Origin of the sequence: Aeromicrobium sp. Root472D3 (assembly GCF_001426485.1) — a bacterium.
Lineage (GTDB): Bacteria > Actinomycetota > Actinomycetes > Propionibacteriales > Nocardioidaceae > Aeromicrobium.
Genome location: NZ_LMET01000001.1, coordinates 857,204 through 912,789 on the forward strand (window position 1 = coordinate 857,204; position 55,586 = coordinate 912,789).

At 69.9% G+C, this 55,586-nt stretch carries 56 protein-coding genes (2 of these 56 running past the window's edge); 33 read left to right on the forward strand and 23 right to left on the reverse strand.

Annotated features, from left to right (window positions below; genetic code table 11):
* The 4 genes in view from ASD10_RS04245 to ASD10_RS04260 are tightly spaced (each overlapping or abutting the next) and all read left to right on the forward strand, a layout consistent with a single transcriptional unit that may run on beyond the window.
* Positions 1–1,090, forward strand: partial view of a class I adenylate-forming enzyme family protein gene (locus ASD10_RS04245; protein WP_056609872.1) — the 3' portion only. 641 nt of this gene lie to the left of the window's left edge; the window shows 1,090 of its 1,731 coding nt (coding positions 642–1,731); its start codon lies off the left edge, out of view; the stop codon is at positions 1,088–1,090.
* A complete protein-coding gene (locus tag ASD10_RS04250) occupies positions 1,087–1,482 on the forward strand; it encodes a nuclear transport factor 2 family protein (protein WP_056605119.1) in 396 nt (131 codons plus the stop codon). Before ASD10_RS04245 ends, ASD10_RS04250 begins: the two co-directional genes overlap by 4 nt.
* Positions 1,482–3,011 carry a class I adenylate-forming enzyme family protein gene (locus tag ASD10_RS04255; RefSeq protein ID WP_056605122.1) on the forward strand — a complete coding sequence of 510 codons (1,530 nt, stop codon included), beginning with the start codon at positions 1,482–1,484 and terminating at the stop codon, positions 3,009–3,011. Before ASD10_RS04250 ends, ASD10_RS04255 begins: the two co-directional genes overlap by 1 nt.
* Positions 3,004–3,939: a nitronate monooxygenase family protein gene (locus ASD10_RS04260; RefSeq protein ID WP_056605124.1), complete on the forward strand. Its 936-nt coding sequence runs from the start codon at positions 3,004–3,006 to the stop codon at positions 3,937–3,939. Before ASD10_RS04255 ends, ASD10_RS04260 begins: the two co-directional genes overlap by 8 nt.
* Here the strand turns inward: ASD10_RS04260 and ASD10_RS04265 are convergent.
* Entirely contained in the window at positions 3,932–5,464 is a 1,533-nt protein-coding gene (locus ASD10_RS04265; RefSeq protein WP_056605127.1) for an AMP-binding protein, read from the reverse strand. The two genes, ASD10_RS04260 and ASD10_RS04265, sit on opposite strands and share 8 nt — an antisense overlap.
* 58 nt (positions 5,465–5,522) lie before the next feature.
* On the opposite strand from ASD10_RS04265, the gene ASD10_RS04270 reads away from it, so the two are divergent.
* Complete coding sequence (locus ASD10_RS04270; protein ID WP_056605130.1) at positions 5,523–5,897, forward strand: SRPBCC family protein; 375 nt, start codon at positions 5,523–5,525, stop codon at positions 5,895–5,897.
* 10 nt (positions 5,898–5,907) lie between these two features.
* Positions 5,908–6,204 (forward strand): putative quinol monooxygenase, encoded by a 297-nt coding sequence (locus tag ASD10_RS04275; RefSeq protein ID WP_056609875.1) that lies wholly within the window; start codon positions 5,908–5,910, stop codon positions 6,202–6,204.
* Positions 6,205–6,208: 4 nt separating this feature from the next.
* On the opposite strand, the gene ASD10_RS04280 is transcribed toward ASD10_RS04275, so the two are convergent.
* On the reverse strand, positions 6,209–6,685 hold the full coding sequence (locus tag ASD10_RS04280; protein ID WP_056605132.1) for a PGPGW domain-containing protein: 477 nt from the start codon (positions 6,683–6,685) through the stop codon (positions 6,209–6,211).
* A gap of 66 nt (positions 6,686–6,751) precedes the next feature.
* Between ASD10_RS04280 and ASD10_RS04285 the strand changes: the two genes are divergently transcribed.
* A complete protein-coding gene (locus tag ASD10_RS04285) occupies positions 6,752–7,153 on the forward strand; it encodes a hypothetical protein (RefSeq protein ID WP_056605135.1) in 402 nt (133 codons plus the stop codon).
* Here ASD10_RS04285 and ASD10_RS04290 read toward each other — a convergent pair.
* Together ASD10_RS04290 and ASD10_RS04295 are read right to left on the reverse strand one after the other, a co-directional pair.
* Positions 7,140–7,853 carry a lipoate--protein ligase family protein gene (locus ASD10_RS04290; RefSeq protein WP_056605138.1) on the reverse strand — a complete coding sequence of 238 codons (714 nt, stop codon included), beginning with the start codon at positions 7,851–7,853 and terminating at the stop codon, positions 7,140–7,142. The genes ASD10_RS04285 and ASD10_RS04290 overlap by 14 nt on opposite strands.
* A 62-nt stretch (positions 7,854–7,915) precedes the next feature.
* A complete protein-coding gene (locus ASD10_RS04295) occupies positions 7,916–8,407 on the reverse strand; it encodes a MarR family winged helix-turn-helix transcriptional regulator (protein WP_157432452.1) in 492 nt (163 codons plus the stop codon).
* A 97-nt stretch (positions 8,408–8,504) separates the two neighbouring features.
* Between ASD10_RS04295 and ASD10_RS04300 the strand changes: the two genes are divergently transcribed.
* Positions 8,505–9,992, forward strand: a complete 1,488-nt coding sequence (locus tag ASD10_RS04300; protein WP_082556251.1) for an MFS transporter — start codon at positions 8,505–8,507, stop codon at positions 9,990–9,992.
* A gap of 21 nt (positions 9,993–10,013) precedes the next feature.
* On the opposite strand, the gene ASD10_RS04305 is transcribed toward ASD10_RS04300, so the two are convergent.
* Positions 10,014–11,048, reverse strand: coding sequence for a zinc-binding dehydrogenase (locus tag ASD10_RS04305; protein WP_056609877.1), 1,035 nt, complete (start codon positions 11,046–11,048; stop codon positions 10,014–10,016).
* 11 nt (positions 11,049–11,059) lie between these two features.
* Positions 11,060–12,577 (reverse strand): NAD(P)/FAD-dependent oxidoreductase, encoded by a 1,518-nt coding sequence (locus ASD10_RS04310; protein WP_056605140.1) that lies wholly within the window; start codon positions 12,575–12,577, stop codon positions 11,060–11,062.
* 69 nt (positions 12,578–12,646) lie between these two features.
* Between ASD10_RS04310 and ASD10_RS04315 the strand changes: the two genes are divergently transcribed.
* Complete coding sequence (locus ASD10_RS04315) at positions 12,647–13,651, forward strand: AraC family transcriptional regulator (protein WP_056605143.1); 1,005 nt, start codon at positions 12,647–12,649, stop codon at positions 13,649–13,651.
* 119 nt (positions 13,652–13,770) lie between these two features.
* Positions 13,771–14,817: an NAD(P)-dependent alcohol dehydrogenase gene (locus ASD10_RS04320; RefSeq protein WP_056605146.1), complete on the forward strand. Its 1,047-nt coding sequence runs from the start codon at positions 13,771–13,773 to the stop codon at positions 14,815–14,817.
* Positions 14,818–14,824: 7 nt separating this feature from the next.
* On the opposite strand, the gene ASD10_RS04325 is transcribed toward ASD10_RS04320, so the two are convergent.
* Positions 14,825–15,373 (reverse strand): GNAT family N-acetyltransferase, encoded by a 549-nt coding sequence (locus ASD10_RS04325; RefSeq protein ID WP_056605149.1) that lies wholly within the window; start codon positions 15,371–15,373, stop codon positions 14,825–14,827.
* Positions 15,374–15,400: 27 nt separating this feature from the next.
* Here ASD10_RS04325 and ASD10_RS04330 point away from each other — a divergent pair, with 27 nt between their 5' ends.
* On the forward strand, positions 15,401–16,438 hold the full coding sequence (locus ASD10_RS04330) for an aldose epimerase family protein (protein ID WP_056605152.1): 1,038 nt from the start codon (positions 15,401–15,403) through the stop codon (positions 16,436–16,438).
* On the opposite strand, the gene aztD is transcribed toward ASD10_RS04330, so the two are convergent.
* The 4 genes from aztD to aztB are packed head-to-tail and all read right to left on the reverse strand — an operon-like array spanning position 16,435 to position 20,556.
* Positions 16,435–17,574: a zinc metallochaperone AztD gene (gene aztD, locus ASD10_RS04335; RefSeq protein ID WP_056605156.1), complete on the reverse strand. Its 1,140-nt coding sequence runs from the start codon at positions 17,572–17,574 to the stop codon at positions 16,435–16,437. The genes ASD10_RS04330 and aztD overlap by 4 nt on opposite strands.
* 35 nt (positions 17,575–17,609) lie before the next feature.
* A complete protein-coding gene (gene aztC / locus ASD10_RS04340) occupies positions 17,610–18,512 on the reverse strand; it encodes a zinc ABC transporter substrate-binding protein AztC (protein ID WP_056605159.1) in 903 nt (300 codons plus the stop codon).
* Positions 18,509–19,729, reverse strand: a complete 1,221-nt coding sequence (locus ASD10_RS04345; RefSeq protein WP_056605163.1) for a hypothetical protein — start codon at positions 19,727–19,729, stop codon at positions 18,509–18,511. Before ASD10_RS04345 ends, aztC begins: the two co-directional genes overlap by 4 nt.
* Positions 19,726–20,556, reverse strand: coding sequence for a zinc ABC transporter permease AztB (gene aztB / locus ASD10_RS04350; RefSeq protein ID WP_056605166.1), 831 nt, complete (start codon positions 20,554–20,556; stop codon positions 19,726–19,728). Before aztB ends, ASD10_RS04345 begins: the two co-directional genes overlap by 4 nt.
* Before the next feature lie 56 nt (positions 20,557–20,612).
* On the opposite strand from aztB, the gene aztA reads away from it, so the two are divergent.
* Positions 20,613–21,233, forward strand: coding sequence for a zinc ABC transporter ATP-binding protein AztA (gene aztA, locus ASD10_RS04355; RefSeq protein WP_082556252.1), 621 nt, complete (start codon positions 20,613–20,615; stop codon positions 21,231–21,233).
* Here aztA and ASD10_RS04360 read toward each other — a convergent pair.
* Genes ASD10_RS04360 through ASD10_RS04370 form a run of 3 tightly spaced genes read right to left on the reverse strand, consistent with a single transcriptional unit; the run spans position 21,202 to position 23,855 of the window.
* Positions 21,202–21,837 carry a hypothetical protein gene (locus ASD10_RS04360; protein WP_056605171.1) on the reverse strand — a complete coding sequence of 212 codons (636 nt, stop codon included), beginning with the start codon at positions 21,835–21,837 and terminating at the stop codon, positions 21,202–21,204. The two genes, aztA and ASD10_RS04360, sit on opposite strands and share 32 nt — an antisense overlap.
* Before the next feature lie 33 nt (positions 21,838–21,870).
* A complete protein-coding gene (locus ASD10_RS04365; RefSeq protein WP_056605175.1) occupies positions 21,871–22,788 on the reverse strand; it encodes an NAD(P)-dependent oxidoreductase in 918 nt (305 codons plus the stop codon).
* Positions 22,789–22,844: 56 nt separating this feature from the next.
* Positions 22,845–23,855 (reverse strand): LacI family DNA-binding transcriptional regulator, encoded by a 1,011-nt coding sequence (locus ASD10_RS04370; RefSeq protein ID WP_056605178.1) that lies wholly within the window; start codon positions 23,853–23,855, stop codon positions 22,845–22,847.
* A gap of 109 nt (positions 23,856–23,964) precedes the next feature.
* Here ASD10_RS04370 and ASD10_RS04375 point away from each other — a divergent pair, with 109 nt between their 5' ends.
* From ASD10_RS04375 to ASD10_RS04410, 8 genes are all read left to right on the forward strand, one after another.
* Positions 23,965–25,476 carry a sugar ABC transporter ATP-binding protein gene (locus tag ASD10_RS04375; protein WP_056605181.1) on the forward strand — a complete coding sequence of 504 codons (1,512 nt, stop codon included), beginning with the start codon at positions 23,965–23,967 and terminating at the stop codon, positions 25,474–25,476.
* Positions 25,473–26,507: an ABC transporter permease gene (locus ASD10_RS04380; RefSeq protein ID WP_056605184.1), complete on the forward strand. Its 1,035-nt coding sequence runs from the start codon at positions 25,473–25,475 to the stop codon at positions 26,505–26,507. Before ASD10_RS04375 ends, ASD10_RS04380 begins: the two co-directional genes overlap by 4 nt.
* Entirely contained in the window at positions 26,504–27,601 is a 1,098-nt protein-coding gene (locus tag ASD10_RS04385) for an ABC transporter permease (RefSeq protein WP_056605187.1), read from the forward strand. Before ASD10_RS04380 ends, ASD10_RS04385 begins: the two co-directional genes overlap by 4 nt.
* The gene (gene rhaS / locus ASD10_RS04390) at positions 27,598–28,632 is read left to right on the forward strand and encodes a rhamnose ABC transporter substrate-binding protein (protein ID WP_056605190.1); all 1,035 of its coding nucleotides are present in this window, start codon (positions 27,598–27,600) and stop codon (positions 28,630–28,632) included. Before ASD10_RS04385 ends, rhaS begins: the two co-directional genes overlap by 4 nt.
* A gap of 98 nt (positions 28,633–28,730) precedes the next feature.
* Positions 28,731–29,075: an L-rhamnose mutarotase gene (locus ASD10_RS04395; protein WP_056605193.1), complete on the forward strand. Its 345-nt coding sequence runs from the start codon at positions 28,731–28,733 to the stop codon at positions 29,073–29,075.
* A gap of 86 nt (positions 29,076–29,161) precedes the next feature.
* Positions 29,162–30,325, forward strand: a complete 1,164-nt coding sequence (rhaI, locus tag ASD10_RS04400; RefSeq protein ID WP_056605196.1) for an L-rhamnose isomerase — start codon at positions 29,162–29,164, stop codon at positions 30,323–30,325.
* A gap of 25 nt (positions 30,326–30,350) precedes the next feature.
* Positions 30,351–32,387: a bifunctional rhamnulose-1-phosphate aldolase/short-chain dehydrogenase gene (locus ASD10_RS04405; RefSeq protein ID WP_056605201.1), complete on the forward strand. Its 2,037-nt coding sequence runs from the start codon at positions 30,351–30,353 to the stop codon at positions 32,385–32,387.
* 5 nt (positions 32,388–32,392) lie between these two features.
* Positions 32,393–33,805: a rhamnulokinase family protein gene (locus ASD10_RS04410; RefSeq protein WP_056605206.1), complete on the forward strand. Its 1,413-nt coding sequence runs from the start codon at positions 32,393–32,395 to the stop codon at positions 33,803–33,805.
* A 111-nt stretch (positions 33,806–33,916) separates the two neighbouring features.
* Here ASD10_RS04410 and ASD10_RS04415 read toward each other — a convergent pair whose 3' ends face one another.
* The 3 genes from ASD10_RS04415 to ASD10_RS19485 are packed head-to-tail and all read right to left on the reverse strand — an operon-like array spanning position 33,917 to position 36,019.
* Positions 33,917–35,161, reverse strand: a complete 1,245-nt coding sequence (locus ASD10_RS04415; protein WP_056605211.1) for an alpha-hydroxy acid oxidase — start codon at positions 35,159–35,161, stop codon at positions 33,917–33,919.
* Positions 35,161–35,835 carry a GntR family transcriptional regulator gene (locus tag ASD10_RS04420; RefSeq protein ID WP_056605214.1) on the reverse strand — a complete coding sequence of 225 codons (675 nt, stop codon included), beginning with the start codon at positions 35,833–35,835 and terminating at the stop codon, positions 35,161–35,163. The genes ASD10_RS04415 and ASD10_RS04420 overlap by 1 nt, the downstream gene beginning before the upstream one ends.
* A gap of 58 nt (positions 35,836–35,893) precedes the next feature.
* Entirely contained in the window at positions 35,894–36,019 is a 126-nt protein-coding gene (locus ASD10_RS19485; RefSeq protein WP_255355101.1) for a hypothetical protein, read from the reverse strand.
* A gap of 225 nt (positions 36,020–36,244) precedes the next feature.
* On the opposite strand from ASD10_RS19485, the gene ASD10_RS04425 reads away from it, so the two are divergent.
* A complete protein-coding gene (locus tag ASD10_RS04425; RefSeq protein ID WP_056605220.1) occupies positions 36,245–37,075 on the forward strand; it encodes a hypothetical protein in 831 nt (276 codons plus the stop codon).
* Between the two features lie 122 nt (positions 37,076–37,197).
* Positions 37,198–37,512, forward strand: a complete 315-nt coding sequence (locus ASD10_RS04430) for a hypothetical protein (protein ID WP_056605223.1) — start codon at positions 37,198–37,200, stop codon at positions 37,510–37,512.
* On the opposite strand, the gene ASD10_RS04435 is transcribed toward ASD10_RS04430, so the two are convergent.
* The 3 genes from ASD10_RS04435 to ASD10_RS04455 form a co-directional block, all read right to left on the reverse strand.
* Entirely contained in the window at positions 37,492–37,944 is a 453-nt protein-coding gene (locus tag ASD10_RS04435; RefSeq protein ID WP_056605226.1) for a hypothetical protein, read from the reverse strand. The genes ASD10_RS04430 and ASD10_RS04435 overlap by 21 nt on opposite strands.
* A 3,695-nt stretch (positions 37,945–41,639) precedes the next feature.
* Complete coding sequence (locus tag ASD10_RS04450; protein WP_056605236.1) at positions 41,640–42,860, reverse strand: site-specific integrase; 1,221 nt, start codon at positions 42,858–42,860, stop codon at positions 41,640–41,642.
* Complete coding sequence (locus tag ASD10_RS04455) at positions 42,850–43,155, reverse strand: AlpA family transcriptional regulator (RefSeq protein WP_056605239.1); 306 nt, start codon at positions 43,153–43,155, stop codon at positions 42,850–42,852. Before ASD10_RS04455 ends, ASD10_RS04450 begins: the two co-directional genes overlap by 11 nt.
* A gap of 217 nt (positions 43,156–43,372) precedes the next feature.
* Here ASD10_RS04455 and ASD10_RS04460 point away from each other — a divergent pair, with 217 nt between their 5' ends.
* Both ASD10_RS04460 and ASD10_RS04465 read left to right on the forward strand, forming a co-directional pair.
* Positions 43,373–43,795 (forward strand): hypothetical protein, encoded by a 423-nt coding sequence (locus ASD10_RS04460; RefSeq protein ID WP_056605242.1) that lies wholly within the window; start codon positions 43,373–43,375, stop codon positions 43,793–43,795.
* Positions 43,796–44,025: 230 nt separating this feature from the next.
* Positions 44,026–44,781 (forward strand): hypothetical protein, encoded by a 756-nt coding sequence (locus ASD10_RS04465; protein ID WP_056605245.1) that lies wholly within the window; start codon positions 44,026–44,028, stop codon positions 44,779–44,781.
* Between the two features lie 62 nt (positions 44,782–44,843).
* Here the strand turns inward: ASD10_RS04465 and ASD10_RS18665 are convergent, their stop codons facing one another.
* Positions 44,844–45,038, reverse strand: a complete 195-nt coding sequence (locus tag ASD10_RS18665; RefSeq protein ID WP_157432454.1) for a hypothetical protein — start codon at positions 45,036–45,038, stop codon at positions 44,844–44,846.
* A 768-nt stretch (positions 45,039–45,806) separates the two neighbouring features.
* On the reverse strand, positions 45,807–46,589 hold the full coding sequence (locus ASD10_RS04470; RefSeq protein ID WP_056605248.1) for an SDR family NAD(P)-dependent oxidoreductase: 783 nt from the start codon (positions 46,587–46,589) through the stop codon (positions 45,807–45,809).
* Positions 46,590–46,648: 59 nt separating this feature from the next.
* Between ASD10_RS04470 and ASD10_RS04475 the strand changes: the two genes are divergently transcribed.
* From ASD10_RS04475 to ASD10_RS04510, 7 genes are all read left to right on the forward strand, one after another.
* On the forward strand, positions 46,649–47,533 hold the full coding sequence (locus ASD10_RS04475) for a helix-turn-helix transcriptional regulator (RefSeq protein ID WP_235501750.1): 885 nt from the start codon (positions 46,649–46,651) through the stop codon (positions 47,531–47,533).
* Between the two features lie 1,470 nt (positions 47,534–49,003).
* Positions 49,004–49,306 (forward strand): helix-turn-helix domain-containing protein, encoded by a 303-nt coding sequence (locus ASD10_RS04480; RefSeq protein WP_056605251.1) that lies wholly within the window; start codon positions 49,004–49,006, stop codon positions 49,304–49,306.
* A gap of 593 nt (positions 49,307–49,899) precedes the next feature.
* Positions 49,900–51,108, forward strand: a complete 1,209-nt coding sequence (locus ASD10_RS04490; protein ID WP_157432456.1) for a helix-turn-helix domain-containing protein — start codon at positions 49,900–49,902, stop codon at positions 51,106–51,108.
* Between the two features lie 55 nt (positions 51,109–51,163).
* A complete protein-coding gene (locus ASD10_RS04495) occupies positions 51,164–51,484 on the forward strand; it encodes a hypothetical protein (protein WP_056605260.1) in 321 nt (106 codons plus the stop codon).
* A gap of 71 nt (positions 51,485–51,555) precedes the next feature.
* Positions 51,556–51,927, forward strand: coding sequence for a hypothetical protein (locus ASD10_RS04500; RefSeq protein ID WP_056605262.1), 372 nt, complete (start codon positions 51,556–51,558; stop codon positions 51,925–51,927).
* 125 nt (positions 51,928–52,052) lie between these two features.
* Entirely contained in the window at positions 52,053–52,373 is a 321-nt protein-coding gene (locus ASD10_RS04505) for a transcriptional regulator (RefSeq protein WP_056605265.1), read from the forward strand.
* A gap of 340 nt (positions 52,374–52,713) precedes the next feature.
* Complete coding sequence (locus ASD10_RS04510) at positions 52,714–52,968, forward strand: hypothetical protein (protein ID WP_056605268.1); 255 nt, start codon at positions 52,714–52,716, stop codon at positions 52,966–52,968.
* Positions 52,969–53,012: 44 nt separating this feature from the next.
* On the opposite strand, the gene ASD10_RS04515 is transcribed toward ASD10_RS04510, so the two are convergent.
* A complete protein-coding gene (locus tag ASD10_RS04515) occupies positions 53,013–53,690 on the reverse strand; it encodes a GntR family transcriptional regulator (RefSeq protein ID WP_056605271.1) in 678 nt (225 codons plus the stop codon).
* Positions 53,691–53,752: 62 nt separating this feature from the next.
* On the opposite strand from ASD10_RS04515, the gene ASD10_RS04520 reads away from it, so the two are divergent.
* Together ASD10_RS04520 and ASD10_RS04525 are read left to right on the forward strand one after the other, a co-directional pair.
* The gene (locus tag ASD10_RS04520; protein WP_056605273.1) at positions 53,753–54,994 is read left to right on the forward strand and encodes an aspartate aminotransferase family protein; all 1,242 of its coding nucleotides are present in this window, start codon (positions 53,753–53,755) and stop codon (positions 54,992–54,994) included.
* Between the two features lie 30 nt (positions 54,995–55,024).
* Positions 55,025–55,586, forward strand: the 5' portion of a protein-coding gene (locus ASD10_RS04525) for a haloacid dehalogenase type II (RefSeq protein ID WP_200938122.1). It continues 164 nt past the right edge of the window; 562 of the gene's 726 nt are visible here — the first part of the coding sequence; it begins with the start codon at positions 55,025–55,027; its stop codon lies off the right edge, out of view.

A 55,586-nucleotide genomic window follows, 5' to 3' on the forward strand; every position in this document is an offset into this window, starting at 1 on the left:
GACGTCGGGCACCGAGAGCGAGCCCAAGGGCGTGCCGCGCTGCCACTACGACTGGCTCGCGATCAGCTGGGCGACGGTCGACGCACCGTCGGTCGTCCCCGAGGACGTGCTGCTCAACCCGTTCCCGATGGTCAACATGGCCGGCATCAACGGCATGTTCCTGCCGTGGCTGCGCGTCGGCTGCGTGCTGGTGCAGCACCACCCCTTCGACCTGCCGACGTTCCTCGGGCAGATCGCGACCGAGCGCGTCACCTACACCGTCGCGCCGCCCGCGCTGCTGTGGATGCTGCTGCACGACGACGAGCTGCTGGCCTCGGTCGACCTCAGCAGCCTGACCCGCATCGGCTCGGGCTCGGTGCCGCTGCAGCCCGTCATGGTGCGGGGCTGGCAGGAGCGGTTCGGCATCGGCGTCATCAACTTCTTCGGCTCCAACGAGGGCATCGGCCTGCTGTCGAGCCCCGACGACTTCCCCGACCCGGACGACCGCGCGCAGTACTTCCCGCGGTACGGCGCCGAGGGCATCACGTGGTCGTCTCGCGTCGCCGAGTGGGTCGGCGTCAAGCTCGTCGACGTCACGACGGGCGCCGAGATCACCGAGCCCGGCGTCAGCGGCGAGCTGCGCATCAGCGGGCCGACGGTGTTCGCGGGCTACCTCAACGGCGACCGGCGTCCGACCCCGTTCGACGACGAGGGCTACCTCAGGACCGGCGACCTGTTCGAGATCGCGGGCGACCGCGGCCAGTTCCTGCACTACCTCGACCGGGCCAAGGACCTCGTGATCCGCGGCGGCATGAACATCGCCCCCGCCGAGCTCGAGGGGCTCATCGCCGACCACCCGGACGTCGTCGACGTCGCCGTGATCGGCGACCCGGACGAGCTGCTGGGCGAGCGCGTCGCGGCCGTCGTGACGCTCACGCCGGGCGCCGAGCTGACGCTCGACGAGCTCGTGACGTTCCTCAAGGGCAAGCGCATCGCCTCGTACAAGCTGCCCGAGCGGCTCGACGTGCGCGGCGAGCTGCCCCGCAACCCCGTCGGCAAGATCCTCAAGCGCGAGCTGCGCGCCACCTCGACCCAAGGAGTCACCGCATGACCGACGACGAGAAGCTGGCCCTCGCCCGCGAGATGTTCGCCGCCTGGGACGAGCTCGACTGGGACCGGGTCGTCGACCTGTTCGCCGACGACGGCGTGCTGCACAGCGTCATGCAGGAGCCCGTCGTCGGACGCGACGCGATCGCCGGACGCATGGCGATCCTCGGCAGCAAGTGCGAGCGGCTGACCCTGCACGTCACGGCCCTCGGCGTCATCGACGGACGCGTGTTCGTCGAGCGCGTCGACGACTTCGACTTCGACGGCCACCACGGCGAGGTGCCGGTCGTCGGCGTCCTGCGCATGGCGGACGGCCGCGTGACCGAGTGGCTGGAGTACTACGACCGTCCCACCCTGCTCGCCGGGATGGGCATCTCCGACGACTTCGGCCACTGATGGGGGCGGGCACGTGGGCGTCCGACGTCGTCGCGGCGATGACGCGGGCGGGGGACGCCACGGCGTTCCGTGGTCACGGGGTCGTCCGCTCGCACCGCGAGTCGCGTGACCGGGCCGTTCGGCTCGCCCACTCGCTGCGCGAGCGCGGAGTCGGGCCCGGCGACCGGGTCGCGCTCGTGGTCGAGGACCGCGCCGACTCGGTCGAGGCCTACCTCGCGGTGGGCCTGACCGGCGCGACGGCCGTGCAGGTCAACGACCGGCTGCAGACGTCCGAGATCGCCGAGATCCTCGACCTCAGCGCGCCGCGGCTCGTGATCCACACCGCGGGGCACGGCGAGCGGCTCGCCGACCTGCTGGCCGGTGCCGGCGTGGGCGTGGTCGGCATCGGGTGGGACGGGTACGAGGACGTCGTCACGTCCGGCTCGACGGTCGACCCGGACGTGCAGGTCGGGCCCGACGCGGCCGGCATCGTCGGCTTCACGAGCGGCACGACCGGCCTGCCCAAGGGGGTCGTGCACACGCACCGCAACCTCGAGCGGATCGTGCGGCACATGCCCGCGCACGACGGGCTGCGGTGGGGGAGCCGGTGTGCGTTCACCGGCACGCTCGCGTTCGCGGCCGGCATCTGGGGCGTCGTGCTGCCACACCTCTACGTCGGCGGCGAGCTGTCGTGGATGGCCGGCGTCGCGCCCGACGAGTGGGTCGACCGCATGGTCTCCGAGCGCACCAGCTTCACGTACGCGCCGACACCGCTCATGACGGCGTTCGCCGCCTCGGTGCGGGCGCGCCCCGAGGTGCTCGACCACCTCGACGGCGTGCTGCACTCCGGCTCGTCCGCGCCGCGCGAGGCGGTCGCCGACCTCGTCGACGCGATCGGCCACCGCTACGTCGAGACGTACGGCATGACCGAGACCGGCGCGCCCGTCACGGCGACCGTCCCCGACGACTGGCGGCCCGGCTCGACGGCGACCGACGCGTTCAGCTCGGCCGGGCGGGCGACCGCGATCTCGTCGATCGCGATCCTCGGGCCGGACGGGTCCGAGCTGCCCACCGGCGAGGTCGGCGAGATCGTCGTCGAGAGCGAGACGCTGTTCGCGGGGTACCTCGACGCGCCCGGGCTGACGGCCGAGGCGATGCCCGACGGACGGCTGCGCACCGGCGACCTCGGATCGGTCGACCCGGGCGGTCACCTCTACGTCCGGGGCCGGGCCAAGGACATGATCGTGACGGGCGGGATGAACGTGTACCCGGCCGAGGTCGAGCGGGTGCTCGCGCTGGCCGACGGGGTCGGCGAGGTCGCGGTGTTCGGCGTCGCCGACGCGCGCTGGGGCGAGACCGTCACCGCCGTGGTCGTCGCGCGCCCGGGCCGGTCGGTCGACGTCGACGCCGTCACGGCGTTCGCCCGCGAGCGGCTCGCGGGCTACAAGAAGCCCACGTCGATCCACGTCGTCGACGAGCTGCCGCGCAACGCGAGCCTCAAGGTCAAGAAGGACGTCCTGCGACACCGGTTCGAGCACGTCGATGGCTGACGTGCTCCCGCCGCCGCTCGCCGGGCTGCGGCTGCCCGTCGTGGCGGCGCCGATGTTCCTCGTGTCGGGGCCCGACCTCGTGATCGCGGCGTCGACGGCCGGCATCGTCGGCTCGTTCCCCGCGCCCAACTGCCGCACGCTCGACGAGCTCGACACGTGGATGGGCACGATCGTCGACGGCGTCGGCGGCGCCCCGTGGGCCGTCAACCTCGTGACGCACCGCACCAACGAGCGTCTCGCCGACGACCTGCGGCTCGTCGCCGAGCACCGCCCGCCCGTCGTCATCACCGCGCTCGGCTCGCCCCGGCCCGTCATGGACGTCGTGCACGGCTACGGCGGGCTCGTCATCGCCGACGTGATCGACCTGGCGCTGGCGCGCAAGGCGATCGCGGCCGGCGTCGACGGGCTCGCGTGCGTGTCGGCGGGCGCCGGCGGGCACACGGGGCACCTGTCGCCGTTCGCGTTCGTGTCGGCGGTGCGCGAGGAGTTCGACGGCATCGTGACGATCGGCGGCGGCATCACCGACGGCTTCGGCGTCGCGGGCGCGATCGCCGCCGGAGCCGACCTCGTCTCCATGGGCACCCGGTTCCTCGCGACGTCCGAGAGCATGGCGCAGGCCGAGTACAAGCAGATGGTCGTCGACCACGCCTCGGGCGACCTGGTCGTCAGCGCGGGCATCACGGGCACGCCGGCGTCGTGGCTGCGCCCGAGCCTCGTCGCGAACGGGCTCGACCCGGACGCGCTGGTGCACGAGGGCGGGCGCACGTACAACTCGTCCGACGCCCCGCAGAAGAGGTGGAAGGACCTGTGGGCCGCTGGCCAGGGCCTGCAGACCATCCACGAGGTGCAGCCCGTCGCCGACGTCGTCGCCGAGCTGGAGGAGGACATGAGGCGGGCCGCGGCCCGCCTCACCCCCTGGGTCAGTTGACCTGGCGGTCGTGGCCCTTCCAGAACTCCTCGCGGAGCTTGAACTTCTGCAGCTTGCCGGTCGCGGTGCGGGCGAGCTCGTCGCGGAAGTCGATGCGCTTGGGGCACTTGTAGCCCGCCAGGTGCTCGCGGCAGTGGGCGATCAGGCCCGCCTGGTCGACGGCGTCCTCGTCGGGGTCGAGCACGACGAGCGCCGTGATGAGCTCGCCCCACTTCTCGTCGGGGATGCCGATGACCGCGACCTCCTTGACCGACGGGTGCGACATGAGGGCGTCCTCGACCTCGATCGACGAGACGTTCTCGCCGCCCGTGATGATGACGTCCTTCTTGCGGTCGGCGATCGTGACGTAGCCGTCCTCGATCGTGCCGCCGTCGCCGGTGTGGAACCAGTTGCCGGCCTGCGCGTCGGCCGTCGCCTCGGGGTTCTCCCAGTACGACGCGAGGTTGTGGTTCGACTGGGCCAGCACCTCGCCGGAGTCGTCGATGCGCATGCGCACGCCGACGGCCGGGGCGCCCGCGCGTCCGAGGTTGACGGCCTGCTGGTGCGGGTCGAGGTCGTCCCACTCGGCGCGCATGCGGCTCATGGTCAGCAGCGGCGACGTCTCGGTGAGGCCGTAGATCTGGATGAACTCCCAGCCGAGCTCGTCGCGCACCCGCTCGATGGTGCGGGTCGGCGGCGGGGCACCGGCCACGATGATGCGGACGCGGTCGCGTCCGGGGATCTCGCCCTCCCACGTCTTCGCGGCGTCGAGCGCCGACGCGACGACGGCCGGCGCGGCGCACATGTACGTCACGCCGTGGCGCTCGATGCGGCGCAGGATCTCGGTGCCGTCGATCTGCCGGATCACGACGTGCGTCGCGCCCATGCCGGTGGCCGTGAACGGGTGGCCCCAGCCGTTGGCGTGGAACATCGGCAGCGTGTGCAGGTAGACGTCGCGGTCGGACACCGACGCCTGCCACCCGAACACCGTCGCGTTGAGCCACAGGTTGCGGTGCGTCAGCTGCACGCCCTTGGGCCGGGCGGTCGTGCCGGACGTGTAGTTGATCGTGGCGGTCGCGTTCTCGTCGCCGTCCCACGGCTGCGGCTCGGCGGACGAGGCCCAGATCTGGTCGTCGTCCTCGCCCAGGACGAAGGCGCGGACGCCGTCGATCTCGTCGACGAGGTGGCGCAGGTCGGGGTCGACCAGCATGACCTCGGATCCGGAGTGCTCAATGATGTAGCGGATCTCGGCGACCGCGAGCCGGAAGTTGACCGGCACCAGCACGCGTCCCCAGCCCGAGACGCCGTAGAACGACGTCAGCAGCCGGGCCGAGTTGTGCGACACGATCGCGACGCGTCCACCGACCGGCACGCCCATCGCGTCGAGCGTCGCGGCCTGCGAGCGGGCGCGGCGGCCGAGCTCGGCGTACGTGATCTCGCCCCACGAGTCGGCGGGCTGGTCGGGCTCGTCGATCACGGCGACGCGGTCGGGGTAGACCGTGGTCGCGCGATCGAGGAAGTCCATGACGGTCAGCGGGTAGTGCACGGTGGCCTCCTGTGGCGTGGGTCACCCCATTGTGCCCACGTCGCCTAGGCTCGGTCGCATGGGTCCGTCGGTGTCACGTGAGATCGCCAGTCCGCCCGAGGTGGCGTGGCGTCTGCTGACGCACGTCGACGACTGGCCGCGGTGGGGGCCGACGGTCGCCGGTGGCACGGTGCCCGGTGGCGTCATCGGCCCCGGCGCCACGGGCACCGTCCGCACCGCCGTGGGGGTCAGCCTGCCGTTCACGATCACCGAGTTCGAGGACGGACGCTCGTGGGCGTGGTCGGTCGCCGGCGTCCCCGCGACGAAGCACCGCGTCACGCCGACGGACGGCGGGTGCGTCGTGTCGTTCGAGGTGCCGTGGTGGGCGCCGGGATACCTCGTGGTGTGCGCGCTGGCGCTGGTGCGGATCGAGCGGCTGGCCGCTGCGTCGTAGGGTGGGCCGCATGGCCATCATCGCGACGCTCGACCTCCGCTTCGACCCCACCCAGCTGGACGAGGCACGGACGGTGATCAACCGCGTGCTCACCGAGACGCGTGCCTTCGACGGCAACCTCGGCGTCGACGTCCTGGTGGACGCCAACGACCCCGCGCACTGGATCGCGTACGAGACGTGGGAGTCGCCCGAGGCCGACGCCGCCTACCGCGAGTTCCGTGCCGGACCGGGTGCCGTCACCGACATGCCGCCGCTGCTGGCCGCCGCCCCGGTGCTGACGTGGTTCGAGGTCGACGACTCGCTCTGAGCCGTCAGTCGTCCTCGGGGGTCGAGACCCGCACGGCCTCGCCCTCCGGGTCCTCGACGCCGCGGAACCGCTTGAAGCTGTAGACGATCGTCGCGAGGGCCAGCAGGCATGACGCGATCAGGGTGCCGCCGGTGCCCCACCCGCCGACGAGCCACCACTTGTCGGCCACGGGCCACCAGCCGGGTGCGTCGGGCCGGATGCCCCAGAAGACGCCGATCGCGGCGAGCGCGAGCGCACCGGCGACGCTGCCGAGGATGCGCGGCCACGTCTGGACGCTCTGGGCGGCCGACTTGAGCGCCATGACCTCGATGGGCCGCACGCGTCGCTCGGCCCACTCGTACTGCTGCGACAGGATCGCGAGACCGGCGAAGACGCCCAGCAGGCCGGGGCCGGGCAGGATCAGGGCGGCGATGCCGGCGACCAGCAGGAGCCAGCCGAGGGCCTCGAAGGCGATGCGGCGTGCCGTGCTCTGCGTCGTCATGCGAAGACGCTACAGGGCAGCGCGAGCCTGCGCCGAGCGGAATGCGGGGCGTGATGGGATGGCCCCATGCGATTCGCGGCGGTGGCACTCCTGCTCGTCCTGGGGGCGTGCAGCGGCGGATCGTCGGAGCCTGCCGGCCAGGCGACCACACCTGCGCCGGCCGCGGGCGCGCCGACCAATCCGCCGCCGACCGGCACCCCCGTGCCGGAGGCGCTGTCGGACTTCCGCTGCGAGGCCGACGGCACCGGCACCTACACCGCGACGGGCGCGCTGGCCAACGACACCAAGGCGCCCGTGACGTTCCAGGTGACGGTCAACGTCGGCCTGCCGGCGGCGACGCCGCAGTCCGCCGTGACGAAGCAGGTGCCGAAGGTCAAGGCGGGCGGGTCGACGACGTTCGAGATCGTCAAGATCCCCGTCGCCGCCGAGGGCGGCACGTGCCACGTGCAGGTCGTCACGACGAAGTAGCCGCGGCCCGAGCCCAGGCGTCGACGTCGAACGGGACGTCCGTGGGCGGGGCCTCGGCCGCCTCGGCTGCCAGCCCTGCCACCCACGGGTCGAGTGGCTCGTCGGTCGTGCCCAGGCGCTGCCGGTAGTCGTCCGCGAGGGCGGCGGCGACCTGTGCGGGGGTCAGGTCGGACCGCACGTCCCTCAGTCCGCCGATCGTCGACTCCTGCAGGTCGTAGCCCAGGGCCTCCGAGACCGCGACGATCACGTCGTGCACCCGGTCGGACGTCGCGACCTGCACGACGGTGCTGAACAGCGAGCCGGTCGGCGTGATGCGCTGGGCCGAGCCGACGACCTTGAACCGTCCGCCGACGTTGACGCTGAACTCACCGGGGCAGTACTCGCCCTCGACCTCGCCGACGCGCGCGTCGACGCCGAGCGACCTCAGCACCCGGGCGTGGTGGTCGGCGTTGAGGGCGAACGAGTCGCGGCCGTCGACGTGGTCGACCACGACGGCGCCCTCGTCGTACGCGACCATCCGGCCGCCGGGGGAGCGGACCGCGGTCGCGAAGCCCGCGTCGTGCGCGATCGCCGCGGCGCGCGCGATGCCCGGCGAGCGGGTGTCGCGGCGGGTGAATGCGACGGTCGGCCCGTGCGGGACGTAGACGTGCACGAGCTCGCGCCACGGGGCGTCCGCCGCCCGCAGCAGCAGGGCCGGCACGGTCAGCTCGGCGACCGCCGGCCACGTCGGGCCGGCGGGGTGGCCGACGACCAGGTGTGCGGTCAGGACGCGGGGACGTCGGCGTCGGGACCGCGCGCGATGCGGCCGAGGATGTCGACCAGCACGGCCCGGTCGCCGGCGCTCACGCCGTCGAGCGCGCGGGCCTCGGCCTCGTCGCGGGCGACCGCGAACGTCGCGTAGACGCGTCGGCCGGCATCGGTGATCTGCGGGATGCGGACGCGACGGTCGGAGGGGTCGACGGTGCGGACGACGAGCTCCTGCTTCTCGAGGCGGTCGAGCACCGTGATCAGCGTCGTCTTGTCGACGCACACCACGCGGCTCAGCTCGAGCTGCGTGCGCTGCTGGCCGTCGTCGAGGGCCGCCAGCACGAGCCAGTCACGGGCGTCGTTGAGACCCATCTCGACGGCTGCGCGGTCGAGGTAGATCGTGACCTGGTTGACGGCCGCGTGCAGCAGGATCGTGAGGTCGTCCGGGAAGCTCTCGCACGCCGTCATCGGCTTGGTCGTCGTCCGATCGGCCTGCACTGCTCCCATGCCCGGACGATATCCCCTCGCAGCAACATGGTCAACGTCGGATTAGTCACACTCAGATCATCTCGACTCGGACGATCTCGAATCGTACGGTGTGGACATGACCTCTCCTCTCTCCACGACGTCCACGGACGTCGACCCGCGGCGATGGCTGGCGCTCGTCGTCATCGCGGTCGCGCAGCTGATGGTGGTGCTGGACGCCAGCATCGTGAACATCGCCCTCCCGTCCGCCCAGGAGGCGCTCGGCATCTCCGACGCCAACCGCCAGTGGGTCGTGACGGCCTACGCCTTGGCGTTCGGCGGCCTGCTCCTGCTCGGCGGCCGCGTCGCCGACTTCGTCGGCCGCAAGCGCGCCTTCATCATCGGCCTGGTGGGCTTCGGCATCGCCTCGGCGGTCGGCGGCCTCGCGCAGAACCAGATCGAGCTGTTCGGCGCCCGCGCGCTGCAGGGTGCGTTCGCCGCGCTCATGGCTCCCGCGGCCCTGTCGCTCATCACCGTCACGTTCACCGAGCCCAAGGAGCGTGCCAAGGCGTTCGGCGTCTACGGCGGCATCTCCGGCGGTGGCGCCGCGCTCGGACTGATCCTCGGCGGCGTGCTGACCGAGTACGCGTCGTGGCGCTGGACGCTGCTCGTCAACACCCCCATCGCGATCGCGACGGCGGTCGCCGCCTACCTGCTCGTGCGCGAGAGCCGCGCCGAGGGCAAGGCCCGCTACGACATCCCCGGCGTCGTCACGAGCACCCTGGGTCTCGGCGCCCTCGTCTACGGGTTCACCATGGCGTCCGAGGACGGCTGGTCCTCGGCCGGCACGATCTCGCTGCTCGTCGCGGCGGTCGTCCTGCTGGTCGCCTTCGTCGTGATCGAGATGAACACGGCCGAGCCGCTGCTGCCGCCGCGCGTGTTCACCGAGCGCAACCGCGCCGCCGCGTTCCTCGTCTCGCTGCTGCTGGGCCTCGCGCTGTTCGGGATGTTCCTGTTCCTCGTCTACTACATGCAGGGCACGCTCCAGTACTCCGCCGTGAAGTCGGGGCTCGCGTTCCTGCCGTTCAGCGTCGGCGTCGTGATCGGCGCCGGCGTGGCGAGCGGCTTCCTGCCCCGCGTCGGACCGCGTCCGCTGATGGTCGGCGGCACGGTCATGGCCGCGATCGGCATGGCGCTGTTCACGCAGATCACGGTCGACGACAGCTACCTCGCCGTCGTCCTGCCCGCGCAGATCGTCATGAGCATCGGCATGGGTCTGGCCTTCGTCGCCCTCTCGAGCACCGCGCTCGTGGGCGTCGAGGACCACGACGCCGGCGTGGCCAGCGCCCTGGTCAACACGACGCAGCAGGTCGGCGGATCGCTCGGCACGGCCCTGCTCAACACCATCGCGGCGTCGGCCACCGCGGGCTACATCACCGCCAACGGCGTCGCCCAGACGCCCGAGGGCCTGGTGCACGGCTACACGGTCGCATTCACCTGGGGCCTCGGCGCGCTGATCTTGGCTGCCGTGCTGTCGCTGGTGCTCGTCACCAAGCAGCGTCCCGCCGCGACCGACGAGGGCGACGAGACGCCGTTCGAGCACGCCGAGGAGCTCGTCGTCATCTGAGCGGCACCGGGGTGCCCCGTCCTAGGGCTGGACCAGGATGCGGACGGGGCTCCCCTCGCGCTCGTGCAGGATGCGGATGCCCTCGGTGACGTCCTCGAGCGGGACGATGCCGCTGATCGAGCGGCTCAGGTCGAGGCGGCCGGTCGAGACGAGGCGGGCGAGCGTGCCGATGTCGGCGAGCTCGTAGCCCAGGTGGCCGAGCACCTGCTTGCGGCTCAGGTTGAACCACACGCTGGCGCCGAGGCCCCACTCCTCGTCGCTCATGCCGACGCCGACGAGGCGTCCGCCGTTGCCGAGCGAGGCCATCGCCTGGTCGAAGGTGACCTTCAGGCCGACGGCGTCGAAGGCGACGTCGAGACCCACCCCGCCCGTGATCTCGAGGATCTTCGCGGCGAGCTCGGGGTCGCGCGAGTCGAGCGCGAGGTCGGCGCCCAGGTCGAGGGCCCGCTGCCGCACGGTCTCGTCGAGGTCGATCGCGACGATCGGGCTCGCGCCGACCAGGCGGGCCAGCTGGACGACGTGGGTGCCGACGCCGCCGGCTCCCCAGACGCCGACCGACTCGCCGACCCGCACCTGGCCGGTGTGCACCACCGCGCCGTACGGGGTCGACACGGCGTCGGCCAGGATCGCGGCCTGCTCCATCGAGACGTTGTCGGGGATGCGGGTCAGCCCCAGGGCCTGGGCGACGGTGTACTCGGCCCATGCACCGTCGTACGCGAACGCCATCAGCTGCAGCGCCGTGCAGTGGCCGTAGTCGGCCCGCAGGCACTGGTGGCACTGCCCGCACGGCCGTCCGGAAGCGGGCACGACCCGGTCGCCGACCGACCACCCGACGACGTCCTCGCCGATCTCCGCGATCCAGCCCGAGGCCTCGTGACCCTGCGTGACGACCTGGGGCCCCATCGCCGGGAACGTGCCGTCGAGCAGCGACAGGTCGGAGTGGCAGATGCCGCAGAACGCGACCTTGACCAGCACCTCGCCCGGTCCCGGGGTGGGGATCGGGACGTCGGTGACCTCGAACGTCAGTGTCGCGGTGTCGAGGCGCTGGGCGCGCATCGTGCCGGCGCTCACGAGGCGGCCTCGACGCGGGCCTCGACCGGCGTGACGGGGGCGAGCGTCTTGCCGAGGTCGGTGCGCATCGTCGTCAGCGAGTCGAGCACGTAGTTCTGGCGGACGCGCCACGGTCCGCTGTCGCCCTGCCGCGGGAACGAGTCGATCGAGCGCTGGACGTAGCCGGCCGCGAGGTCGAGCAGGGGGCGCTCGGTCAGGGGGCGGTCGGGGCGCGGCGCCACGGCCGCGTAGCCCTTCTCGTCCATCCAGCCCAGCACCTTGCACACGAGGCGGTGCGACAGGTCGGCCCGCAGCGTCCACGACGCGTTGGTGTAGCCGATGCAGACCGCGAAGTTCGGCACGCCGGTCATCATGGCGCCCTGCCACACGAACTGCTCCGACAGCGGGACGGTCACGCCGTCGACCTGGGGCTTGATGCCGCCGAAGGCCAGCAGCTTGAGGCCCGTCGCGGTGACGACGACGTCCGCCTCGAGCACGCGGCCCGACGTCAGGCGGATGCCGTCGGGGACGAACGAGTCGATCGTGTCGGTCACGATCTCGGCGTCGCCGTTCTTGAGGCTCTTGAACAGGTCGCCGCTCGGGACGGCGCACAGGCGCTGGTCCCACGGGTCGTACGACGGCGTGAAGTGGTCGGCGACCATCTGCTCGTCCTTGAGGATCTTGGTCGTCAGGCCCAGCAGGATCTTGCGCGCCTGCTGCGGACGGCGGCGGCAGAACTGGTAGAACGCCGTGCCGAACGCGATGTTCTTCGAGCGGATCAGGGTGTGGGCGACGTCGGCGGGCAGGTGGTCGCGCAGCCAGTCGGCCTTCTTGTCGCGACTCGGGACGGCGCTGATCCACGTGGGGCTGCGCTGCAGCATCGTGACGTGCGCGGCGCGGCCCGACTGCTCGCCGTCCTTCGTCATGGACGGGATGAGCGTCACGGCCGTCGCGCCGCTGCCGATCACGACGACGCGCTTGCCGGCGTAGTCGAGCTCCTCGGGCCAGTACTGCGGGTGCACGACCTCGCCGGCGAAGTCGTCGATGCCGGGGAACTCGGGACGGTACGTGTCGTCGTAGTCGTAGTAGCCGGCGCACGAGTAGAGGAAGCCGCACGTCATGGTCGACTCGACGCCGTCGCGCGACAGCGTCAGCGTCCACCGCGAGTCGGTGGTCGAGAAGTCGGCCGACACGACCTTGGTGCCGTACCGGATGTGCTCGTCGATGCCGAACTCGTCGGCCGTCTCGCGGATGTACTCGAGGATCGTCGGTCCGTCGGCGATCGACTTGGCGTCGCGCCACGGCTTGAACTGGTAGCCGAGCGTGAACATGTCGCTGTCGGAGCGCACGCCCGGGTAGCGGAAGAGGTCCCACGTGCCGCCCATCGTGTCGCGCGACTCGAGGATCAGGTAGCTCTTCTCGGGGCACTCGGTCTGGAGCCGGTAGCCGGCCCCGATGCCGGACAGGCCGGCGCCGACGACGACGACGTCGACGTGCTGGGGCAGCGGCAGGGCGGTGGCGTCGGAAGAAGTCATGCGTCCAGTCTGCTCCTGCGACCCGCGCGAAACTTGACTTCGGACGACAACTGTTTGATCTTTGACGACATGCCCGTCATCCGTTCCGCCGGCATCCGGGGGTTCCGCGACGTGGTCGAGGAGCTCGGCGGCGACCCCGCCGACATCGCGCGACGAGCCGGCGTGCCCGTCGCCGCGCTCGACGCCGACGACGTGCTGGTCGAGGACGTCGCCCTCGCCCGGGTGCTCGAGATCGCCGCCGCCGAGCTGCACTGCCCCGACCTCGGTCTGCGGATCGCGGGACGGCAGGACGTCTCGCTGCTGGGCCCGCTGGCCCTCGCGATCCAGAACGCGCCATCGGTCGGCGACGCGCTGGAGGCGACCTCGCGCTACCTGTTCGTGCACGCGCCGGGCATGCGCATCTGGCTGCAGCCCGATCCCGACGGCGTCCGCGGCGTCGAGGCGCTGCGGTACGACGTCACGCCGGCGGGGATCGACCCGCCGCGGCAGGGCACCGACGTCAGCCTCGGCTCGCTGCACCGCGCGATCGTCTCGCTGGTGGGCGGCTCGTACGGGCTGCGCACGGTCGACCTGCCGCACCAGCCGCTCGCGCCGCGCGCCGTCTACGAGGAGTTCTTCGGCGTGCAGGTGCGGTTCGGGCGTCCGGCTGCCCTGCTGCGGCTGCCGTCGAGCCTCGGCGACCTGCCGCTCGCGGTGCGCGACGAGACCGTGCGGCAGATGGCCCTCGACTTCCTGGCCCGCCAGTCGCCCGCCGGCGACGTGCTGCTGACGTCGCGGACGCGCGGCGCCCTGCAGCAGCTGCTCGGCACGAGTGCCCCCGGCATCGACGCGGTGGCGCGGCTGCTCGACCTGCACCCGCGCACCCTGCAGCGCCGGCTCGCCGGCGAGGGGACGACGTTCGCGGCCGTCCTCGACGACGTGCGCCGCGACGCCGCGCGCCGCTACCTCGTCACGACCGACCTGCCGCTCAGCCAGGTCGCGGGCCTGCTGGGCTTCTCGGAGCAGGCGGTGCTGAGCCGGGCCTGCCGGCGGTGGTGGGGCCTCACGCCCCGGGACGTCCGTCGCGGCGGCTGACCCGTGTGACAAGGGTGACGTCGTGCGCCGCTCGGGCTGCGGGACGCGGCGGGTCCGTGTTGCATGGAGAGGGCGGACGCCACCGCGTCCCGCCTCCCCGACACCGAAGGACGACCTCCATGCGCGTCAACGCCTATGCCGCCCCCGCCGCCGGCGAGCCCCTCGCCCCCCTCGAGATCGAGCGCCGCGACGTCGGTGCCAACGACGTCCTGATCGAGATCGCGTTCGCCGGCATCTGCCACTCCGACATCCACACCGTGCAGGGTGACTGGGGCCCGCAGCAGTACCCGCTGGCCCCCGGCCACGAGATCGTCGGCACCGTCACCGAGATCGGCTCGGACGTCACCCGTCACGCCGTCGGCGACCACGTCGGCGTCGGCTGCATGGTCAACTCGTGCGGCGAGTGCGCCAGCTGCACGGGTGGCGACGAGCAGTTCTGCGTCAAGGGCATGATCGGCACGTACGGCGCGACCGACGTCGACGGCACCATCACGCAGGGCGGCTACTCGACCCACGTCGTCGTCGACGCCGACTACGTCCTCTCGGTGCCGGACGGCATCGACCTCGCCGCCGCCGCGCCGCTGCTGTGCGCCGGCATCACGACGTACTCGCCGCTGCGGCACTGGGGCGCCGGCCCCGGCAAGAAGGTCGCGGTCGTCGGCCTCGGCGGCCTCGGCCACATGGCCGTCAAGATCGCCCACGCGCTCGGCGCCGAGGTCACGGTGCTGTCGCAGTCGCTCAAGAAGCAGGAGGACGGTCTGCGTCTCGGCGCCGACAGCTACTTCGCGACGAGCGACCCCGACACGTTCGACCAGCTCGCGGCCCGCTTCGACCTGATCGTCAACACCGTCAGCGCCTCGGTCGACTTCAACGACTACCTGGGCCTGCTGGCCGTCGGCGGGACGCTCGTCAACGTCGGCGCCCCGCCGAAGCCCATCGAGATCAGCGCGATGTCGCTGATCCAGGGCCGCAAGTCGGTCGCCGGCTCCATGATCGGCGGCATCGCCGAGACGCAGGAGATGCTCGACTTCTGCGGCGAGCACGGCATCGGCTCCGAGATCGAGGTCATCGACGCCTCCGCGATCAACGAGGCGTACGAGCGCGTGCTCGCCTCGGACGTCCGCTACCGCTTCGTCATCGACGCGTCGACGTTCGGCGCCGCCTGACGGTCGGTCAGCGCCGCTCCTCGGCCAGCAGGGCGTAGACGTACTCGTCCTGCCAGCCGAGGTCGCGGTGCATCGAGTCGAGGACGTGGTGGGCCTCGCGGCGCATCCCGATGCGCTCCATGAGGCGCCACGACGGCTCGTTGTCGGCGAAGCACTCGGCGACGACGCGTCGCACCCCGACGTCGTCGAAGGCGTGCCGCACGAGCTCGCGCACCGCCTCGGTCGCGAGCCCGCGGCCGCCGGCGTCGGGGTGCATCGCCCAGCCGAGCAGGCCCACCGAGGCGCGGGCCTGCTCGACGGCCTCGCGCTGCGACCACGCGTCCTGCACGATCAGCATCAGGTCGCCGACGACGTCGCCCTCGTGAAGCACGACCAGCAGGGTGCGGCGGTCCTCGGGCTCGAGGAAGCGCTGTCGCACCTCGTCGCGGTCGAGCGAGCCGCCCAGCCAGCGCCGGACGTCCGGGCGGCTGCGGTACGACCAGATCGCGTCGAAGTCGTCCGGCTCGACGGGACGCAGCGCGAGCCGCTCGGTGGTCAGGGGCCAGGTCGCGGGCATGTCGCGAGCCTAGGACAGACTCGGGGCATGACAGTCGAGACGGTGGGACAGCTGGACGACGGCCGCGACGTGCAGGTCGTGACGATCGGCAGGGCGCCGGGCATCGAGCTGCAGGTGCTCGACCTGGGGGCGACGGTGCACCGGCTCGACGTGACGGGCGGCGACGGCGTGCGCCGCAACGTCGTGCTGGGCCACCCGACGCCCCAGGAGCACCTCGACTCCACCTTCTACATCGGCGGCACGATCGGCCGCTACGCCAACCGCATCGCCGACGGCCGCTTCGAGCTCGACGGTGTCGGGCACGAGGTCGGCACGAACGACCGCGGCCACTCCCTGCACGGCGGTCCCGACGGCTTCGACCGCCGCACCTGGAGCATCGAGCGTCACGACGACACGTCGGTCGAGCTCGCGCTGACGAGCCCCGACGGAGACCAGGGGTTCCCGGGCGAGGTGCGCGCGACCGTGACGTTCACGGTGGTCGACGACCGTGTCGACGTCGTCATGACCGCCACCACCTCGGCGGCGACCGTCGTCAACATGACGAGCCACGTCTACTTCAACCTCGCCGGCGAGGGCGCCGGCACCGCCGACGAGCACCTGCTGCGCGTCGCCGCCGAGCGGTACACGCCGGTCGACGACGCCGGCATCCCCGAGGGCGACCACGCGGCGGTCGCGGGCACGCCGTTCGACCTGCGCGAGCCCACCGTCGTCGGCGAGGCCGTGCGGTCGGCCCACCCGCAGGTCGTGGCGGCGTCGGGCATCGACCACAACTACGTGCTCGACGGATCGGGCTCGCGGGTCGTCGCGCAGCTCGACTGCCCGACGACCCGCACCCGGCTCGAGCTGACGTCCGACCAGCCGGGCCTGCAGGTCTACACCGGCAACTTCCTCGACGGGCAGCGCCGGTCGACGTCCGGGGTCCTGCTCCGCCAGGGCGACGGCATCGCGCTCGAGCCGCAGACGTTCCCCGACTCGCCGAACCACCCCGAGTGGCCCTCGGCGGAGCTCCGGCCCGGGCAGACCTACACCTCCCACCTGTCGTGGACGGTGTCGGCCACGGCCTAGCCGAGCGCCACGGCGATCTCGTTGGGGACGGCGTCGAGCTGCGTGGTCGCGGTGACCTCGCCGGTCGTCAGGTCGACTGCGTGCACCGAGCTCGTCGCCGGCTCGGTCACGTAGGCGACGTCACCGTCGACGCTGATCGCCGGGTGGGCGTCCTGCCACTCGACGGGACCCTCCCACGGCTGGACGACCGGGAACTCGTCGACGATCTCGCCGGTCGTCGGCTCCAGCACGTGGATGTTGCCGTCGGTCGAGAGGATGTACGCGCGGTCGCCGGGCCCACGGGCGACGTCGCGGAACGTGTACTGGACCTCGTCGGGCAGGTCGACGACGTCGAGCGACTTCTCCTGCGTGTCGATCAGCGCGACCGAGTTGAGCAGGTAGCCCTCGGCGTCGGGGTCGGTCTTGTAGTCGCCGACGACGATCGGGCTGGTCTCGGAGACGTACGCGTTGCCCATGCGGCCGAACTCGTCCGGCGCGTCGAGCTTCTCGAACGTGCCGCCCGAGTAGAGCAGGGCCCCGTCCTCGCAGCCGAAGACGACGGCCTCGCCCTGGGCGGTGCCCTCGCCGTGGATTCCGGGGCACTGGTCGCTCGTGGCGGTCTCGGTCCAGTCGCCGTCCTCCTCCCGCATCGCGACGGCTCCGGACCGCGCGGTCTCGTCGCCCTTGGTGGTCAGCAGCGTGCCGTCCTCGAGCACGATCGACACGCCGTGATGGGCGGCCGGTGCGGTGTGGGTGCCGACGGGCTTCGTGAGGTCGTCGGTCTCGAGGACCGTCGTCGTGCCGGTGCCGTCGTCGAACAGCACCGTCTTGTCGGCGTGCCGGACGACGTGGCCCGCGGCGGTCGCGGCCACGGTCGTGTCCGTCAGCTCGGGAGCCGCGGTGTCGAGGAGCTGGAAGCCCTTCGACGTCGTGACGAAGACGTGGCGGCCGTCGCCGGCGGCGTTGAGACGGGTGAACTCCTCGGTCGTGAACGTGTCGACGACGTCGAGCGTCGTCGGGTCGAGGACGGCGATGCCGCCGGGCGTCGAGACGGCGACGCGTCCGGTGGTGGCCGCCTCCCGCTTCTCGCCGGTTGCGCAGCCCGTGACGAGCAGGGCGAGCCCCGCGACGGCGGTGAGGGTGGTGCGTCGGAACATGGGTGACCTCTTTCTGGGTGGTGGGTCCTGGTGGTTCAGCCGGTGAGTCCGGCGGAGATCCGGTCGGTGTTGGCGCGCATCATCTGCAGGTACGTCGCGGCGCCGCCGCCCTTCTCGGTCAGCGACTCGGTGAAGAGCTCGACGACGTCGACGTCGACGCGCGCCTCGTCGGCCAGCACCTGCACGAGCCGGTCGGGCTGCGACGACTCGGCGAAGATCGTCGACACGCCGGAGGCCGAGATGGCCTCGCCGAGGTCGCGCAGGTCGGCGGCGCTGGGCGCGGCGAGGGTCGTCCCGCCCGGGATGACGGCACCCACGACGCGGACGTCGAAGCGTTCGGCGAGGTAGCCGAAGACGTGGTGGTTGGTCACGAGGGCGCGGCGCTCGGGCGGGATCGCGGCGAAGGCGGACGTCATGTCGGCGTCGAGATCGGCGAGCTCGGTGCGGTAGGCGGTCGCGTCGCGCTCCAGCCGGTCGAGGTCGATGCCGTCGATGTCGGCGGCCTTCTCCTCGAGGGCGTCGACGACGTCGACCATCGCGGCGGGGTCGGTCCAGAAGTGCGGATCGGGCGCGCCCTCGGCGTCGCCGGACGCGTAGGGGACGACGTCGACCTCGTCGCCCGCCACGAGCATCGGGGCACCGGCGTCGGCGGCCCGGTCGAGGTGTCGCTGGAGCCCCTCCTCGAGGCCGAGACCGTTCGAGACGACGAGGTCGGCGTCGCCCATCGTCGCGGCCTGCCGCGCCGAGATCTGGGACGAGTGCGGATCGGAGTTCGGCGGCATCAGCACCGTGACGTCGACCTGGTCGCCCAGCACCTGCTCGACGACGTCGCCGAGGATGTTCGTCGTGACCACGACCTGCGGGCGGTCGGATCCGCCGACCTCGGTGCACGCCGACAGGGCCAGCGCCGCCGCGATCGCGGCCGCCGCGCGCCTCATCGGCCGGTCTCCGCGACGTGCACCGGACGCGTGGACGTCCTCAGCGAGCGGGCCACCCGTGCCCCGTCGGCGTAGTCGATCTCGTGGACGACGCCGTCGGCGGAGGCGTTGACGTAGGCGCGCTGGGCGTCGACCGACAGCGACACTCCGCGCTCGAGGGCCGGATCGGCCAGCGTGGACGCGAGGACCGGCTCGCTCGTGGCGAGCTGCTCGCCCGACGGCGCGTCGTACACCTGCACGGTCCCGTCGTCGCCCACGGCGACGACGTGGGCGTCGGCGTCGTCGACGGCCGAGGCCGCGACGACCGGCGTGCTGGTCTCGATCCACTGCCACGACCGCTCGCGGGTGTCGAGCAGCCAGATGCCCGACCCGTCGCCGATGCCCGCGACGGTCGGGCGTCCCTTGCGGGCGGCGAACGTCGTCGCAGGTGCGGCCGCGCCGGCCGGGTAGGCGATGCGCTCGAGCACGGGGTCGTCGCCGTCGAGCGTCGCGAGCACGGCACCGTCCTGGCAGCCGACGACGAGACCGACCCGGGTCGTGATGGTGCCGGACGCCCCGGTGCACGCGGTGCCGCCGATCGTCGTGCCCTGCGCGTCGACGACGCGCATTCGGCCGTCCGGCTGGCTGACGACGGCGCCGTCGCCGAGCGGCGCGACGAGCCCGTCGTGCGCCCCGACCTCGAGCCGGAACGTCTCCTCCACCCGCCCGTGGGCCAGCGCCGCGTTGTCGAGCAGCACCGCCTCGCCGGACGCGGGGAAGAACAGGCCCGTGCCGCCGGCGGTCGACAGCATGCCGGTCGACACCGCGGCGGTGCCCGAGCCGTCGACCCGTCCGACGGCGCGCGGCTCGGCCCGGTAGTAGTGGAAGTGATCGGCGTGGTCCCACGTCCAGACGCCGCTGTCGACGACGTCGACCCCGGAGTCGTCGACCGAGAAGACGTAGCGCCCGTCGCTCGCCACCGTGGCCGCCGGGCGGACGGGCTCGAGGCCGGTGCGCTGGTCGGTCAGCAGGTCGAGCATCGACGCGGAGCCGTCGGCGTCGATCGCGACGAGGTGCAGCTGGGGCTCGGCGACCTCGGCCGCTCCGTCGACCGCTCCGTGACCGGCGGGGGCGGACGGCCCCCGGGGCTCGGAGGTGGTCGAGCACGCGGCGAGCGTCGCGAGCGCGATCGCCGCCGCGGCCAGACGCGTCGGGTGGACGGGGGAGTGGCGGGTCATGAGGGCCTTCCTGGGCGGGTGCGGGTCTGCGCGACGAGGGACGAGAGCGCCGCCAGGGCGATCGCGGCGGCGGCGATCGACGCTCCCGCCGCGGTGTCGGCGTGCCATGAGCACAGCAGCCCGATCAGCACCGCGAGCCAGCCGAAGCCCACGGCGGCGACCATGCGGGTGGGGATGCTGGTCGTCCACGGCGTGGCGGCGACGGACGGCGCGAGCAGCAGGCCGACGACCAGCAGCGAGCCCACGGCCTGGTAGGACGAGACGACGGCCAGGGTCACCAGCGCCACGAGGGCGAGCTGGGCCAGCTGGGGCCGCAGCCCGAGGGTCGCGGCGACGCGACGGTCGAACGCCGCCGCGACGAACGAGCGGTGCAGCGTCGCCGTCACGACCACCGCGACCGCTGCCGCGACCAGCAGGGCCACGAGATCGGCCTCGTCGATCGCGAGGACGTCGCCGAACAGGATCGCGGTCGCGTCGGTGGCGTAGCTGCGGGAGTGCGACACGATGATGACGCCCAGCGAGAGCATCGCGACGAACAGCAGGCCGATGCTGGTGTCGTACGACAGCCGTCCGCGGCGCTGCAGCACGCCGACCAGGCCGCTCATCGCGACGGCGCTGACGGCGCCGCCGAGCATCACGGGTGCTCCGACGACGGTCGCGAGTGCGACGCCGGGGAGCATGCCGTGGCCGATCGCCTCGCCGAGGAACGCCATGCCGCGGATCACGACCCACGTCCCGACGACGCCGCAGATGACCGCGGCGAGCCCGCCGCCGACGAGGGCGCGCAGCACGAAGTCGGCGGTGAAGGGTTCTGTCAGCCAGGGCACGCCGAGGACCGTATACGGAAGTGAGAATCATTATCAAATCGGTTAGGGTGATCGGCATGACGAGCCCACCGGCCCTGCGCGCACGCGGTCTCCGCGTCTCGTTCGGCGCCCACACCGTGCTGCACGACCTCGACGTCGACCTGTCATGGGGCGCCGTGACCGCCATCGCGGGGCCCAACGGCGCCGGCAAGTCGACGCTCGTCGAGGTGCTCGCGGGCGTCCGCACGCCGCAGCGGGGGACGGTCGAGTGCGCCGACGACGTCGCCCTCGTCGTGCAGAGGCCGGAGGTGCCCGACTCCCTGCCCGTCACGGTGCGCGACGTCGTCGCGATGGGCACCTGGCGGACCCGCTCGGGGCGCCGGGAGCGGCGGTCGCGGGTCGAGTCGGCGCTGCACGAGGTCGACCTGGCCGACCTCGCGGCGCGGCCGTTCTCGACGCTCTCGGGCGGTCAGCGCCAGCGGGCGCTGCTGGCGCAGGGGATCGCCCGCGAGGCTCGCGTCCTCCTGCTCGACGAGCCTGCCGCCGGGCTTGACGCCGCCAGCCGCGATCGCACCCGGCAGCTGCTCGCGGCCGCCGCACGCTCGGGGGCCGCGGTCGCGTGCGTCACGCACGACGACACCGCGATCGAGGCGGCCGACGTCGTCGTCAGGCTCGAAGGCGGCCGTCGGGTGCGGTGACGGCGTCCCACTCCGCGCGCAGCTCCGCGAGCGTCCGGATCTCGAGGCGGATCGCGTCGAGGTCGTGACGGCCCGCCATCCGCTCGACCGCTGCGCGGTGGGCGGCGCGCTCCGTCGCCAGCTCGTCGGCGGCCCGGCGCAGCTCGGCCAGCGCGCCCACGACGTCGGGGGAGCCCAGCTGCTCGCGACCCGCCCACAGCACGTGGCGCAGCGGGTCGCCGACGAGACGGTCCATCTCGTCGTCGGTGCGGCACGGCCGCGCGACGGCCTGCGCTGCGACGAGCCACGAGTCGTGGGCGTCGGCGCGCGTGCGCAGCAGCTCCTCGTGGTCGACGACGTGGACGCGGCCGGGACCCATCGGCCGGCGGGGCCACGCCGGCGCGAGACGGCCGGTGCGCACCAGGCGGTGGTGCTCACGCAGCGCCTCGGCGTCACCCGGACGGACGAGCGTGACGCGTCGCGGCGAGCATCCCGCCAGCTCGAGCGAGCCGAAACCGGTCGTCTCGCCGACGTAGCCCAGCCACTGCCGGCGCCCGCCGAAGACGGGCGCGGCCGACCCCAGGGCCTCGAGGTGCTGCGACCGCGTCAGGTTGCTGATGGTCATGGAGCCTCCTCACGCCGCAGGGGTAGGACGACTTTACGTCTGCTGCGGCCGATCCGCTCCCCGCGGATCGGCGAGGACGTCGCGCCACGAGTGCTGCGGGTCGAAGCCGAGCAGGTCGCGCGCCTTGTCGATCGAGTAGAACGTCTCGTCGCGCCCCATCTCGCGGCGCACCTCGACGCCCTCGTAGAACTCGTCGATGACCTCCTGGGTCGTCGCGGCGACCGACATGTCGGCGTTCGCGACGTTGAAGACCTCGTAGCCCAGGCCGTCGGTCTCGAGGCAGCGCTGCACCATCTGGCCCAGGTCGCGGGTGTCGATGTACGCGAACACGTTGCGCCGGCGCTGCGACGGGTCCTCGAGGAACGGCGGGAACAGCTCGGCGTACTCGTGGGGCTCGATGACGTTGTTGATGCGCAGGCCGTAGACGTCGGAGCCGGTGCGGGCCTGGAACGAGCGGGCCGTCGTCTCGCTCGCGACCTTCGACATCGCGTACGAGTCCTCCGGGACGGTCGGGTGCTCCTCGTCGACCGGCACGTACAGCGGCTTGCGCTCGCCCTGCGCGAAGCAGATGCCGTAGGTCGTCTCGGACGACGCGAACACGATCTTGGGGATGCCGAGGCGGGTCGCGGCCTCGAGCACGTGGTAGGTGCTGAGGATGTTGGTGGCGTAGGTGGCGGCGTCGGTCTTGAGCCCGATGCGCGGGATCGCGGCGAAGTGCACGACGGCGTCGTACGACGGCACGGCGTCGAGCTCGAGCTCGTCGAGGTTCGCCAGTCCCGCGAGGGCCGAGTAGACGTCGCCCGCGTCGGTGAGGTCGACCGTGAGGTCGGAGACGCCCGCGTGGCCCAGCGGTGTCAGGTCGGCGTTGAGGACCTGGTGGCCCTGCTCGGCGAGGTGGGAGACGACGTGTCGGCCGGCCTTGCCGCTGCCGCCCGTGAAGAAGATGCGCATGACGTCATGAGTACCCCGTTCGCGCGGGGGGCAACGGACCGGGTCGGCCGTGTCGCTCAGGACGACTGGGACGAGCGGCGGACCACGAGCTCGGGCATCAAGGTGATGTGGCGGACCGTCGAGGCCGCGGGATCGGCGATGACGTCGACCAGCATCGTCGCGGCGGTCGAGCCCATCTGGTGGGCGGGCTGGCGCACGGACGTGAGGGGGATCGCCGCCGACGAGGCGAAGTCGATGTCGTCGTACCCGACGATCGCGATGTCGTCGGGGACGCGGACGCCCCGCAGGGTGAGGGCCTGCAGCACCCCGAGGGCCACGAGGTCGTTGGCCGCGAAGACCGCGTCGGGGCGTTGCGAGGGCGGCAGGTCGAGCAGCCGGTCGACACCGGTGCGGCCGGCCTCGGCATTCATGGCATCGGTCTCGGTGTAGATGATCTCGCCGCTGCCGTGCGCCTCGGCCGCCGCCCGGGCCGCGGACAGGCGGTTGGCGACCTGGGCGAGGCCGGCGGGCCCGCCGATGAAGGCGATGCGCCGTCGTCCGGTCTCGAGGAGGTGCTCGGTGGCGATCCGGCCCCCCGTCGCGTCGTCGATCGAGACCGACGAGAACTCGGTGGCGCGGGTCATGCGGTCGACCAGCACGACGCTCGTGCCGCGGTCGCGCAGGCGACGCAGGCGGTCGAGCACGTCGCCGGTCGGCGTGATGAGCACCCCGTCCATGCGCTGCTGCTCGAACAGGTCGAGGTAGTTCGCCTCGCGGTGCTCCTCCTGCGAGGAGTTGCCCATGATGAGCGGACGCTGCTGGCCCAGCAGGACGTCCTCGACGCCCCGGGCCACGTCGGTGAAGAAGGGGTTCGCGATGTCGAGCACGATCATGCCGATGGCCCGGTTGGTGCCGGCCCGCAGCTGGCGCGCCGCGTCGTTGCGGATGTAGCCCAGCTCGTCGATGGCGGCCTGGATGCGGGCGAGCGTCGCGGGCGACACCTTGGTCGGATGGTTCAGCGCATTGGACACCGTGGCGGGCGAGACGCCGGCTCGCGCCGCGACGTCGCGCACCTGGGCCACTGGCATGACGAGCAGATTAACACGATCCAACATCGAGGGTTGACGAATCTGTGACCCCCGTCATACAGTCTCCCGGGTCGTATTAAAACGATTCAAATCGAGACTCGGAGAACGTATGAACGCGAACGGTGCCGTCGCCCTGCAGCTCGTGCAGGTGCGCAAGTCGTTCGGGCCGGTGATGGCCCTGAGGTCGGGGAGCCTGACGGTCTGCTCGGGCTCGATCCACGCCCTCGTGGGGGAGAACGGCGCCGGCAAGTCGACGCTCGTCAAGATCGTCGCCGGCCTGTACCAGCGCGACGGCGGTGACTTCCTCCTGCACGGCGAGAGCGTCGACTTCTCGTCGACCGCGGCCTCGAAGGACGCGGGCATCGCCGTGATCTACCAGGAGCCGACCCTCTTCCCCGACCTGTCGGTCACCGAGAACCTGTTCATGGGACGCCAGCCCGTCGGCGCCGGACGCCGCATCGACCGCAAGGCGATGCACGAGGAGGCCACGGCGCTGTTCTCGCGTCTCGGGGTCAGCCTCGACCCCCGCCGCCTCGCCGAGGGCCTGTCGATCGCCGACCAGCAGATCATCGAGATCGCCAAGGCCATCTCGCTGGACGCCAGCGTCCTGATCATGGACGAGCCGACGGCGGCCCTGAGCGGCGTCGAGGTCGACCGGCTGTTCGCCGTCGCGCGCAGCCTGCGCGACGAGGGTCGCGCCCTGGTGTTCATCTCGCACCGCTTCGAGGAGGTCTTCGACCTCTGCGACACCGTCACGGTCATGCGCGACGGCGAGTACGTCTCGACCGACGCGATCGCCGAGACCACGCCGGCCGCCATCGTCTCCAAGATGGTGGGTCGCGAGGTCGCCGAGCTGTTCCCCAAGACGCCCGCGACGATCGGCGAGCCGGTCCTGCAGGTCGCGGGCCTGGAGTCCGCCGGCGTCTTCCACGACGTGAGCTTCGAGGTGCGCTCCGGCGAGATCGTGGCCCTCGCGGGCCTCGTCGGCGCAGGACGCAGCGAGATCGCCCGTGCGGTCTTCGGCGTCGACGGCTACGACGCGGGCACCGTGACGCTGAACGGCACCGCCGTCCGGCCCAGGAGCCCGCGTGCCGCGATCCGGGCCGGCATGGGCTTCGTCCCCGAGGACCGCCGTCAGCAGGGGCTCGTCACGGAGGCCTCGGTGGCGCACAACGTCGCCGCGGTCATCAGGACGAAGCTGTCGAGGCTCGGCCTGATCACCCGGTCGGCCGAGAACAGGGCGGCCGGCCCGTGGTCCGGACGCCTCGAGGTCAAGACCAACGCCCTCGACATGCACGCCACGACGATGAGCGGCGGCAACCAGCAGAAGGTCGTCATCGCCAAGTGGCTCGCGACCGACCCCTCGCTGCTGATCATCGACGAGCCGACCCGCGGCATCGACGTCGGCACGAAGTCCGAGGTCCACCGCCTGATCTCCGAGCTCGCGGGCCAGGGCATGGCGATCCTGATGATCTCGTCGGAGCTGCCCGAGGTCCTGGGCATGGCCGACCGCGTCCTCGTCGTCTGCGAGGGCCGCATCACCGCCGACATCGACCGTGCGGACGCGACGCCCGAGAGCGTCATGACCGCCGCCACGAACACCATCGGAGCCGCTTCATGAGCACCACGACCCTCGTCGAGCCGAGCCGCCGCAGCGCGGCGCAGCGCGCGGTCTCGACGATCCTGACCTCGCGCGAGTCGGCGATCGCCCTGGTGCTGGTCGTCGTCGTCCTGGCCGCCACGAGCCAGCGCAGCAGCTTCCTGTTCAGCAGCGACAGCTGGCGCGACCTGCTCCTGGCACCGTCGATCCTGCTGCTGCTCGCGGTCGGCCAGGCCGTCGTGATCATCACCCGCAGCGTCGACCTGTCGGTCGGCTCGACCCTGGCCCTCACGGCCTACCTGACCGGGCGGCTGTTCGTCGACAACCCGGGCATCCCGGTCGTCGTGGTGTTCCTGATCGGGATCGCCGCCGGCGCCCTGCTGGGTCTGGTCAACGGGCTGCTCGTCGCGCTCGGCAAGGTGCCCGCCCTGGTCATCACGCTCGGCACGATGTACATCTACCGCGGCATCGTGCTCGAGTGGGCCGGCAGCGACCGCATCAACGCCTCCGACATGCCCAGCGGCTTCCTGGCGCTCGGCACCAAGACGATCCTGACGATTCCGGTCCTGACGATCATCGCCGTCGTGGTCCTGGTGGCGGTCGGCTACTACCTGCGCACCGCGAGGGGTGGGCGCGAGCTGTACGCGATCGGGTCCGACCCGGACGCCGCCCACCTCTACGGGCTGAACGTGCGCAAGCGGGTCATCGGGGCCTTCGTGCTGTGCGGTGCCCTGGCGGGCCTGGCCGGCGTCGTCTACGCGGCCCGCTACGGCACGATCAGCTCGAGCGCCGGCACGGGCATCGAGCTGCAGGCCGTGGGAGCGGCCGTGATCGGCGGCGTCGCGATCTTCGGTGGCAGCGGCACCGTCTGGGGCGCCGCGATCGGCGCCTGGCTCCTCATCACCATCAACCGCGCGCTCCCGATCCTCGGGGTGCAGGACTTCTGGCAGCGCGCCGTCGTCGGCGCGCTCATCATCGCCGCGATCGTCCTGGACCGGGTGCTCGCGATCCGACGATCACGCAAGCTCATCGAGGCGAGGGACGACTCATGACCACCACCGACACCCCCCGCGCCCAGGCGGACCGAACCTACCCGTCCTACGCCAAGGCCCTGTGGCAGCGCGTGCTGCTGACGCGCGAGTTCGCCGTCATCGCCCTGCTGCTGATCGTGTTCTTCTACTCGCGCAGCGAGATCCCGAACTTCGACGGTCCGCTGACGATCTACTACCTGCTGCTCGACGTCGCGCCGATCCTGCTCATCGCGCTGCCCATGACGCTGGTCATCATCACCGGCGAGATCGACCTGTCGGTCGCCAGCGTGGTCGGACTCAGCAGCGTCCTGGTCGGCGACCTGCACCAGGGCGGCATGTCGATCCCGATGGCCGCGCTGGTCGCGATCCTCGTGGGCGTCCTGTGCGGGGCCTTCAACGGCTTCCTCGTCGCGTACGTCGGCCTGCCCTCGCTGGCGGTGACGATCGGCACGCTCGCGCTCTACCGCGGACTCGCGGTCGGGCTGCTCGGCACCACCGCGATCACCGACTTCCCCGAGAAGTGGACCGACCTGGCCAAGGACCGCATCGGCGACAGCAGCTACCCCGTGATCGTCATCCCGATCCTGGTGCTCGTCATCCTGTTCGTCCTGCTGCTGCACTTCACGCCGTTCGGCCGCGGTGTCTTCGACATCGGCCTGAACGACGAGGCGGCGCACTTCTCGGGCGTCAACGTCGCCCGCACCAAGTTCTGGCTGTTCGTCATGGCCGGTGCGGTCTCGGCGTTCGCCGGCATCTACTTCACCCTCCGGTTCGGCAGCTCCCGCGGCGACAACGCCACGGGCATGGAGCTGCAGGTCATCGCGGCCGTGCTGCTCGGCGGGGTGTCGATCTTCGGAGGCCGTGGCGCACTGCACGGCGTCCTCGCAGGCGTCCTGCTGATCGGTGTCCTCCAGAGCGCGCTGCGCCTGGACGACGTCTCGGCGAACGTCATCAACATCATCATCGGCATCCTCCTGATCGCCTCGGTGATGTCCACCAGCTTCCTGACCTTCGTAGCTCGGACGACGGCTGGGATGAAGAGAAGGGCCAGCGACGGCTCTCCTGAACGTCGGCAGCGGCAGGCGTCAGCACACCACGAAGGGAACAACTCATGAAGTTCAGCAACAAGAAGGCGACCGCCCTCGCGGCCCTCGCCGTCAGCGCTGCGCTCGTCCTGTCGGCCTGCGGTGGCGGTTCGGACAGCGACGGAGGCGGCTCGGGCGGCGGCGGAGGAGACCTCTCGGTCACCTTCCTGCCCAAGAACCTCGGCAACCCGTACTTCGACACCAGCGACAAGGGTGGCAAGGCCGCCGTCGAGGAGTTCGGCGGAAAGTTCTCCGAGGTCGGCCCGCAGGAGGCGACCCCGGACGGACAGGTGCCCTTCATCAACACCGCCGCCCAGCAGGGCATCGGCGCGCTCGTCGTGTCCGCGAACGACCCCAAGGCCATCGGTGACGCCCTCAACGAGGCTCGCGACGCCGGCACCAAGGTCGTCACGTTCGACTCCGACACCGATCCCGAGTACCGCGACCTGTTCATCAACCAGGCCAGCGCCGAGGGCATCGCCAAGGTGCAGGTCAAGATGATCGCCGAGCAGATCGGCGACGCGGGTGACATCGCGATCCTGTCGGCCGCGGCCAACGCGACGAACCAGAACGAGTGGATCGACCTCATGAAGAAGGAGATCGCGGCGAGCCACCCGAACATCAAGGTCGTCGACACGGTCTACGGCGACGACGACGACCAGGCGTCGTTCGACAAGACGTCGGCGCTGCTGCAGAAGTACCCGAACCTCAAGGGCATCGTCTCGCCCACCACGGTCGGCATCGCCGCCGCGGCGCGCTACGTGTCCGACTCGGACTTCAAGGGCAAGGTCAAGGTCACGGGACTCGGCACGCCCAACCAGATGCGCGAGTACGTCGAGAACGGGACCGTCGACGCGTTCGCGCTGTGGAACCCCGAGGACCTCGGCTACCTGGCCGCCTTCGCCGCCAAGGCGCTGGTCGACGGCGACATCACCGGCAAGGAGGGTGACACGTTCACCGCCGGCAAGCTCGGTGACTACACCGTCGGCGCCGACAGCACCGTCCTGCTGGGCGACCCGTTCGAGTTCACGAAGGACAACATCGGCGACTTCGACTTCTGAGTCGAGCCCGCCGGGCATCCCCCTGCGTCCGGTCGGCGGACTTCACTCCGCCGACCGGGCGTCCCCTCCTCCCTTCCTCCCGCGTGAAAGGTCCGACCGTGCGTCGCGTCTGCTTCCAGCTCCAGGTCAAGCCCGACCGGATCGACGAGTACACCCGGCGCCACGCCGCGGTGTGGCCCGACATGCTCCGTGCCCTGGCCGACTCCGGCTGGCACAACTACTCGCTCTTCCTGCGTCCGGACGGCCTGCTGATCGGCTACGTCGAGACCCCCTCGCTCGAGGACGCGCAGGCCGCGATGGCGCGCACCGAGGTCAACGGCCGCTGGCAGGCCGAGATGGCGGAGTTCTTCGTCGACCTCGGCGACGCCTCGCCCGACACGGGCTTCGTGGAGCTCCAGGAGGTCTTCCACCTGGAGGACCAGCTCGGGTCGCTCCCCGACTGACAGCGGTACTGGCGGACCTCGGTCCACCTGTGATTGAATCGATTTAATAAGCGCCGCCCCGCGACGCGAGACGAGAGAAGCAGACGATGACGACATTCAGCGCGATCAGTGCGCAGCTCGAGGGACAGGCCATCGAGGTCCCGTCCTGGGCCTACGGCAACTCCGGCACCCGCTTCAAGGTGTTCGGCTCGGCCGGCACCCCCCGCACGGTCGAGGAGAAGATCGCCGACGCCGCCGAGGTCAACCGCCACACGGGGCTCGCGCCGCTCGTCTCGCTGCACATCCCGTGGGACCTGGTCGACGACTGGGACGCGCTGCGCCGCCACGCCGAGGGCCTCGGCATCGGCCTCGGGACGATCAACTCCAACACGTTCCAGGACGACGACTACAAGCTCGGCGCCCTGACGCACACCGATGCCGCGATCCGCCAGAAGGCCATCGACCACCACCTGGCCTGCATCGACATCATGGACCAGACCGGCTCCCGCGACCTCAAGATCTGGCTCGCCGAGGGCACCAACTACGCCGGGCAGGGCGACATCCGCGGCCGGCAGGACCGCCTCGCCGAGTCGCTCGCGACGATCTACGACCGCATCGGCGACGACCAGCGCCTCGTGCTGGAGTACAAGTTCTTCGAGCCGGCGTTCTACCACACCGACGTCCCGGACTGGGGCACGTCGTACGTGCAGGTGCAGGCCCTCGGCGACAAGGCGTTCGTGTGCCTCGACACCGGCCACCACGCGCCGGGCACCAACATCGAGTTCATCGTCGCGCAGCTGCTGCGCCTCGGGAAGCTCGGGTCGTTCGACTTCAACAGCCGCTTCTACGCCGACGACGACCTCATCGTGGGGTCGGCCGACCCCTTCCAGCTGTTCCGCATCATGTTCGAGGTCATCCGGGGCGGCGGGTACGGCCCCGACAGCCAGGTCGCGTTCATGCTCGACCAGTGCCACAACATCGAGGACAAGATCCCCGGGCAGATCCGGTCGGTCCTCAACGTGCAGGAGATGACGGCCCGGGCGCTGCTCGTCGACACCGAGGCGCTGACCAAGGCCCAGGCCGAGGGCGACGTCCTCGGCGCGCACGAGATCTTCACGGACGCGTTCTACACCGACGTCCGCGCCGACCTCGCAGCGTGGCGCGAGGAGCGCGGGCTGCCCGGCAACCCGATGCGGGCCTACGCCGAGAGCGGCTACCAGGACACCATCGCCGCCGAGCGCGTCGGCGGCACCCAGGCCAGCTGGAACTGACACCCCCCACACCCCAAGGGACACCATGACGAACAACACCGCAGCAGACCTGATCGCCCGGTCCAACCGACTCGGCGCCGATCCCCGCAACACCAACTACGCCGGGGGCAACACCTCCGCGAAGGGCATCGAGACCGACCCCGTCACCGGTGAGGACGTCGAGCTGCTCTGGGTCAAGGGCTCCGGGGGCGACCTCGGCACCCTCACCGAGAGCGGGCTGGCCGTCCTGCGGCTCGACCGCATGCGCGCGCTCGTCGACGTCTACCCCGGTCTCGACCGCGAGGACGAGATGGTCGCCGCGTTCGACTACTGCCTGCACGGCAAGGGCGGTGCCGCCCCGTCGATCGACACCGCGATGCACGGCCTGGTCGACGCGCAGCACGTCGACCACCTGCACCCCGACTCCGGCATCGCGATCGCGACGGCCGCCGACGGCGAGCAGCTGACCCGGACGATCTTCGGCGGTCAGGTCGTGTGGGTGCCCTGGCGCCGTCCCGGCTTCCAGCTCGGTCTCGACATCGCCGCCATCAAGGCCGAGAACCCCGACGCGATCGGCTGCATCCTCGGCGGCCACGGCATCACGGCGTGGGGCGACACGTCCGAGGAGGCCGAGAAGAACTCCCTGTGGATCATCGAGACCGCCGCCGAGCACATCGAGAAGAACTCGCGTCCCGAGCCCTTCGGCCCGGCCCTCGACGGCTACGGCGCGCTGCCCGAGGACGAGCGTCGCGCGAAGGCCGCCGCCCTCGTGCCGACGATCCGGTCGATCGCGTCGCAGGACAGGGCCATGGTCGGTCACTTCACCGACAGCGACGTCGTCCTTGACTTCCTCGCCGCCGCCGAGCACCCGCGCCTGACCGCGCTCGGCACGAGCTGCCCCGACCACTTCCTGCGCACCAAGGTCAAGCCGCTCGTGCTCGACCTGCCGGCCGACGCGTCGGTCGAGGACTCGATCGCGCGCCTGCGCGAGCTGCACGTCGCGTACCGCGAGGACTACCAGGGCTACTACGACCGCAACGCCGACGAGGACAGCCCGGCCATCCGCGGCGCCGACCCGCTCATCGTCCTGGTGCCGGGCGTCGGCATGTTCAGCTTCGGCAAGGACAAGCAGACCGCCCGCGTCGCCGGCGAGTTCTACACCAACGCCATCAACGTCATGCGCGGCGCCGAGGGCCTGTCGACGTACGCCCCGATCGACGAGGCGGAGAAGTTCCGCATCGAGTACTGGGCGCTCGAGGAGGCCAAGCTGCAGCGCATGCCCGCGCCGAAGCCCCTCGCGACACGCATCGCGCTCGTGACCGGTGCCGCCTCCGGCATCGGCAAGGCCATCGCGAAGAAGCTCGCCGCCCAGGGAGCCGTCGTCGCGATCGCCGACCTCGACCTCGCGAAGGCGCAGGCCGCGGCCGCCGAGATCGGCGGCACCGACGTCGCCGTGGGCGTGCAGGCCGACGTCAGCGACGAGGCCGCCGTCCAGGCCGCCGTCGACGCGACGCTGCTCGCCTTCGGCGGGCTCGACCTCGTCGTCAACAACGCGGGCCTGTCGCTCAGCAAGTCGCTGCTCGAGACCACGGTCGCCGACTGGGACCTGCAGCACAACGTCATGGCCAAGGGCTCGTTCCTGGTCTCGCGCACCGCAGCGAAGGCGCTGATCGAGCAGGGCCTGGGCGGCGACATCGTCTACATCTCCAGCAAGAACTCGGTCTTCGCCGGGCCCAACAACATCGCCTACTCCGCGACGAAGGCCGACCAGGCCCACCAGGTGCGGCTGCTGGCCGCCGAGCTCGGCGAGCACGGTGTCCGTGTCAACGGCATCAACCCCGACGGCGTAGTGCAGGGCTCGGGCATCTTCTCCAGCGGCTGGGGCGCCAACCGCGCCGCGGTGTACGGCGTCGACGAGAAGGACCTGGGCGCGTTCTACGCCCAGCGCACGCTGCTGAAGCGCGAGGTCCTGCCGGACCACGTCGCCAACGCGGTCTACGCGCTCGTCGGCCCCGACCTGACCCAGACGACGGGTCTGCACATCCCCGTCGACGCGGGCGTCGCCGCCGCGTTCCTGCGCTAGCACCCATGTCCGTCTCCGTCTCCGTCGCCGCCATCGATCTCGGCGCCTCCAGCGGCCGCGTCATGGTCGGCGACGTGGGGCCGGACCGACTCGACCTGCGCGCCGTCGCGCGATTCGCCAACGAGCCCGTCCTGCTCCAGGACGGGCTCCACTGGGACCCCCTCGATCTCTACCGCCACGCTCTCGCCGGACTGTGGACAGCCGTGAGCCAGTCACCCGACGGGCTCGGGAGCGTGGCGGTGGACTCCTGGGCCGTGGACTACGCACTCCTGCGGGGTGACCGCATGCTGGGCGTGCCGTTCCACTACCGGGACGAGCGGGCGGCCGCGAGAGGCGTCGAGCGCATCCACGCCCGCGTGTCGCCCGCCGACCTGTACGCCCGCAACGGCCTGCAGTTCCTGCCGTTCAACACGATCTACCAGCTGGCCGCCGACGAGATCGGCGACGCCGACCGCATGCTGCTGGTGCCCGACCTGATCGGCTTCTGGCTGACGGGTCGGATGGTCACCGAGACCACCAATGCGTCGACGACGGGTCTGCTCGACCCGCGGACCCGGGCCTGGGACCTCGACCTCGTGTCACGGGCCGGGCTGCCGGCGTCGATCCTCACCGACCTCGTCGGCCCGGGCGAGACCATCGGTCCCGTCTCGACGCACGTCGGCGAGCGCATCGGCGCACCCGGGCTGACGGTCACGGCGGTCGGCTCGCACGACACCGCCTCGGCCGTCGTCGGCGTGCCGATGCAGGCCGACGACGCGGCGTACATCTCGTGCGGCACGTGGGGGCTGGTCGGCGTCGAGCTCGACGCCCCGGTCGTCACCGAGGAGGCGCGTGCCGCGAACTTCACCAACGAGGGCGGCGTCGACGGGCGCACCCGCTTCCTGACCAACGTCATGGGCACGTGGCTCATCAGCGAGACGTTGCGGCAGTGGGAGCGCGACGGCCGGCCGGCCGACCTGGTCGAGATCCTGCGCGCCGCCGGCGACGTGACCGGCCCAGTCACGACGTTCGACGTCCAGGACGCCCGGTTCATGGCGCCCGGCGACATGCCCGCGCGGGTGCAGGCGTGGTGCGCCGAGCACGACGTCCCCGCCCCGGCCGACCGCGCCACGCTGATGCGCAGCATCGTCGAGAGCATCGCGCAGGCGTTCGCCGACGCCCTCGACGCGGCCGAGAGGCTGTCGGGGCGAGCGATCCGCGTCGTCCACGTCGTCGGGGGAGGCTCGCAGAACCGCCTTTTGTGCCAGGCGACGGCCGACCGCAGCGGGCGGGCCGTGCTGGCCGGCCCGGTCGAGGCCACGGCGCTCGGCAACGTGCTCGTGCAGGCTCGCGCCCTCGGCGCCGTCGGCGGGACCCTCGAGGACATGCGCGCCCTGATCGCGTCGACGCACGAGCTCGCGAGCTTCAGCCCGCGCTGACCTGCCCGATCCGCGAGCCGATCCGCGAGTGGTGCGGTCCGGACACTCTGGGACGGCGTGTCTGACCACGTCGCACCACTCGCGGCACGGTGTGCACCACTCGCGGGCGGCTCAGCCCAGCTGGCGGGGGCGCGGCATCAGGCGCTCGAGCTGCGTGACGTGGGCCGGCTCGAGCTCGGCGATCGACGACGCGCCCAGCAGCTTCATGGTGCGCACGATCTCGTCCTCGAGGATCGCGATCGTGCGGTCGACGCCGGCGCGTCCGCCGGCCATGAGGCCGTACAGGTAGGCGCGGCCGATCATCGAGAAGTCGGCGCCGAGTGCCGAGGCGGCCACGATGTCGGCGCCCGACATGATGCCGGTGTCGACGCCGATCTCGAGGGCGCTGCCGACCTCGCGCTTGACCTCGGGCAGCAGGTGGAACGGGATCGGCGCGCGGTCGAGCTGGCGTCCGCCGTGGTTCGACAAGATGATGCCGTCGACGCCCTGGGTCGCGAGCTGTTTGGCGTCCTCGACGTTCTGCACGCCCTTGACGACGATCTTGCCGGGCCAGATCTCGCGGATGACGTCGAGATCGGCGTACGAGATCGTGGGGTCCATCGCGGAGTCGAGCAGCTCGCCGACCGTCCCCCCGGTCGAGCTCAGCGACGCGAACTCGAGCTTGGGCGTCGTCAGGAAGTCGAACCACCACCACGGACGGACGGCCGCGTTGACGACCGTGCGCAGCGAGATCTGCGGCGGGATCGAGAAGCCGTTGCGCTTGTCGCGCAGTCGGGCGCCGGCGACCGGGGTGTCGACCGTGAACTGCAGCGTGTCGAAGCCCGCGGCGGCGGCGCGGCGGGCCAGCTCGTACGAGATCTCGCGGTCGCGCATGACGTACAGCTGGAACCAGTTGCGCCCGTGCGGGTTGGCGGCCTGGACGGCCTCGATCGACGACGTGCCCAGGGTCGAGAGGGTGAAGGGGATGCCGGCCGCGCCCGCGGCTCCGGCACCCGCGATCTCGCCCTCGGTCTGCATGAGGCGGGTGAACCCGGTCGGGGCGATCGCGAACGGCAGCCGCGACGGGCCGCCGAGGATCGTGGTGGACGTGTCGACCGACTCGGCCGGGCGCAGCACGCGGGGGCTGAACTCGACGTCCTGGAAGGCCTGGCGGGCACGGGCCAGCGACAGCTCGCCCTCGGCGGCGCCGTCGGTGTAGTCGAAGGCGGCCCGGGGCGTGCGGCGCTTGGCGATCGTGCGCAGGTCGTCGATCGTGAGGGCCTTCTCGAGGCGGCGCCGCTTGGGGTTGAGGACCGGCTTCTTGAACTTGAGCAGGTCGAAGACCTCGCGGGGGTTGGGGAGCTGGCGCTGGACCATCAGGTCACCTTCTGTGCGGTGGGAGGGGCGTGGGTGGAGTCGTAGTGCGCGACGAGCTGGTCGCGCGACGCCAGGATGTGGGCGCGGGTCAGTCGTCCCGCGCGGTCGACGTCGCCCTCGGCGATCGCGTCGAGGATCGCCTGGTGCTCGCCGACCACCTCGTCGCCCGAGCGCAGTCGATGCGCCTCGACCTGGGCGATCCCCAGCTCGATCTCGCCCATCAGCAGGTCGTGCAGCCGGGGGAGCCGCGTCGAGGTCGTCCCGTGCACGAGGGCGCGGTGGAAGGCGATGTCGAGCGCGGCGTACGGGGCGTCCGTCGCCTGCTCGAGCAGCTCGCGGTTCGCCCTGCCGGCCTCGGCGGGGATGGTGCCGGCGGCCGCGAGCAGCTCGACCGCGGCCGCCTCGACGGCGGCGCGGCTGGTGAACAGGTCGTCGATGTCGTCGCGATCGAGCCGACGCACCCGCGCGGCGTGGTGGGGCCTGCGTTCGAGCAGGCCGTCCGCGACCAGCTTGTCGATCGCGATGCGCGCGGTCGGTCGGGCGACGTCGTACGTCCGTGCGACGTGGGCCTCGGTGACGGCGGTGTCGACGCCCAGGCTCCCGGTCAGGACCGCCGACCGCAGCGCGTCGACGACGGCATCGGGACGGACGGACGCGCCGGGGGAGGTGGACATTGTCTGACAATATCAGATTGTCAGACAATGTCCGCCCGAGGGCGCTGTCGGTCGGCTCCTACAGCGTCGACTGGATCCCGGCGAGCAGCTGCCGTGCCATCACGACGCGCTGCACCTGGTTGGTGCCCTCGTAGATCTGCGTGATCTCTTGTCGAAGACAGTTATAGGCCGCTGACCTTCGCATACGCACCATCGGTGTCACACCAGCGTCACACCGCCCGTGCCGTCGAGTGCCGCCAGGTACCGCTAGAGGTCCCCGTGCCCGGGGTGTCGGCGCGAGTCGTCGCGGCGACGATCAGGCCTACCTGTCCCCTCATGCGGCCTGGATGGGCTCGACCCGCCCACCTTCGTCGCGGACCGGCGTCTACTGCGCTCGCGTCGATAGGCTTCTCGCTGGAAGGGAGCACCGGTGGATGTGGCACGTGACCTTGTCGTCCCCTGGGGCGCCGCGTTGCAGCCGGGCACTCTCGAGCGGTGCTTCTCAGCACCGCACCGTGACGACGTCGCCTTCATCGACCTCGCTCACGTCACATGGGTCCAGCCGTACGGGCTGACCTCGTTGGCCGTGTTCGCCGAGTCTCAACTTCGGATGGGCCGAGACGTCGTCCTTGAACGCCCGAAGGACGACAGTGTCGCGAACTACCTGTCCCGGATGGGCCTAGGCGGCGTCATCAGTGACATCGGCGGTCGCCACGACCTGCCGTCGGTCGCGCGGTACCCATCCGACGAGCTCGTTGAGCTGCAACGGTTCGTCTCGCCGGACCAGTCCGACACTCTCGGGCAGATGGTCTACAACAAGATCGTCGACAGTGACGAGGGCATGGCCGACGCCCTGAACCAGTCGATCGCCGAGATGGGCCAGAACGTGCCGGAGCACTCCGGCGTCGTAAACGGCTACTTCGCTGCGCAGACCACCTACAGACGCAAGCAGGTCTCGTTCTCCATCGGGGACTCCGGAGTTGGACTGACGGCATCGCTGGCCGGGGCAGGACTGACGTTCGCGGACGACGCGGCAACGCTGGAGGCCGTCATGAAGGGTGGCGTGACCCGTACCGGTGAGGACGGTCGAGGTAAGGGGTTCGTGACCGCACGCGACAAGATCGTTGGTATGAGCGGAACCTTCTTCTACCAGTCCGGCGAAGCTGCTCGGTTCGAGCAGCAGACGCGGCCGGTCACCAAGCGCAGTGACCCCGATCGCGCGTTCCCGGGGACAGTGCTCCAAGGCCGCTTCAACTGCTGATGGCCGGGCCGGGCAGGGCGCAAACGGCACACAGCATGACGGTCGGCGCTATGTTTCAGACACCGCGTACGCGTAGACTGGCGCTACGCGTACGCCACGACAGAGCAGAGGGGGCGCGCCTGATGACCGAACTCACGCTTCCACGCCTAGCCGGCAGCCGTAGCGCCGCCCGCTCTCTAGTCCGGCAGGCGGACGGCCCCCTCGAAGGCGGCATCGTCATCGTCGACTGTCGCGAACTGCGTTCCGCACCGCCATCGTTCGCTGACGAACTCGTCAAGGCGATCCTTGTCGAAGGGTGTGCGGCGAGCCTGACCTTGCGGGACGCGTCTGAGGAGTTCATCCGGTACGTGCGCGAGTCCGCTGCGAGCCGCAAGGTCCCTGCGGGCAAGGTCGACGTGGTGACCGCCCTGGGCCAGTCAGGCATCGCGGCTTCGTAGTTCGTGGGCGATCGCCGACCGTAGGGACGTCCACGCGGCGTCCAGTCCGTGCACAGTTCCCTCGTCGGCTTCTAGATGGAACCACTCCGCCTGCTGGCGCCACGTGTCGCACCGTCCCTTCATGATGCTGCTGTCGACACGATCTAGGCTCGCCTCGAGTCTGCCCTTCGCCGTGTCAAGGGCGAGTCCTTGCTCTCTGGTGGTGAGACCGCCCTGGACAGCGCGCAGAAGGCCCTCATACACGAGCGCGTTGTCCTGAAGCTCGTACAGGGCGGCGCGCTGAGAGTCATGTTTACGTGCCTTCGTGTCTCGTCGAAGCGCCACGAATGCCGTGAGCGACGATCCGACCAGCGCACCAAGGAAAGGCAACAGCACGCTACTGCCGCCCACGTCGGAGTTCTCCGATGCGGCACTCAGCAGGTCAGTCAGCACAGATCAAGCCTAGTGACGTGACCCGACACCGAGGGCCGGGGCGGGGCGGCGACGCTTGCGGTGACATTTGGGCACAGCCGGCGCCGGGGTGCGTCGCGCAGGTTTGGGCGACGCCCCGGCGCCCCGGCAGCCGGTGTCGGCTACTGGTCGAGTCAGGTGACGCGCTCGCGGCCGGTGTCGGTGAGGTCCCAGATGGGCCAGCCGGTGTCGTTGGTCCGACGCAGCAGCCCGTGCCGGGACAGGGTGTTGACCGCGTAGTTCAGCTGGGCCTTGCCGATGTTGGGGCGGACCTCGCCGGCGGCGATGAGCCCCTTCTTGAGGTCGGGGCCGTTCATGGGTCCGCAGGCGTGAAGGAAGTCGACGATGGTCTGCGGCAGCGCCGGTAGCGGACGGGCGAGTTTGGCGCTCTGCTCGATGGCGGCGAACTGGCGGCAGTCGAGCTCCGGGACGAGCAGGAGCTGGTACTCGTCCGGGAAGACGAGGTCGGCCGGGTACGGGGCATCAGCGATGCCTGCCATGCGGCCGCACTCGCACAGCAGGTCGGTGGCGACTTCGGGAACGAGGGTGACGATGCGTGCGGAGTGGCCGGCGGCGCACTGGTACGGGGTGAGCGTGCGCAGGGCGAAAGCTGCAGGTCCGTGGGACTGCACGCTGGGTTGGCGTGGGGTGATGATGTTGCCGTTGGTCGGTTCGCGGTGTGCGAAGTAGTGCGTGAACCTGAGCGACACGGGCGCTACTTCGTCGAGCAGTTCAGCGCCGGTGATGGAGCCTCGTCTGGCGACGAGGTTGGTGGCCAGCTGCCTGAGCGGACGGCTGGTGCTTGCCTGGGTGTTCCAGGTGAACTCCGGGTTGGAGTAGACGCTGGTGACCCAGTCCATGAACGCTGGCTCTTGCCACTGCGGTCCGACCCAGTCGGGCATGGGGTAGTCGCTGAGCTTGTGAGCGATGATGTGGCCGAGTTCGGTGAACGGGGAGCCGCAGATGAGGTCGACGGTTGCCCGGGGGAGGCTGCATGCGACCCGTAGGGTCTCGCCGAGTAGTGCCCGTCCGACGGAGGTTGTGTGGTGGGCGGTCGTGTGGCGGGCGGCGAGGNGTGCGGTGTTGAGGTTGAGCTCGACCGAGCCCGTCCACATGGCACCGCTGCGCGTGAGCCGGAAGTTGGTGAGCACGGTTTGGAGGGCTCGGTAGACCTCTTGAGAGACGCGGTCGCGGCCGTGGAGGTTGGTGAGGGCGGGTAGCCACACGTCGGTCGTGACGTCGAAGGTCTCGGCGGCGAGGTTGGTTGGTGCGAGCTCCCTCTGAAGCTCGGCGGCCTTGTTGTCGGATGCGTCGGCGTCCGCTCGCAGCTTGCGGTCGGCTTCGAGCAGGAAGTCGCGCTGGTGGTCGTCGATGCCTGTCTTGGTGCTGTTGTTCAGGGCCTCTGCTGCCCGGGCGCGCGAGTCGGCGGCGCGTTTGCGGTGCGCGTCGATGGTCTGTTGGCGGTGGTCGGCGATGCGCAGGGTGTGGGCGGACGCGAAGAGTCTGTGGTCCGGCTTCAGGATGCCGTCCGCACCGTCTCGAACGGCTTGGGCGAGCGCGGGGAGCATGTTGCGGTGCACCTGGTCGCGGGTGAACTGCGCGACGGTCAGACCGCCTATGGACTCCGAACGGAGTCGACGTCGCACGGCGTACATGTCGCCGAAGATGCGCATCTCGTAGTGGTGGGTCTTGTCCGTCCACGTGCGCCCGGTGAACGTCGTCACGATGCCTTTGGCCCTGGACCCGGAGCGTGCGGCGACGGTGGCCGAGTCGACGCCTGCCAAGTACTGGGCTGGCTTGATGGCCGCCAGCAGGTTCCAGTCTCGGGACTGTGCCTTGATGAGCTCGTGGACCGGTCGGGGCGCTTTGACGTTGACGGTGGTGTTTGCGGAGCGGTTGCGGGCTGCGCTCTCGAACTGGGCAAGGACTTCAGGTTCGGCCCAACCGCCAGGAGGACGCTCGATGCTGACGAGCATCTGAAGCTCTCCAGGGTCGTTGTCGTCGTCGTCTTGCCGGGACACGGGGGTGCCCACAAGCTCATCGGTCCCGCGGTAGTCACCCTCGAAGCGCCAGAGGTACTCGCCGGACAGGAAGAGCGGTGCCCACCCGTACAGGACGTTGACTGCTGCGGTCGGGTTCCTGGCGGCCCCGATGGGCCCGTTGCGGTTGGTCACCCCGAGCTCGGAAAGGATGTCGACCTTGAGGCTGTCAGGGATGTCGGCCGACAGGGTCACCATCATCTCGCGGACCAGGTCCTTGGCCCCGGGGTCCGCCACGAGCTCGCGGTCTTCGGTCAGGGTGTGCCCCAAGGGAACGGACACCCTGCCGATGGGCCACCGTCCGGCGTTGATGCCGCCGATGCGCCCCGTTGCCATGCGGCCGACGATGGCGTCGCGCTCCTGCGCGGCGGCCCAGAACAAGAAGTTGAGGAACATGTACGACATGGGTGCGAACGCGCCGGTCAGGTCGAAGCGTTGGTTCGCGATGCAGATGTGGTCGACGTTGCGCGCCAGGTTGCCTAGGAACAGGTGTGCCTGNATGGTGCTGATGAGGATGGTCGTGAACGGGTTGACGTAGTCGTCGTTGCCTACCTCGACCTCCTTGGCCGCCGATGTCTGCGCCCACAGGTGCCAGTAGCCGCCGTAGTGGAACAGGCGGGCGGTCGCGTCGCTCTCGCGAATTTCTTCGACGTGGACCTTGATGGTGTCGGTCGACCCGTCCTGGTTGACCTGCTCGACCTCGAACTCGTCTTGGAAGAGGGGCGCGAGGCCAACCTGACGGATGGCTTCGACGGCAGGGATGTGTCGCGCATTCTGGTACGTCTGGTCGCGCATCGACTCGAACTGTTCAAGGCTCTTGTTGGTCGACTCGCGGACGATGAACAGTCCCTCCGCGCGTGTGGAGGAGAGGCTGAGACGGTCGGCGTCTGCGCCTTCGGCGTAGGGGGTCTTGCTGAAGTACTGCGCGGCCACGTGCATGTCAGGGGCCTCGGGCGCCGTCGTTGTCATGGTGTTCCTCGGAGTGTTGAGGGGTAGGACCTTGTCGCACCAGAGCCATCCACGCTCGCGCGAGGAGCTCTACGACGACAGGGTCTACCTGCGGGTTGAGTCGGTCAGCCACCACATGACTGTAGTTTCCAAACGACATTTGTTCTAGGTGGGCTCTCGACGACTTCAGGGCAACAACACATGAAAGTGGTTGGGCTAGCGAAGTAGCCGAAGCCGTCGAGCAGTTATGTAGTTGTAGTGCTGTTGCGAGGCTGACGGTGCCGGTCCCTGAACGCCGTGCAGGGAAAAGGCGCTGTTCCGGGGGCCTCCTTGTGCTGTGCCGGTTGGTGGCGTCTAGCTCGGGTCCCCATCCCTGGGGAACTCGAGGTGACATCTGACGCTGGCTGGCAGTTCGACGGCCTCATCCGGGCCTACCTTTTTGCGGCCTGGGTCGGGGGCGGGGGGCAACTGGACGACCTCGTCGAGGAAGTCGGCAAGGTCTTGGCTGGTCACGCGAATGGGGGTCACATGTTGCTAGCGTGCGCATGCCTTTTCGCGTGACAGTGCCCGTGGCGACTTTTGGTCGACCAACTTTCCGGAGGGCTCGCACGGGCGTCTGCGCCTGTTGTGGAGGCTTGCCGCGGAGCCGCACTGCCGAGCTTGTGCTCGGGCAGTGCGGCCCCATTTGGGTTACGCGCTACGGGTGACGCCGGGAAGTAGGGCGGTCGTCTCTTGTGCCCGGGTGACGTCGTTGGTGTGGCGTTCGACGTACATGTCCTGGGTGATGCTGGGCCGGGAGTGGCCGAGCCATTCGGACACGGCCTTCAGGTCGAGCCCGTATCCGCCGGCGTCCTTGGGTGCGAGCGAGTAGGACGCATACGCGTGGCGGAGCCAGTGGAATGTCCAGTCCCAGTCGCAGCTGGACAGTGCTCGTCCGGCGAGGTATCCGGCTCGGTCCGCCCAGGAGGTGGTCGAGCGATGGCGGGGGAAGAGCCACCCGTGCTCGGGGTCTGTCTCGGGTCGCTTGAGCGAGTCCTCGATGAGGGTTGCTGCGATGGGGGCGATGGCCGACCACATGAGGGCGGTGCGCGTCTTGTTGCCCTTGGGCAGGCGTGCGGCTGGCCAGGCGGTCGCCCGGTCGAGCTGCGCGTTGACGTTGACTTCGCCGGTCCTGAGGTTGATGGAGTCGTGGCGTAGGGCGAGAAGCTCGTTGATGCGCATGCCGGTTCCGAGGGCGAGCATGACGAGCCGGTACCCGTAGCCGGGGTAGTGCTCCTCGAACGCGAGCGCGAACTTCTCGACGTCGGCGAGGGTGGGGCACTGTTCGAGGGTGACGTTGTGGTGCCGGCTTGGGTCCGGGGCGCTGTTGCGGGCACGGGTCACGATGCTCCGCCGGGCTCGGGGTTCGCCGAAGGGTTCGGCGATGTCGAAGTAGCCCCGCTCGAACGCGAACGTGGTGAACGCGTTCAGGGTGCGGGCGACGGCCTTGATGGTCGGCTTGGACGCGTCGTTCTTCGTGGCGTGGTCGAAGATAGCCGCCCAATGGCGCAGTTCGACGTCGATGCACCGGGTTGCGCCGATGTCGGCCGGCACCCACTTGTTCCAGTTCGACTTGTACTGCGAGATGGTCCCTGACGGGCGGTTGTTCTCACGCATCCAGATGAGCATGGCCTGGAAGCTCTGGTCGAGGGTGGTGCGCGCTTCAGGCGCGGCGCCCTGGATGCGAGCGAGCCTCACGCGGAGCTTGACCGCGACCGCTTCGGCTTCCTCGACGGTCCTGCACCGCTGGAGGGTGCGCTTGCCAGCGCCTGGGCGGCCTCCGGTCCAGTAGCTGATGCGTCCGTCCTTGTAGACGCGGACAGGGTCGTTGTCGGTGCGAGTGGGCCGTTTGCGGCGCTTGTCAGTGGACACGTGCGACTCCCTTCGTCCGAGCGGCAGGTGCCGGGGCGGGGGCCTCGGCAGCCGCGGGGGCAGCGGTGACGGCGGTGTCGGTGATGGCGGTGCCGACGCGGGACGGGAGCTCGACCCAGGCGTGGATGGTCTCGTACGTCCAGCGGGGGCTCGTCCCCAGCATCCTGGGTGCGGGGAAGGTGGGGTCGTCCTGGCGGAGGTCGCGCAGGTGTCGGACGCTGCAGCGCAGCATGTGGGCAACGGCCTCCAAGTCCAGCGTCTGGGCTGGCTTGGTGTTCGCGGGGGTGCGGGTCATGCAGGCATACGTGCTGGGGCTTTCTCGCCCATCAGTGCTCGAGGCCGTTTTCGTGAAAACTTTTTTTGAGAGGGCGCAGTGACGTCCGTGACCGCCTGGTGTGATCGTGCGGTGCGTGTGCATGGTGCTGCTCCGGTAGACGGGATTAGTGACAAACGCATAGTGTCCGATGGAAACGACAGTCGTCAAGAGGTCTACACGGAAGAGGTGTGCGTCGATGATCGGACCCGGTGAGCAGCAGCAGGCCTGGCGCGAGAGGCACTTCCGCGAACTGGTCGCGTCGGGTGTTCACGACGCGGAGTCGCTGAGACTGCTGCGCCATGACGTGAGCAAGGCAGTGACGGCAGCTTGGGTGGCGGAGCAGGGTTCACGCCTTCTGGTCGTACCGCTGGGCGGCGGCCAAGCGTTCCCGGCGTTCCAGTTCGATGAACGTGGCGAGCTGCGTACCGAGGTGTCCGGGCACGTGAAGGCGTTGCGGGAAGCTGACCTTGGTCCGTGGCAGACGTGGTCGTGGCTGGTGTCGCCGTCGGGGAGCTTGTCTGGTGGTGTGCCTGCGGAGATGGCGGCGTCGCATCCGGTCCGGGCGGCGAAGGCGGTCCAGCGGATGGTCGACCAGCTGCTTGGGCCGTGGGCTTACTGAGCGGTAGAGCTTTGCGATGTTGCGTTCTGAGGTGTTGTCCCCTGTCGATCGGTGAGGGCTGTCCGGTGTTTCGCAGCGCCCGGGGTTGTCAGGGGCTGGCGTTACGTTGGGGTCATGTGGACGCGTAGGTGGGTGGGCGGAACTGATCTGACCGCCTTCGTGTCCGTTATCGAGGCACGTCGGGGCTGGTTGCTGTCGGTTATGCCTCCGGCGCCGAAGGGAGCGGCCCGGTGAGTGAGGTGCAGTCGTTCAAGTCGAGGACCATCGACATGATGACGGGGCATGCGTCACTCGTGGTGGGCGGCCTGTTCACCGCTTTGGTGGCGTTGCGGGTGCTTGCAGTCGCGGGGTACGACACGGTCACCGCGTTCGCGGTCCTGCAGAACGTGGGTGTCGGTTCTGTTTTGCTGGCGATGGTGATCGCGGTGATGCCGGCGGTGGCGACTGTGATCGCGGCGGTCTGTGCTGCCTCGGCGATGTTCGTGCCGGTGTGGCGACGGCAGCTGCTGTACGTGGCGGCCGTGCTGGGGGTGTTCGCGTTGGTCGCGGCCCCGGTGACGATGGTCGTTGCCATGGTGCTGACGGTGGCTCTCTTCGCGTTCCGGGAGCGGGAGCATTCCGGGGCGCCTCCGAAGGCGGGTCGGTTGTCCCGCCCGATCGCGACGGTCCGGAACGTGGGGAGGCCGTTGGTAGGTGTCGGGTTCGTAGTGATGTTGCTGATGAGCAGTCAGGCGTGGTTGGCGCCCGAGATCGTCTCGGACCAAGAAGGCGCCGTTCGGGTCGGCTATGTCCTGTCGAACGGGCAGCAGCCTGTGATGTTGGAGCTGGGCTCGCGCATCGTGGTGTACCTGGACAGCCCGCTGGAACATCGGCAGGTGTGCAAGCCGACACCTTCCGTGCTTGGCGGACGTAACCTGCTCAGCTTCATCGACCGGGGACGTCACGCGTACCCGTCGTGCGACGCTCCAGCCAAGCCGAAGGCCTGACCCGCACAACGTGGCTGCGACCCGGTTTCGCAGACGGCCTGCGGCAGCGTGATGCCTAGTATTCAGGAGTCGGTCACAGGCGGAGCCGACCCGTCTGGTCGGTGCTCGACCAGCCTTCCTCCGGCGTCCAGCGCCACTGTCGTGAAGCCTTCAGCCGCCAGGTCTAAACCGAAGGTCGCCTGCTCAGCGAGGGCTTGGACGCGTGCTCCTATGTCGGCGTTGAGTGCGGAGCGCTCCCCGTCGGTCAGTTCGCTCATGGGAAGCTCACCCGCTGCGGCGGCTGCGACGCGTGTGCGGTCGACTGGGTCCGGAACGTCGGTCATCGGACCTACCCGCGCAGGAAGAGGTTGGCGGCGGCGCTATGCAGGGACGCGATGGCCAGATGAGCAGGTGCGTCGTCGACGGCGGTGATCGCAGCGACGAGCAGGGCGTCGCCAGGCGAAGCTGCGACGGCGTGATGACCGGGCCCTGTCAGTCGCAGGAAGGCTGACGAGTCAATGACTGAGGCTGTACCGGGGTGCTCAGGTTGGGTGACGACGACAGTGGCCCCTAGGGGTGTCAAGGTCACGGGCCCAGGCACCCACTGCAGGAACGACAGAGCGCTGGCAACTGGCACGCTGCCGCGCAAGCGCATACGCGCGCTTGTCACGACCATGACGGGCTTTGCCGGATGCGTCATTCCGAGGACCAACCTGACCTATGGGACCGTAAGTGTAGACCACTACACTTCGCGTGGGAAGGGGTGTTGGCAACGCGCATCAGCCTGAGGGCGGGCGCGGCCGCGTCGCCCTGAAGACCCTCGCCGCCTGGCCTGTTCGGCACATGGTGTTGAGGCACGGGGTGAATGGCGCACAACCAAGAGCGCGTCCTTCCAGGCCACCGCACGTTGGTGGCGTGACGTCGGCCGGCCTCCTCAGCACACTGGGCAACGACCTTCCATCGGTACCCGCCGCGGCCCTCGGCGTGGGCGCGTCGGGTCATCAGCGGGGCCGCCTGGGCGAATGTCGGGGACGCGCCGGCGTCGGTCAGGCTCCCGCGCCGCCGTCAACCGGGATGATCGCTCCGGTCACCATCGACGCGCGGTCGCTGAGCAGCCACGCGGCTGCCTCGGCGACCTCGTGCGGCTGGGCCATCCGTCCCAGCGGGATCGAGGCGATGATGTGAGCCGTCACGCCCGGTGTCGCCGTCTCCCACTCGTCGATCATCTCCGTGGCGGTGCCGCCCGGCGTGATGCCGTTCACGCGGATGCCGTGGGGTGCCCAGTTCACGGCGGCGGTCTCGGTCAGGCTGTTCAGCGCCCGCTTCATGGCGCCGTAGGCCGGAAGAGCCGGATTGGCCCGCCGGCTGCCGATGCTCGAGGTGTTGACGATCGCGCCCCCTCCAGACCGGCGCATCAGCTCCATCTCGGCCGTCATGGCGGTCCAGTGCGCCCGGAAGTTGATCGCGAACTGCTCGTCGATGTCGTCGTCGGTCGTGGAGTCGACAGGACCCGGCGAGCGCTGTCCGGTGCCGGCGTTGTTGAAGGCCGCGTCGAGCCGCCCGTGGATCTCGTCGACGTACGCCACGGCAGCGCGGATGGAACCAGGGTCGGCCAGATCCATGGTGACGGCGCTGGCGGAGCCGCCCCCACGACAGATCTCGTCGACGACGGCGTCGAGCGACGCGGTGCTCCGGGCGGCCAGGACGACCGAGGCACCCTCCCGGGCGAACAGGCGGGCCGCGGCGGCGCCGATGCCGCGGCTGGCGCCCGTGACGAGGACGATCTTGTCCGACAGCAGGCCGATGGGGTGTGCGGTTGAAGAAGTCATGCCGCCAGTCTCGGCAGGCACGACGTCCCGAGGCAGGCACAGCCGGTACTACCCTCCGCATGCAGCCCGGCGGCACACTGGACGGCATGGACAAGCACGAGCTGGCCGCCTTCCTGCGTAGTCGGCGCGAGCGGCTGCACCCCGAGGACGTGGGCATGCCGTCCGGTCCGCGTCGCAGGACCCCCGGTCTGCGACGCGAGGAGGTCGCGGTCCTCGCGCACATCTCCACCGAGTACTACGTGCGCCTGGAACAGGCGCGCGCCCCGCGTCCGTCCGGTGAAGTCCTCGCATCGATCGCCGCGGCACTGCATCTGACCGACGCGCAGGCCGATCACCTGCACGTCCTGGCCGGCGTCGCCCCCACCCGTACCGCTGTGCACCGACGCGACGTGCGCCCCAGCATCATGACGCTCCTGGAACGGCTTCCGGCCACGGCAGGATTCGTGATGTCCGCAGCCTTCGAGGTGCTGGCGTGGAACGAGCTCGCCGGGGCGCTGATGGAGGACTTCGCCACGCTCGAGTCGGACGAGCGCAACCTGGCCCGACGGGCGTTCCTCGACGGGCACTCCACCGGCACGCCGCTGTTCGGCCTCGAGGACGTTGCGTCGTTCCGGCACCACGTCGTGATGGAGCTGCACGCGACGCTCGGCCGCTACCCGTCCGATCCGGCTGTCCGTGCCCTGGTCGACGACCTGCGTGAAGGCAGTGGCGAGTTCGCTCGCTTGTGGGAGCAGCACGACGTCCAGGCCCGGCCCGCACTCACCAAGACCTTCCGACACCCGGTAGTCGGGCCCGTCACCGTCGACTGCGACGCCCTGACCCTGCCGGACCGCGACCAGCACCTGGTGCTCTACACGGCCGCCCCAGGATCTCGGGACGCCGAGATCATGCAGCTGCTCGCCGTCCTGGGGCCGGACCAAATGCACAGCACCCGCAGCACGTAGCGGCCGCGATCACAAGCAAGAGCAGGTCGAGCTCACCCTCGCGACCTGGTCGGCAGATGGTGCTGCGCACGGGATGTCCGGACGCACGACCTCTGGGTCGAGAAAGACCTGAAACACAAAGACCGCCGCTCACCCATGTCAGGTGAGCGGCGGTCTTGTTCGTGCTGAAGCACCCCCAGATCAACACCGTTGGCCGAACAGGGCCGCCTGGGGGGGGGGGGGGGGGGGNCGTGTCTGATCGGACGAAGAACCGTGCGTGCGTGATGCTGTAGTCCCACCGCGACGGGGTCGGCTTCGGGGCGCGGTATAGAGGCACCTCGATGTGCGCGCTTCTGGTCGAGTTCGCGAGGGGCAACGTCAATGTCAGCGTGACCTTCTGGCGGTTGTGCAGGCGGGCGGCAACATCGGCAAGGGCTGTGTCGCGTTCCGCGTCCAGGCGAACGGCGTCGTTCCCGAGGACCTGCAGACCGCTGCCAGAGATGTAGGCGACGGATCCGATCGGGTCTCGAGGTGGTGGGAAGCCGGTGGGTGAGGCCTGCGTTCCGGGTACGACGCGTGACGGCCCGTCGAGGCGTAGCTGATCGCTCAGGTTGAAGCCCAGGTCCCCGACCTGAAGCACCGCCTTCCAGCGGTGTTTGGGGAGCGTGCAAGGTCCTGTGGCTTCCAGGTAGAGGTTCAGGTGGACCGTCATGGTCACGCGGTCGGGGATCTTGACCACCTTCGCGCTGTCGGTCGCCTGATCGAAGACGACGGACCCGCCGAAGCACTCCAGCCGCGGTACTTGAGCCTCTTCGACGACTGCTCGCAACAGTTCGCTCCGGCGTGCTGAGCGTGTCCTGTTTCCTGAACGCCAAGGCACTTCGCGTTCGACGCCCTGGCCGTCGGTGTTGACCAGGTAGGGCGCCCGGTTTGTGTCAAGGACGAGCGCGTGGACCACGCCGCCAGACACGGGCACTGCCAGGTGGGTGTGTTCGGGTGCGAGCTCGTCGAAGCACCGTTCGACCTTGGGCCACCAGTCGGCCATCTCGGTCGAAGTGGTCGGCACCACTGCCTGTTTCTTCTCGTCGAGACCGATGAGCCACAAGATGGTGTCGCCGCCAGCCTGGTTGGCATGTCCGGCCATCTGCCGGGCCGTCTTGCGGTGCTCCTTCGGCCAGTCGGCCTTCAGCTCGACCCTGTCGTCCTCGAAGGGGGAGCCCGTGGTCACGCGTTCGACAACTTCAAGGGCCCAGGCCTCGATCTGCTGATGCCGCATCAGGAAGCGGCCGCACCCGACGGCGCCGGCGCCAGGTGGGTTGCCTGCGGGTCGCGCTGTTCAAGCATGGGCTGAACCTACGGGACGCAGGGCGCTTCTGGAAGCAACCTGCTCGGCAGGTTCTGCGATCGGGACCCGGCCCGCAATGGTCATTAGCGGATGACGTCCCGCGAGCCTCCGAACGTGTAGTGGTCTATACGGACTGAACTTCGAGAGTGCCCTCCCGCCGACAAAACCGCGCTGGCGCCAGGGATGGCGTCATCTCGGCCGAGCTCGAGGCGACGCTCCTGAAGGACGCGCACGCTCTTAGGTCGATGGTTGAGGCAGTCGACCGCATCCAGGCGGTGAACGACTTCTTCGCGCAGCTGGACCTAGAGCTCGAGCAGTTCGCGGACGTCCGCCTCGAGGCGGTGCGCGAGTTGCGGAGCCAGGGGTGGTCCTACGACCGCATCGCCCGGGAGACGGGCTTGTCGAAGGCGCGTGTGGCGCAGCTGGTCAAGGAGATCCGCCGAGGCTGACGGGCTCCGTCTACCTGCAGGAGTGCGGCGACAATGCCGCACCGTTCCTGGGTGGCCGTCGCGATGGGGTGCTGTGTTCGCCGCTGCTTGCGCGGTACGTTCGACGATCAGCCGACAGGTGAGGACACTTCATGACCGAACACGACGCGCGCCCCCTCGAGGAGCGGGTTTTCGACGAGATCTCTGAGCAGCTGGAGGCTCTGGACCCTGGACTAGCTCCCGCTGTCGCCGAGGGGTCGTCGACTCCTAGCGAGAGCGAGTTGGATAGCCGTCGGCTTCGGCTGCAGGCGGACTTGGCGACGGTGAAGGCGCACTGGCGGACGGCGGATGGTGTTCGCGGAGACGGGGCAGGCATCACCTCCTGCCGGGTGTGCGGTCAGGACCAGCCGTGCGACACGGTCAAAGTACTCGCGTCCGACTACAACGTTCGGTAGAGCAAGGTCCTGTAGGGCCGGTGACGCGCCGGCACTTCCGGAGTCCGTCGGCGCGCCTGGGCCCGCCCAGACGCTGACCGTCGAGACTGGCCGACCGAAGCCCGGTGACGGCTTCGGCGAGCTGCCTGCTTGTGCGGTCATCGCCGCTACCGTGTGCTGATGGTCTTCACGCCGCTGCACAGAGAACTAGGTCTTGAACCGTCCGACCTGACCCTGGACCTCCTTCACGCAGCTGTCGAGCATGGGGTGCGCGAACTGGACGATCTGGACTGGAAGAAGGCCCTGCCGGTCAAGGAGCGACACGAGGAGTTCGCGAAGGACGTAGCCGCGATGGCGAACTCCGGCGGCGGCATGCTCGTGTTCGGAGTTCAGGAACGCGATGATCGGACCTCCGCCGCGGGCGCCCTTGTCGGCGTCGACGCATGGAACGACAACGAGGAACGCCGCTTGCGTCAGGTGGCGTACTCCGTCCTGCAGCCGCCAGTCCACGGGTTGTCATTTCGCGAGCTGACTGATGGTGACGTTCGCGCGGTCGCCCTGACGGTCCCAGCCAGTTCTGACGCACCGCACTTGGTGTGGTCGCGCGACAAGTTCACCGCCCCGATCCGGTACGGCGCGCAGACCGAGTACATGAACGAGCGCCAACTTGAGGACGCCTACGCGGCCCGCCGGCAAGCACGCACTGACCTCGCTACCCGCCTGCAAGACGCCGCGACGAACGCCGTCCTACCGCTGGCAACACGACCGCAGGTGTGGTTGTCCCTGACCGCCGCACCGACCACGCCGCGACCCTCCTACCTGCCCCGCCTGACCGAACGCGAGTTCAGCACGATGGTCTCGAAAGCGCTGGTGTGGAACCCGTTCGTCGTCGTCTCGCCCACCGGCGTCGGCATCGAGCCCCGTCCCAGGTATAGGCGTTGGACAACCACTGACTCCTTCCAGGGCGTGAGCGAGCGAGCGGTCGAAGTCCATGACGACGGAACGATGGTCTACGCGGTCGCGCTCCATCAGCCGCCCGACGCTCAAGAGCTCGACGTTCACCCCAAGGCGCTCCACGAAGCCCCCGCGGCCGCCGTGTGGCTGCTGCGACACGTCAGCGCCGCCCTCAACCCCAGCTCGAACTACGTCCTCCGCGTCAACCTGCACTCGGACGCTTGGCCCGTGTACTTCCGGACGTACGAGCGCTCTCGACTGGCGCGGCGGCACAGCCCCGTCGTCCGCTTCGAGCCCGTCGAGCTCACCATCGACCCGCAGATCACGAAGCAGCGCCTGCTCGACCTCGTGAGGACTCTGGTCGCCGACATCATCAACCAAGGCGGAAGCGAGCAGCCGTCCAACATCTACCTCCACCGGACGATCAGCGACTGACACGCGCGTGACGGCACGCTGTACAAGCGTCCGAAGTGTCTGCTAGAAACGACACATGGTGAACAGGGTTGGCGGCGTGCGGGGTGCGGCCGCAGTCGGCCTGACGCCCGACCTCCGCGCGGCACTCGACGATCTGATCGACCGAACTGCTGCCGGCGCGGACCCCGCTCAAGTGGTCCGCACGGTCGGTGGCGTCCTGCGCGACGTCAACCACCACCTTGACGGTCTCCGACGCCTTCGCCTAGACGCCATCGCGGCACTTCGCGACGGCGGCTCCAGCCACGCTGACATCGCGACCAGTACTGGTTTGAGCAGGACTCGAGCCGCGCAGCTCGCGCACGCAGCAGCGCATCGCATGCGCGACACCGCGAACTGACACGCCGTGATGCGCACGAGAGGCGGGACTGTCGCCTACCGTGTAGACCACTGTACTTCGGAGGTGCCGTGATGCGCGATCGTCCCTTCAACTTTCACCAGGTCCGGCATCGGTCGCAGATGCCCGGGCGAAGCCACGACGCCGCCGCTGAGCGGAGGCAGGCACAGCCGAAGTTCGACTTGTCCGTGTTCGGCCAGGACCGGTGGTGGGTAGACGCGGACGGCGTCACGTTCGCCATCTCCTCGCTGCACATCGACGACAGGCGCGATCTCGCAGCGTGGCTCTACAGGCATGCGACGTACTTCCACACCCAGGTCATGTTCCTGGAGGTGTCCGAGGCCTTCCGTAACGACCGTGGGGTGATGCCGGCCAGCGTCACGCAGACGGCGAAGGTGTGGCTCGCCGGGACCCCTCTGATGCGTGCGCTGGAAGAGGACACCTGATGATGGGCGGCCGGCGCCGGGGCTGCGAGCCAGAATGTCGCAGCCTCGTGGTTATCTAGTGGTCTACACCCGGGGCTGTGCGTTGAAGAAGACGCTGGCGCCGCTGACCGGACTAGGGTGATGTCGTGCGTAGAACCTTCGGTTCCAAGGCGCCACGTGAGTGGCTTGTTGACGGAGCATGGCCGGATGGGCAGTTCGACTCCGAGGCCCCGGACGTCCTCGCGCACGCCGTCGCAGTCTCGGTGGCGCTGTCGACTGCTCTGGAGGGGCGCAACAAGTCCGAGGTCGCGCAGGCGGCTGACATCCGCCGGTCGACGCTGTACGACATCCTTGCCGGCAACACCTGGGCCGACATGGTCACCCTCGCCAAGCTCGAGGCATGCCTGGCCACGGCGCTGTGGCCGCGGGAACCGGCACCAACGTTGAACCGCAACGACGGCGCCTGAGCGTGTCGCGACGAGGTTGACGCATCCTGGTTTCCGATGCCCGGGTCCTCGCCCCCGTCTCAGGGCGGCCTCTCCCGGTGCCGTCAGGCACTCGTATCTGGTCCTTCGCGAGCATCCGCCTCCGCCAACGATGCAACGTCTCGTCGGCCGCAGCTGCCACGGCTTCGTGCTTCCTGAGGCCTCCGGTAAGCGTCAGCAGGTGAGCGCCAGACGAGCTGAAGACGTGGTGCGGATCCTTCTAGTTGGGCGCGTCGGGCTTTCCGCTACCTCTTAGCCGAGAGTGGGCAGCTCCTCCTTCAAGACGGGGCTGACGCCTGCGCACCCCTTGTAAGGTCCAGACGTGATCGAGTTCAACCGCGGCTGGTCTTCTGAGGGTCCGCCGCCCTCGCGCAAGGAGTCGGCGGTGTACGCGGTGCTCTGCGCGCTGTTCGGTGCCGTCATGATCGGTTTCGCGGTGTCCGCAACGATGGACGGTGCCAAGGGGCGGGTTGCGATCAGCCTGGCCTGCGCGGCCATGTTCTTGGTTCAAGTGCCGTACTTCACCACGCAGGCAGCGGCTCCTGCGCAGCCTGAGGACCCCAAACCTGACGCCTAGTCACAGGACTGCTGAAGACCGGACGCCGAGCCTCCGATCGTCCGTCAACTACCGGCTTCTCGGGCCACCAGAATGTCGCACACGCGGTGCGCGTTGTGGTTGACGTGGGTGAAGATCGCCTCGGCCGCTGCCTTCGGGTCTCCACTCTCGATGGCGGCCAGGATGCCTGCGTGCTCCGATACGATCGTGGACGGGTCGTCGTACTCCCGAGTCTCCTTGGAGAGCACGGTCAAGTAGTAGCGCAGCTCGGTCGTCAGTTCGTTGTAGAAGTCGTTGATCCTGGAGTTCCCGAGCAGAGCGACGATGGACGCGTGAAAGGCGAGGTCTGCCGTCACAATGTCCTTCACGCGGTGCGTGTCCGCCGCACGCGTGAGCGCGTTGAGCGCTTTGCGGAGGTCGCCTAGGTCCTCCGGGCGACGCGGCTCGTGCACGGCCGCCGTCTCCAGCTGCAGGCGTGCGTCGTAGAGCCCCATGACGCTTTCGGCGGTGGGTGCGATGACGACCGCACCGCGATTGACCTCGTAGTTCACGAGGCCGCCCAACTCGAGGATGCGAACCGCCTCGCGCACAGTGTTGCGAGAGATCTTCAGATCCGTCGCGATGGCGCTCTCTCGAAGACGCGTCCCTGGGCTGAAGTGTCCGGACATGATGAGGTCGGACAAACCTTCCGCGACCTGCTGCGCAGCCGTCGTCCGGCGAACTGCGATATCAAGAGAAGACATGTCGTCAGGCTACGCCGAAATTGGTCTTGCGTCGAGCAGTTGAACTGTCCTACAGTTCCCACATGACCGATCGCGCCCTCTGGCATGGACAGGCTCACATGCCCACGTCCCAAGCCCACCGACTCACCATCAAGGGCGGCGAGGGCGCTTGGTTGACGACCAGCGATGGGCAACGACTGCTGGATGCGACGGCCAGCCTCTGGCACGCCAACGTCGGGCACGGCAGGGAGCGCATCGCACGTGCAGCCTACGAGCAGATGAAGACGTTGGAGACGTACCACGTGTTCGGACGCTTCGCGAACGAGCCGGCACTGGATCTTGCAGACCGGCTTGCCGACATCGGACCGATCGACGGCGGACGGGTGATGCTTACCAGCGGCGGCTCGGACTCCATCGAACTCGCCTGCAAGCTGGCGCGACGCCACTGGCAGCTCGAGGGCAAGCCTGAGAAGACGACCATCGTCAGCAGGGAGACGGCTTACCACGGGCTGCACGGCTACGGCACCAGCATCGCCGGCCTTGAGTACAACCGCGACGGGTACGGCAGCCAGTCCCTGATCCCCGAGACGCTCCGCATCCCTGCCAACGACATCGCTGCCGCAACGGCGATGCTCACGGCCCACGGCACGGACAACATCGCCGCCATCGTCTTCGAGCCGGTCATCGGCACCGGTGGGATCGTCGGCCCCGCCGACGGATACCTAGCAGGCTTGCAGGCCTTCGCCCGCGCCAACGACATCCTGCTGATCGTGGACGAGGTCATCACCGGCTTCGGCCGCGTCGGCACCTTGTTCGCCTGCGAGCGTTACGACATCCGTCCGGACATGGTCGTGATGGCCAAGGGCCTGACGTCCGGCTACGCCCCCCTCGGCGCGGTGTTGGTGTCCCCGCGCATCGCGGACAGGTTCTTCGACGGCGCGGACGCGCCGATGTTCCGGCACGGCCTCACCTACTCCGGGCACGCCACCGCTTGCGTCGTCGCGCAGGAGAACCTCGACATCATCGAGGAAGAAGGCCTTGTGGAGCAGTCCGCCCACCTCGAGAACGTGCTGGCTCGAGCCGTTGCACCGCTCGCCGACCACCCTCTCGTGGCCGAGGTCCGCTCGGGGTCGGCCTTCCTCGCGGGCATCCAGATCGTCCCCGACGTCAAGGGCGACGACGTGGCCTTCGAGTGCGTCCGTAGAGGCGTGCTGACACGGACGATCCACGCCAACACGCTGCAGATCTGCCCCCCGTTCGTCGCCACAGAGGCGGAGGTCGAGCTCATCGCCACGACCATCGCCGAAGCGCTCGACTCCATCTGACGTCAAGACCACACCGCCCAAGGAGCACCTGTGACCATCAACCTCGCCGACTACGACGCGCTCAGCTTCGACTGCTACGGCACCCTGATCGACTGGGAGGCCGGCATCGCCGCTGTCCTCTCGCCCTGGGCCGCCGAGCTCGGCCTCGACAAGTCGGACGAGGACCTGCTGCTCGCCTACGCGGACAACGAGGCTCAGGTCGAAGCAGAGCACGGGGACTGGCTCTACTCGAAGGTTCTCGCCGAAGCGTTCCGGCGCACAGGTCAGGTGCTGGACGCACCCGTTAGCGACGAGTGGGCCGACAAGCTCGGCGGATCCGTCCCTGACTGGCCGGCCTTCGAGGACTCTACAGAGGCCCTCACGAAGCTCGCCGAGGACTACCAGTTGATCATCCTCTCCAACGTCGACCGGACGAGCTTCAAGGGCTCGAACGACCGGCTGAAGGTGACCTTCGACCGCATCATCACGGCTGAGGACGTCAAGGCCTACAAACCTGCCCCGCAGCACTTCGAGGAGCTCGACGTCGCCCTGAAGGAAATGGGCATCCCGCGCGAGCGACTCCTGCACGTGGCACAGAGCCTGTTCCACGATC

Excerpts from the sequence above, each read along its gene's own strand:
- rhaI (WP_056605196.1), top strand. The coding sequence starts at position 29,162 with ATGACGACATTCAGCGCGATCAGTGCGCAGCTCGAGGGACAGGCCATC.
- rhaS (WP_056605190.1), top strand. The coding sequence starts at position 27,598 with ATGAAGTTCAGCAACAAGAAGGCGACCGCCCTCGCGGCCCTCGCCGTC.
- ASD10_RS04285 (WP_056605135.1), top strand. The coding sequence starts at position 6,752 with ATGCGATTCGCGGCGGTGGCACTCCTGCTCGTCCTGGGGGCGTGCAGC.
- ASD10_RS04310 (WP_056605140.1), bottom strand. The coding sequence starts at position 12,577 with ATGACTTCTTCCGACGCCACCGCCCTGCCGCTGCCCCAGCACGTCGAC.
- ASD10_RS04280 (WP_056605132.1), bottom strand. The coding sequence starts at position 6,685 with ATGACGACGCAGAGCACGGCACGCCGCATCGCCTTCGAGGCCCTCGGC.
- ASD10_RS04305 (WP_056609877.1), bottom strand. The coding sequence starts at position 11,048 with ATGCGCGCCCAGCGCCTCGACACCGCGACACTGACGTTCGAGGTCACC.
- ASD10_RS04250 (WP_056605119.1), top strand. The coding sequence starts at position 1,087 with ATGACCGACGACGAGAAGCTGGCCCTCGCCCGCGAGATGTTCGCCGCC.
- ASD10_RS19485 (WP_255355101.1), bottom strand. The coding sequence starts at position 36,019 with ATGCGAAGGTCAGCGGCCTATAACTGTCTTCGACAAGAGATCACGCAG.
- ASD10_RS04295 (WP_157432452.1), bottom strand. The coding sequence starts at position 8,407 with ATGGGAGCAGTGCAGGCCGATCGGACGACGACCAAGCCGATGACGGCG.
- ASD10_RS04430 (WP_056605223.1), top strand. The coding sequence starts at position 37,198 with ATGACCGAACTCACGCTTCCACGCCTAGCCGGCAGCCGTAGCGCCGCC.
- ASD10_RS04370 (WP_056605178.1), bottom strand. The coding sequence starts at position 23,855 with ATGCCAGTGGCCCAGGTGCGCGACGTCGCGGCGCGAGCCGGCGTCTCG.
- ASD10_RS04260 (WP_056605124.1), top strand. The coding sequence starts at position 3,004 with ATGGCTGACGTGCTCCCGCCGCCGCTCGCCGGGCTGCGGCTGCCCGTC.
- ASD10_RS04415 (WP_056605211.1), bottom strand. The coding sequence starts at position 35,161 with ATGGTCCAGCGCCAGCTCCCCAACCCCCGCGAGGTCTTCGACCTGCTC.
- ASD10_RS04270 (WP_056605130.1), top strand. The coding sequence starts at position 5,523 with ATGGGTCCGTCGGTGTCACGTGAGATCGCCAGTCCGCCCGAGGTGGCG.
- ASD10_RS04495 (WP_056605260.1), top strand. The coding sequence starts at position 51,164 with ATGGTGAACAGGGTTGGCGGCGTGCGGGGTGCGGCCGCAGTCGGCCTG.
- ASD10_RS04365 (WP_056605175.1), bottom strand. The coding sequence starts at position 22,788 with ATGCGCATCTTCTTCACGGGCGGCAGCGGCAAGGCCGGCCGACACGTC.
- ASD10_RS04515 (WP_056605271.1), bottom strand. The coding sequence starts at position 53,690 with ATGTCTTCTCTTGATATCGCAGTTCGCCGGACGACGGCTGCGCAGCAG.
- ASD10_RS04275 (WP_056609875.1), top strand. The coding sequence starts at position 5,908 with ATGGCCATCATCGCGACGCTCGACCTCCGCTTCGACCCCACCCAGCTG.
- ASD10_RS04315 (WP_056605143.1), top strand. The coding sequence starts at position 12,647 with ATGCCCGTCATCCGTTCCGCCGGCATCCGGGGGTTCCGCGACGTGGTC.
- ASD10_RS04300 (WP_082556251.1), top strand. The coding sequence starts at position 8,505 with ATGACCTCTCCTCTCTCCACGACGTCCACGGACGTCGACCCGCGGCGA.
- ASD10_RS18665 (WP_157432454.1), bottom strand. The coding sequence starts at position 45,038 with ATGAGCGAACTGACCGACGGGGAGCGCTCCGCACTCAACGCCGACATA.
- ASD10_RS04410 (WP_056605206.1), top strand. The coding sequence starts at position 32,393 with ATGTCCGTCTCCGTCTCCGTCGCCGCCATCGATCTCGGCGCCTCCAGC.
- aztC (WP_056605159.1), bottom strand. The coding sequence starts at position 18,512 with ATGAGGCGCGCGGCGGCCGCGATCGCGGCGGCGCTGGCCCTGTCGGCG.
- ASD10_RS04255 (WP_056605122.1), top strand. The coding sequence starts at position 1,482 with ATGGGGGCGGGCACGTGGGCGTCCGACGTCGTCGCGGCGATGACGCGG.
- ASD10_RS04330 (WP_056605152.1), top strand. The coding sequence starts at position 15,401 with ATGACAGTCGAGACGGTGGGACAGCTGGACGACGGCCGCGACGTGCAG.
- aztA (WP_082556252.1), top strand. The coding sequence starts at position 20,613 with ATGACGAGCCCACCGGCCCTGCGCGCACGCGGTCTCCGCGTCTCGTTC.
- ASD10_RS04405 (WP_056605201.1), top strand. The coding sequence starts at position 30,351 with ATGACGAACAACACCGCAGCAGACCTGATCGCCCGGTCCAACCGACTC.
- ASD10_RS04460 (WP_056605242.1), top strand. The coding sequence starts at position 43,373 with ATGATCGGACCCGGTGAGCAGCAGCAGGCCTGGCGCGAGAGGCACTTC.
- ASD10_RS04420 (WP_056605214.1), bottom strand. The coding sequence starts at position 35,835 with ATGTCCACCTCCCCCGGCGCGTCCGTCCGTCCCGATGCCGTCGTCGAC.
- ASD10_RS04375 (WP_056605181.1), top strand. The coding sequence starts at position 23,965 with ATGAACGCGAACGGTGCCGTCGCCCTGCAGCTCGTGCAGGTGCGCAAG.
- ASD10_RS04360 (WP_056605171.1), bottom strand. The coding sequence starts at position 21,837 with ATGACCATCAGCAACCTGACGCGGTCGCAGCACCTCGAGGCCCTGGGG.
- aztD (WP_056605156.1), bottom strand. The coding sequence starts at position 17,574 with ATGTTCCGACGCACCACCCTCACCGCCGTCGCGGGGCTCGCCCTGCTC.
- ASD10_RS04470 (WP_056605248.1), bottom strand. The coding sequence starts at position 46,589 with ATGACTTCTTCAACCGCACACCCCATCGGCCTGCTGTCGGACAAGATC.
- ASD10_RS04475 (WP_235501750.1), top strand. The coding sequence starts at position 46,649 with ATGCAGCCCGGCGGCACACTGGACGGCATGGACAAGCACGAGCTGGCC.
- ASD10_RS04500 (WP_056605262.1), top strand. The coding sequence starts at position 51,556 with ATGCGCGATCGTCCCTTCAACTTTCACCAGGTCCGGCATCGGTCGCAG.
- ASD10_RS04490 (WP_157432456.1), top strand. The coding sequence starts at position 49,900 with ATGGTCTTCACGCCGCTGCACAGAGAACTAGGTCTTGAACCGTCCGAC.
- ASD10_RS04385 (WP_056605187.1), top strand. The coding sequence starts at position 26,504 with ATGACCACCACCGACACCCCCCGCGCCCAGGCGGACCGAACCTACCCG.
- ASD10_RS04320 (WP_056605146.1), top strand. The coding sequence starts at position 13,771 with ATGCGCGTCAACGCCTATGCCGCCCCCGCCGCCGGCGAGCCCCTCGCC.
- ASD10_RS04520 (WP_056605273.1), top strand. The coding sequence starts at position 53,753 with ATGACCGATCGCGCCCTCTGGCATGGACAGGCTCACATGCCCACGTCC.
- ASD10_RS04345 (WP_056605163.1), bottom strand. The coding sequence starts at position 19,729 with ATGACCCGCCACTCCCCCGTCCACCCGACGCGTCTGGCCGCGGCGGCG.
- ASD10_RS04380 (WP_056605184.1), top strand. The coding sequence starts at position 25,473 with ATGAGCACCACGACCCTCGTCGAGCCGAGCCGCCGCAGCGCGGCGCAG.
- ASD10_RS04325 (WP_056605149.1), bottom strand. The coding sequence starts at position 15,373 with ATGCCCGCGACCTGGCCCCTGACCACCGAGCGGCTCGCGCTGCGTCCC.
- ASD10_RS04455 (WP_056605239.1), bottom strand. The coding sequence starts at position 43,155 with ATGACCCGCACCCCCGCGAACACCAAGCCAGCCCAGACGCTGGACTTG.